Origin of the sequence: Macrococcus brunensis, from assembly GCF_004359615.1 — a bacterium.
GTDB classification, from domain to species: domain Bacteria; phylum Bacillota; class Bacilli; order Staphylococcales; family Staphylococcaceae; genus Macrococcus; species Macrococcus brunensis.
In genome coordinates this window covers 115,344-167,318 of record NZ_SCWA01000002.1, presented here as the reverse complement: position 1 = coordinate 167,318, position 51,975 = coordinate 115,344, and the positions used below count along the sequence as shown (strand labels likewise).

Sequence of the window (51,975 nt, the reverse complement as noted above, 5' to 3'; positions counted from 1 at the left end):
GAAAGGTGTTTGCCCTTAACGGTTTTCGTGTTACCATTGATATGCGTCATACGAATTCATTCCTTTATTGTCGGTGTGAGAACTACAATATTAACATGAATTCGTCATGGCGTATTTTTTTTATAAATAATTAATGTATCTTCCACCTTAGGTGGCTAACTTGATTGTATAACTAACCAAAATTATTTCTGTAATTATCTCCTCACAGTTTGTGTAACATCTATTTAATATATCTACTATTCATTAATTTAGTAAGCTTTATTCAAATAATAAGAGGGCAAACTGATTCAAACAATTACATCAAGACCTTAGCGAGTGCTGTTCTATCTTTTACTAAAGCTGCTTTTTTATATGATAAGAGATGTCAGATCGGGGGTGATTGAAACATTGTTTATCGTGATACTGGGTTTCAGTGTGACGTTGCTGGTAGTGCATTTCTATGATTATAATCCACGTCTATATATGTATTACTTCTACTGGTTCCCTAATCAGCTGCCGGTGTTCTCTATGGGCATTCTTCTTTACTTAATAGTAGAGTGGTCTGAGTAGCATCTGAAATGCGGCCAAATACCCTTAAGGTATTAATAGTCATGACAATCACCATAATGATGATATAGTCCACTTTTAAATTCACCGGCTACTGGCTTTATTTTAATCATTATCTCTACGGTCTGCTGTTTTCATTTTTTGCTTTTCAGTTATCCCAATATCAGTCCCGTCTTCTGGTGAATAAGTTTCTGGTCTTTTTAGGGGAAATCAGTTTCATCGTCTATCTCATTCACTTTTTCTTCATTGAAATAGCGATGACCGTACTACGTTATCTTCATGTGTATCGAGCAGATAGTATGCTGCAATATCTAGGGGTGCTGCTCACTGTCTCTGTCTTAAGTATAATGACTGCAGCTTGGAGCTACCGCTATATAGAACTACCAGGTATACGCTTCGGCAGAAAGTTGAGCAGCAAATGCTGATGTTCTTCAGGATAATCTAAGAAATAGCGGTGCTATTGATAAGTTGTTTTTGTTAAATAAAAATTACTTCTGTACTTAATATGTTACATTTGACAACACAATCATGTTGCCACACTCTAATTTTCGATCTGTCTATATTTACTAGACAATAGGGCGATAACTATTATATTGAAATATAAAAAAAGGTTGGTTAATAAGGGTTTTTATAAGATATCATTATTATATTAAAGCATTAATTTACTATTTAAAAGTTTTTATTTTTACTACGGGGAAATTAAATTAAAAAAAATTAAAATAATGCTTTTATTTAAATCTTACATGATATAATTCTCTTTGTTAAAGCGTCCAGCATAGAGGCGCTAATTAAAAGGAGAATATAATGAAAACTAATAAAATTTTAGCTACTACATTAATCACAGGTTTAGCCGTTGCTCCGTTCGTAAGTACAAGTGCATTTGCAGCAGATTCTACTGCTAAAGTCACTTTTACAGCTCCGACTGATACAGTGACACCTAAATTACCTACTGCACCCGGTACAAATAATCCGGATGCGCCTACGCAAGGTACCGTGAATACGGTTGGTGGCCCCCTCACACTTGACTTTGTATCAAATATCGAGTTCGGTACACATGCAATCAATCCGGCAACAACTGTATATCAGTCTACAACACTTCAACCTTATATTCAGGTTTCAGACCGCCGTGGTACAGGTGAAGGATGGAATGTCACTGCGCAAGCGAGTGCATTCACTGATGGCAGTGCATCAACATTACCAGGTTCAACAATCACTTTGAACAATGGTGCTGAAGCTTCTACTTCTTCGACACCTGCGCCTCTGCCAAATGCTTCAATCGTCTTACCGACAGCCGGCGCAGCAGCTCCAGTTGTAAATGCAGCGGCAAAGACAGCAGACTTGAAGACAGCGCAAGGTCTTGGTACATGGTTGACAAGCTGGATATCTTCAAACGCGACAAATGAAAAAGTAACCTTGACAGTCCCTGAGGCAGCAGCGACGCCAGGAACTCATACATCAACAATCACTTGGACCTTGAGTGCCTCACCTGCTCAATAGTATAATGACATTAATGGCTCTAGGCTTTCAGCCTGGGGCACTTTTATTATAGAACGAGGTAATTAAATGAAAAAAACAGTCCTATTGTTATTGCTGCTTATGGTTGTGCCGACAGTTGCTTTTGCTGAAACAGGCGAAGTGCCTTTTTCAGTTGAACCTTTGCTTCCAGAAAACCAGTCTGCAGATGTGCGGGGATACTATGACCTGGCCGTCGAAGCGAATCAGAAACAGGATCTTCAGGTCAGGCTTTATAACAGCACGACTAAAAAAATTGAGATTGAAGTATCTGCGAGTTCTGCCGCTACGAATGCTAATGGTTTACTGATTTATGATGGTTCTTTGAAAGAGAAAGGTGTCAAATATCCTTTCAGTAAAATAGCAGATGTGCGGGAAAAACATATCAGTCTTGATTCAGGTGAAACTTATACAACGACTATCCCTATCAAGGTTCCTAAAAAGGGATTTGATGGTGAGATTCTCGGGGGATTACATTTTCTGCAGAAGTCTGATGATGAAGCGACTGACAGTTTGACGATTAAAAATAATTATGCTTATGCTATTGCGGTGCGACTGCACGAGAAGGCGAACCATAAAAAACTCAAGCCTGAGCTTAAGCTTAAATCCGTGACACCCAAGCTGGTTGATGAACGTACAGCAATCGTTGCACAGTTTGTTAATAAGCAGCCGCTGCTTATGGGTAAAATGAAGTTCAAAGAGCAGGTATTCAGAGAAAAAGGTAAGAAGCCTTTATTTGCGCATCAGATTGATAATTTCGCTATTGCGCCTCAAGGCATTTTTGATATTCCGCTGATGTTTGATAATAAACCGCTGAAACCCGGGAAATATATTTATAAAGCTTCTTTTAAAAAAGGAAAAGAAAATTACCAGTTTGAGAAATCATTTATGATCGATGAAGTACAGGCTGAAAAGGTTAATAATGCAGCCATTGAACTTGAACAGGAATCCAACTGGTGGTATTATGCAATCGCTGCTCTGATGTTCATTATTGGTGGATTAATTTACTATGTAATGAGGTTGAAGAGAAAAGTGAAGGAGTAGATGGTGATGAAAGATCAGCTGATTAAATATATGATGGTCCTGTTGATTTTAGTGACACTCTTCCCCTATAGCGGGCAAGCAGTAGCCGCTACTTGTGAGCAGACTGTCTTTAAACTTACATCACCTATGACTCAGGATAAGAAAATCATGGGTTCGGCTCTTGCAGATAAAATGTTGGTTATAAAAGTCAATGAGACTGAATATCCGCTGACTGTTAAAAGCGATGGGACTTATGAACTGTTACTCAGCACGCCTCTTCTTGCTGATGATAAAGTGCAGGTTGAGCAAGGTATGAATAAATTAACTGCAGATGTGGTCACTGAATCTGCTGAAGAGGAAATCGTACTGGACGGTCCTTTTGACTGTACTGGGCTAGTTGACGAACCGACGACAGAGACGGCGATGACAGAAGCGGGTTTAACAGAAGAGCCAACAACAGAGACAGCGACGACAGAAGCGGGTTCAATAGAAGAGCCGACAACAGAGACCGTGACGACAGAAGAATCAACAGAAGAGCCGACGACAGAGACCGCGACGACAGAAGAATCGACAACAGAGACCGTGACGACAGAAGAATCACCAGAAGAGCCGACAACAGAGACTGTGACGACAGAAGCGGGTTCAACAGAAGAGCCGACAACAGAGACCGCGACGACAGAAGAACCAACAGAAGAACCAACAGAAGAGCCGACGACAGAGACCCCGACGACAGAAGAATCAACAGAAGAGCCGACAGTAGAATCAGTGGTTATGCAAGAGGAACCGCTGATGCCACGGACTTTCTCTCTTTCTTTAGCGCCTTCAACCACGGTCAGATCTCTGACCACTTCGTCAACTTGTCCGACTGTAAGTGAATATAATGCTGCCAATAACACGGGTGTTTTCAGTAAAGCGGTGACCGGTAAGATTGTCTGTGTCGCGACAGCTGCTGAGTTCGATTCAGCCGTCAGAGATGCAACTGTCGAAGTGGTTATCCTGAAGAATAATATTGTCAATTCAAATGCCAATAATGTAAACGGCTCAACAGGTATGAAAGTGATCGATGTCAATAACTATTCGCTTGAACTCGGTAACTCAGACAGTTTACGTGTACCAGCGTCATCAGCTGTCAATGAGCTGATTATTCAGAATGCAGCTAACCTGATCAATACAGATGCAGGGATTGACCGCGGATTTGCCAGTTTTGAAGATGGTAAAGTAGGACAGCTTAAATATTCAAATGTGACTTATAACAGTGCGAACCGCAGCAGCAGCCACTTAGGTGCCGGCTATGACAGCACACTGCATTTTTACGGTAGAAACACGGTCACTATTGCAGGACCTGAATTTATGGCGCGCTACAGCAATATCATTGTGCATGACGGTGCTTCCCTTGATATTACGAATCCGAAGAACGGTTTCCTTTTTAAGAATGTCAATGTTTCATCAGTAGCGAATACAGGGCTTAATATCGGCAATAATGCGACAGTCAATATTAAAGCGACTTCAGGTGACGTGCTGCATTTTGACTCAAATCGTCCTTATAAAGTCCGTGTAGGCCAAGGCAGTACGATGAATTTGAGTGGGAACAAAGGGATTTATGTCAATCTTTCGAATGCAGCCGCTTCACAGATGAGTAATATTATTTTTGATGCAGGCTCAACAGTCAATATTAACACTAATGCGAATGCGTTCAAGTTCAACAATGATCCTGTGACTATAGATGTAAACAGTAGCGCAAATGTCACATTGAAGTCTGCTAGCGATGTCATTTATGCGAATGCCAGCAGCAACCCTGTCACTGTCAATATCAAATCGAATGGTAAGCTGGTATTCGAAAAAACAGGGACAAGCAGTTCTGAAGCGATCAATGTCTCAAGACCATTCACTTATAATATCGATAGTGCTGCTAAAGTCGACTTTATCAACCCGACCGGTCAGATATTCACAAAGTCAGACGTGATGACATTCAATATCACCAATATGGCAGTCAGAAGCTGGCTGACAGATGTCAGTAAAACGACACCGGATAAACAGACTGCTATCATTGCAAGCGGTTCATTTAAAATGCAGTCTGCGACGACTGCTATCTCCGGTATGCCTGCGAACTTCAATACAGATTTTGCGCCGACCATGCGTCGTCTGCAGTTCGTGCCCGAGACGGCTGTTCCTAATCCGCAGCAGACGATCTATAATGATGCAAAGACGATAACAGGCACTGCGTCAGCTGGTTCAACGGTGACGATGAAAAACACACGGACGAATGCCACTCAGACAGTGACAGCTGACTCTAGTGGTAACTTTACATTCACTGTGCCAGCCGGTTCACTCCTGAAAGATGATGTCCTGCAGTTCACGGCGACGCAGAACAGCTATACGTCATCTGCTGTCTCCCGTACAGTAACCGGTACAGTTCTTGAACTGGTTCAGCCTGCTGATATCATATTCAAGACAACAACGATCCAAAGTAATCCGGACCTGATTATCCCTAGGCTTTCTCCGGTTGATTTCAATCTGCGTGTCAAGGATACTAAGACAAGCGGCAGCTGGAATGTCACTGTTCAGGCGACAAAGCAGATGACAAGCACGAAGGGCGATGTTCTGGATGATGCGCTCGTCTTTAAGGAAGGTTCATCGATCAGTTCTCTAAAATCTGCTGTCAAAGTCACAGATAAGACGAAAGCAGCTGCGACAGCGACGGCTGGAGAAGTAGAAACAAAATGGACAAGTGAGAATGGCATTCTGCTCAGAACCAATCCGCTTCAGGCAGCTGCTGATACTTATACAGGTACACTGACCTGGACTCTGACTGCCGGTCCGTAAATAAGACACCTGCGGCACTCATGAGAGTAGCGCAGGTGTCTTATTTAGTGCAGGGTGTTATATCCTTCAATGTATACTGATCCAGCACCTGCAGATAAGCGAAAAGCGCCTGACTGAGCACAGGCTGCAGTCCGCATTTACCGATGATCGGACAGGTGTTGGTCTCCGGGTTGAAGCACTCCACGAGATCAAAGTGCTCTTCTGTCTTACGGATGAGCTGACCGATGTTGATATCTTCCGGCCGTCTGTTCAGTTTAATGCCGCCGCCGCGGCCTCTGACAGATAAGATATAGCCTTCTAGTGCCAGGTTATGGACAACCTTTGTCAGGTGGTTCTTTGAAATATTGTAGAACTTTGCAATTTCGTCTATCTGAGTCAGTTCTGACTGCGACGCGAGATACATGAGCACGCGGAGTGAGTAATCTGAGTATAAGGTTAGTTTCATGTTCAGACCTCCTTGCTTTTATTATAGTGCAGAAATGAGTATCAGTGCCATGACAGTTTTTTAACAGATAGAATGTGACAACTTTTTAAACAAAATTATTAGGCATTGTCTATAGAGTATTTTAACGTTAAGATTAAAGATGTATTTAAAATATATCTTTTAGGAGGCGCTATATGTTATCACAGGAAACGAGAGATATCGTCAAAGCAACGGTACCCGTACTGGAACAGCATGGTACTGAAATCACATCCGTATTCTACGCGCATATGTTTGAAGAACACCCGGAACTATTGAATATCTTTAATAAGACCAACCAGAAACTCGGCCGTCAGCAGACCGCGCTCGCACAGACTGTCTTAGCGGCAGCGAAGCATATCGATCATTTAGAAGCGATTATACCGAACGTCAATCAGATTGCACATAAACATAGAGCACTTGAGATCAAGCCGGAGCATTATCCGATTGTCGGCGAGAACTTGATCTACGCCATCAGGAAAGTGTTAGGTGAAGCAGCGACACCTGAGATTATCAATGCCTGGACAGAAGCATATGGTGTCATTGCTGATGTCTTCATCCAGCTGGAGAAAGCACTGTACGACGAAGCAGAGTGGCAGGGCTTCAAGCCGTTTAAAGTTGCACGTGTAAAAGAAGAATCTGCACATGTAAAATCATTTATAGTCGTACCGGTTGATGGTCAAGCACTGAAACCGGTCAAAGCAGGCCAGTATATCACAGTGAAAGTTCATCCGGAAGGTGATCCGAATGATATGCTCCGTCACTACTCCATCTGTCATACCGATATAACTAAAGGAATTGAGTTTGCCGTCAAGCGTGATGTTCACGGTGAGGAAAAAGGTGCCGTATCCAACTATCTGCATGACACGCTCAAAGAAGGCGATGAGATTCTGTTGTCAGCACCGGCAGGAGAGTTCACAGTCAAGGCGACAGACCGTCCGCTCGCTTTCATCAGCGGAGGAGTCGGGATGACACCTTTAATGGCGATGCTGCATGAACAGGCGGTTAAAGGAAAAGATGTCAAATTCATTCATTCTGCATATAATCGTGCGGAAGTACCGTTTAAGGATGAGATCACTGCATTTCATAACCAGGAGAATGTGCAGTTCTACTTCAATTATTCAGAATCTGCAGGCCGTCTGACGAAAGAAAAGCTTGAAGGTATATTAACAGGCGAGGAAGAAATCTACATGTGCGGCAGCGTCAACTTTATGGAAGTGATGCTGAAGACACTCACTGCCATGGGTATTGCACGCGAGCAGATTCATTTTGAGCCTTTCGGACCGAAAATGAGTATCACTATGTAACGCAGGAGCTGATGCTTCTGCTTTTTTATGGACAGAATCAGTGCTATAAGCGCTGAACTCTTGTGCAGCATCAGACATCAATATTCATAGTGAATGTTTATTACATGATATTTCCGGTTATCGTTACCGGTTATAAATAGAGACCACGTGTCTGAAAAAGGTGCGCTAATCATGTCAAATCTTAATCCAGAACAAGCAGTCAATAACTTGAGCCAGGAAGAGAAAGACCAGATTTTAGAAAGCTTCAATCAGTTCACAAGCTATTTAGGCAGCAAAGTCGAAAAAGCTGAGAAACTCGGTTTCAGTGAAGAAACAATTGCGAAAGCTGCTGAAAAAGTAGCGGATCACTTAGCGAAAAACGAAGAACCGAAAAACCGTGAAGAAAAAGTGCTGAACGAATTATGGAACAATGCTGAAGGCGAAGAGAAATCAGCAATCGCTCGTGCTTTAGTCAGAATGGTATCAAAAGAAGCATAATAAAGACAGGCTACCCGTGCAGTCTGTTTATTTTTTAATCATTGAGGAAGCATACTATGTTTTTACACGATAAACATTTACAGTTTGAAGCAAAGCCAGTTAAACCGAATCCGCTGATGGCTAAACGTGTACAGGAACTGATCGGTGGTCAGTACGGCGAGATGAGTGTCGCGATGCAGTACCTGTTCCAGGGCTGGGGCGTCAGAAAAGGTAATGAACATTATAAGGACTTGCTTCTTGATATCGGTACTGAGGAATTAGGCCATATCGAGATGCTGGCAACGATGGTCGGACGTCTGCTAAATGGTACTTCGATTGAACATCAGGAAGCAGCGATGAAAGATCCTGCCACGGCAGCTATTCTCAGCGGCATGAACCCCCAGCATGCGATTGTCTCTGGCATGAACGCCCGTCCGGCTGACAGTGTCGGCAATCCTTGGATGGGTAGCTATATCATTTCAAGCGGTAACTTACTTGCCGACTTCCGCGCTAACTTAAATGCAGAATCACAGGGCCGCACGCAGGCTGTCCGTATCTATGAGATGACAGATGATCCAGGACTGAAAGATATGCTCGCTGTGCTGATCGCCCGTGACTCTTATCACCAGAATTTATGGCTGCAGGCTATCGTAGAACTTGAGGCCGCTGAAGGTAAGATTACTCCAGGTTCGTTTGACCGTAAACTGGAACGTGAAGACATCGCTTTCTCTCTTTATAACCATTCAGCAAGCTCAGAAGAGAGTGCACAAGGTTCTTGGGCTAATGGCGCAACACCAGCAGGCGATGGTCAGTTCAAATATGAATCCAAAGTCTATGTAGAAGGCACAGTGCCTGAACTGGAGAACCCGCATCCATCACTGCACTCAACAAAGCTACAGAAATTATGGAATCCCGGCAGACGTCTGCCGGGATTTTTTGTGTGCCGCTTATCGGGATGTTTGCCAGTGATGAACATCTTGCTCATTTAGTTATTCAGACTCTCAAGGATGGATAACACCCTGAGAGTCTCAATAAAAAATCCGCTTCCCAAATAGGAAAGCGGATTTTCTGCTCTTACTTCACGGAACGTTGTGCAGCAAGTAATGTATTGTTCAGTACCATTGTGATTGTTAATGGACCTACACCACCTGGTACTGGTGTGATGGCACCGGCGACTTCTGAGACTTCGTCATATTTCACGTCGCCTGTCAGCTTACCATCTACGACTGTGTTGCCGACGTCTACGATGACAGCGCCCGGCTTGACATCGTCTTTAGTGACAAGACCTGGCTTACCTACTGCTGAGACGATGACGTCTGAGCGTTTTAATGCTTCTTTCATGTTTGTGCTGCGAGAGTGGAGCAGTGTCACTGTTGCATTTTCATTCGTCAGCAGTTTAGCGACGGGTTGACCGACGATGTGTGAGCGTCCGATAACTGCAACTTCTTTACCTGTTAAATCGATATCCGCATTTTTCAGGATTTCCATGATGCCGAGTGGTGTACATGGAATGAATGTTTCCATTCCCGCATACAGACGGCCGATGTTGATTGGGTTGAAACCGTCGACGTCTTTTTTAGGATCGATGGCTTCTAAGACTTTTGCTTCTGAAATCTGTTTTGGCAGCGGTACTTGTACGAGGATACCGTGTACGGACGGGTCTTCGTTCAGACGCTTGATTTCTGCCAGCACTTCTTCTTCTGTCGCTGTTTCATCCATCTTGACGATTTCTGAAGACATACCGATTTTTTCAGCCGATTTTTTCTTGTTGTTGACATAGCTCTGGCTCGCACCGTCGTTACCGACAAGGATAACCGTTAAATTAGGCGTTGTGCCCTGTGCTTTCAGTTTCTCTACTTCCTTCTGCAGACCTGCACGGTACTCCTGTGCGATTGCTTTACCATCTAAAACTTTTGCTGTCATGCTGACTCCTCCTGTAAATCGAACATTTTTGATTAATTTCAACTTAAGTTTCTCGAAAATACGAACTAAATTCGTACAATTTAGCTAAAATTAATTAAAATGTTCGTTTATTTTCTTGAAATCTCATAGCACTACTGTTATGCTACTACTGTAATCATCTCAATTTATGTAACGGTTTTCAATAGATATGGAGGTAATTTTTGATGAAAGTTGCTGTAGTAATGGGTTCATCATCTGACTGGCCGACGATGAAAGAAGCCGTCACCATCTTAGAATCATTTGATATTCCAGTTGAGGCTTCTGTGGTCTCGGCACACCGCACGCCGCTTCAGATGGTCGACTTCGCTCGTGATGCTAGAAAAAACGGTATTGATGTCATTATCGCAGGTGCTGGTGGGGCTGCTCATTTACCAGGTATGATCGCTTCTATGACGACACTGCCTGTCATTGGAGTTCCGATTGAAACGAAGACGTTAAAAGGAATGGATTCATTGTTATCCATCGTCCAGATGCCTGGCGGAATTCCTGTCGCAACGACGGCAATCGGTTCTGCAGGCGCAAAGAATGCCGGAATCCTCGCCGCACGCATGTTAAGTCTGAAAGAAGAGACTTTAGTACAGAAACTGTACGACTACGAAGCATCACTCGTCAAGAAAGTAGAGGCTATGCAGAATGACTTATACTAAACTGAAACTTGGCTCAACAATCGGTATCATCGGCGGCGGTCAGCTCGGTAAAATGATGGCACAAAGTGCACAGGCACGCGGCTTTAAAGTGGCTGTCCTCGATCCGGATGATACATGTCCTGCACGCTACGTCAGTCACCACTTCATCCACGCACCTTATAACGATGCACAGGCGCTGCTTGAACTCGGTCAGCTGTCAGATGTCATCACATATGAATTTGAGAATATCAGCGGTGAGGAACTAAAGAATATCACGTCGCAGTTCAATGTTCCGCAGGGCGCGGATACAGTGGTGACCCTGCAGAACCGTCTCGCTGAAAAAACAGCCCTTAAAGAAGCAGGCGCAGCTGTTGTTCCGTTCGTCTCTGTGACGAATGAGGCAGAACTGAAAGGAGCAGCTGACATACTCGGCTTCCCGTTTATGCTGAAGACGACGTTCGGCGGTTATGACGGCAAAGGTCAGATTGTGATTGAAAGTGAAGCGGACTTTAAAGAAGCGGATGAACTTTTAGCGATCCGTCCTTGTGTCGCTGAAAAACGTATCAACTTAAAATCAGAAATCTCTATTACAGCTACAGCTGCTCCGGACGGCAAAGTCGTCTTCTTCCCGGTCCAGGAGAATGAACACCGCAATCAGATTCTCTATAAGACGACCGTAACAGGTGAACATCCGCATCAGTCACAGGCGATAGAAGAAGTGAAGAAAATCATGCAGGCGATTTATTTCGTCGGTACTTTCACAGTAGAATTCTTCATCGACCAGGATGACACGCTTTATGTGAATGAAATTGCACCTCGTCCTCATAATTCCGGACATTATTCGATAGAAGCATGTGATTATTCGCAGTTTGATACCCATATACTTGCTGTTGCAGGCTGGCAGCTGCCGGAACAGATCACGTTACTGAAACCAGCCGTCATGTTCAATCTGCTCGGTCAGGATCTGAATACGATGGAAGACATCTTCAGCGACCATGCTGACTGGCACGTCCATGTCTACGGTAAAGAAGTGCGCAAGGAAAACCGCAAGATGGGTCATGTAACGATTCTTGATTTAAATAACGACTATGAAGCGATTTATAAGGAGAGAATGTAGATGTTAGTGTATGAAGGTAAAGCAAAACGCGTTTTTTCAACAGATGATGACCAGGTCTACCGCATCGAGTACAAAGACGAAGTGACTGCAGGTAACGGTGCGAAGAAAGATGCGATGGCAGGTAAAGGTCGTCTGAACAATATGATCACGAGTCGTTTCTTCGAGTTACTGACAGAAGCAGGCTATGAATCACATTTCATCAAACGCTTATCTGAGACAGAACAGCTTGTCAAAAAAGTCGACATCATTCCACTGGAAGTCGTCGTCCGTAACATCGCTGCCGGTTCTATTACGAAGCGTCTCGGTTTTATAAAAGGCGAAGCGTTCAAAGCCCCTTTAATCGAGTTCTACTATAAGAAGGATGAATTGAACGATCCGATTGTCACAGACGACCACGTTAAATTGCTCGGTATCGCAGATGATGCTGATATCGCTGAACTGAAACGTCAGGCGCTCAATATCAACAACAAACTGGTAGACATCATGAATCGTATGAACCTCGATTTAGTTGATTTCAAGATTGAATTCGGTAAAGATAAAGACGGTAACATTTTACTCGCTGATGAAATCTCACCTGACACATGCCGTATCTGGGAAAAAGACACAAAAGAAAACTTTGATAAAGACGTTTACCGTGAAGACACAGGTTCACTGATTGATACTTACACTAACTTTTACAATAAAATGGAGGCTTTATAATCATGAAAAACATCGAACTTTACATCACATTACAGAAACAGGTATTAGACACACAAGGTCAGACATTAACTCGTGCCGTTCATGATTTAGGCTATAACCAGGTCAACGATATCCGTGTCGGGAAAGTCCTTTATATGACAGTTGACGAAGCGACTGATGAAGCAGTTGATAACGTGGTCCGTACACTCAGCGAAAAATTATTCGCGAATACGGTTATTGAAGAATACAGCTACAAAGTCGTGGAGGCGGAATAATGAAGTTTGCGGTCATTGAATTTCCAGGGTCTAACTGTGACCGGGACATGCTGAATGCAGCGCTCATCACAGGGATGGAAGCAGAATACGTGGATTACCGCAAGACATCTCTTGAAGGATATGATGGTGTGCTGATTCCAGGAGGTTTCTCTTTCGGTGATTACTTACGCTGCGGAGCGATGGCACGTGTGGCACCGATTGTCGATGAAGTCAGACGTCTTGCTGCTGAAGGCAGACCGGTTCTCGGTGTGTGTAATGGTTTCCAGATCTTAACAGAGATCGGCTTACTGCCAGGCGCGCTTCTGCATAACGAAAGCCATAAATTCGTCTGCCGTAATGAACACTTAACCATCGTCAACAATGAGACGAAGTTCACGCATTTATATGATCAGGACGAGACAGTGGTCTATCCGATTGCGCACGGCGAAGGTTCATATTACTGCTCACCTGAAACAATGAAGGAACTGCAGGATAACAAACAGATTATTTTATCTTACTCAGAGAACCCGAACGGTTCTTTAGAAGATATTGCCGGCATCGTGAACAAGGAAGGTAACGTCTGCGGAATGATGCCTCACCCGGAACGTGCGATGGATACATTACTCGGTTCTGAAGACGGTAAACGCTTATTCCAAGGTATTCTAGAAAGCTGGGGGAAATAACAGATGAGATTTTTAGAGCCAACAATCGATGATATTAAAAATAACAGATTATACGCAGATATGGGTCTGTCAGATGCAGAATATGATAAAGTCTGTGATATTTTAGGCCGTATGCCGAACTACACAGAGATTGGTATCTTCTCTGTCATGTGGAGTGAGCACTGTTCATATAAGCACTCAAAGCCGTTCTTAAAACAGTTCCCTGTAACAGGTGAACGTGTACTGATGGGTCCTGGTGAAGGTGCCGGTGTTGTTGATATCGGTGACAATCAGGCTGTCGTCTTCAAAGTCGAATCACATAACCATCCAAGTGCGATTGAACCTTACCAGGGTGCAGCGACAGGTGTCGGGGGTATCGTCCGTGACATCGTCTCTATCGGTGCACGTCCTGTTCAGCTGTTAAACAGTTTACGTTTCGGAGAACTGGATTCTAAACAGAACCAGCGTCTTTTCTCTGGTGTTGTCGCTGGTATCGGTGGCTACGGTAACTGTATCGGTATCCCGGCAGTGGCAGGCGAAATCGAGTTTGACTCTCAGTATGATGGCAATCCGCTTGTCAATGCGATGTGTGTCGGTGTGATCGACCATGATAAGATTCAAAAAGGGACAGCAAAAGGTGTGGGCAACCCGGTGATCTATGTCGGCCTTAAAACAGGTCGTGACGGTATCCACGGTGCAACATTTGCATCAGAGGAACTGAACGAGGAATCAGAATCTAAACGTCCTTCTGTACAGATCGGTGACCCATTCGTCGGTAAGAAACTGATGGAAGCAACGCTTGAAGCTATCACTTACCCGGAGCTTGTCGGTATTCAGGATATGGGTGCAGCAGGTCTGACGTCTTCATCATCTGAAATGGCGGCTAAAGGTGAATCAGGTATTCATTTACACCTTGAGAAAGTACCGACGCGTGAAGAAGGTATCTCTCCTTATGAAATGATGTTATCAGAGACACAGGAGCGTATGCTGCTCGTTGTCGAAAAAGGGACAGAACAGAAGTTCCTTGATTTATTCGATCATCACGAATTAGACAGTGCTGTTATCGGTGAAGTAACAGATACAGACCGCTTCGTCTTAAGCTATGAGGATGAAATCTATGCAGATATTCCGGTGCAGCCGTTAAGCGACGAAGCACCTGTCTATGTCCTGGACGGTAAAGCAGCAGAATATGCTGCGGTCGACCATGACTATTCTGCTATTGACGCAAAAGATGTCTTCACACGTCTTTTGAATCATCCGACGATTGCGTCTAAAACATGGGCGTATTCACAGTACGATCAGCAGGTCGGCGCCAACACGATCATCAAGCCTGGATTATCAGCAGGGGTGACACGTGTCGAAGGAACAACGAAAGCGGTCGCTTCGACTATTGACGGTGAAGCGCGCTACGTCTTCAACAACCCTTACGAAGGCGGTAAGATGGTCGTTGCTGAAGCGTATCGTAACTTAATCGCAGTGGGTAGTCTGCCACTTGCGATGACGGACTGCCTGAACTACGGTAACCCTGAGAAACCGGAAATCTATCAGCAGCTTGCAGATTCTACGCGCGGTATGGCTGAAGCTTGTGCAGCACTGAATACACCTGTTGTGTCTGGTAACGTTTCTCTTTATAACGAGACAAAAGGCGAAGCCATCTTCCCGACACCAGTCGTCGGTATGGTCGGCTTAATTGAAGATATCGAATATTTACGTGACTTCACACCGACAGAAGGCGAATCGATCTATTTAGTGGGTGCAACTCATGCTGATTTCAGTGGTTCTCAGATTGAAAAGCTGTTATTTAATGAAGTCGCACACGAGGAAGTCACAATCGATTTAGCGCTGGAAGTTGAACGCGGAGAAGCCATTCGTGAACTGATTACAAGCGGCAAGTTATCTTACGTTCAGGCAGTCGGTAAAGGCGGCGTGGTGATCAAACTCGCTCAGATGGCGGCTTACCTTGAAACAGGTATTGAAGCGAAAATTGAGGTACCTGTCGAACAGTTATTCAGTGAATCTCAAGGTCGTTACCTCTTGATTGCTAAAGAAGATATCGAACTGAAAGACGCTGTTAAAATCGGTACATTCGGTACTGACAGCTTTAAAGTAGAAGCAAGTAACGGTGTAATTGAAGAGGATGTGAACAGCATCATCGCAACTTGGAGAGGAGCAATCGGTCAATGTATGACATCCGCGGTCTAAACGAGGAATGTGGTGTATTCGGTATTTGGAATCACCCGAACGCAGCGGAACTGACTTATATGGCACTGCACAGCCTGCAGCACCGGGGTCAGGAAGGAGCGGGGATTGTCTGCTCAAATGGTGAAAACCTCTTTGGTGCACGCGGTATGGGCTTACTCCCGGACGCGATTAGTCAGGTGCAGCTGGATTCACTGCGAGGCTATCGCAGTGCAATCGGTCATGTACGCTATGCGACGACAGGTGCTTCTGAACTGTCAAATGTCCAGCCATTCTTATTCAAACATTCGAAAGGTGACCTAGGTCTTGCACATAACGGTAACTTGACGAACGCGAGACAGATTCGTCACGCGCTGGAAGAAGAAGGCGCGATTTTTCAGACGTCTTCTGACTCTGAAGTATTAGGCCACCTGTTGTTTAAAGCAAAGTCGCCAAGCTTCAAGTCAAACTTAAAAGCAGCGCTTAATCAGATCAAAGGTGCATTCGCTTATCTTGTTCTGCAGAAGGACAGTTTAACAGCAACACTGGACAGCCACGGCGTGCGTCCGCTGATGCTCGGTAAAGTAGACGGTGCTTACTGCGTTGCGAGTGAATCCTGCGCCCTGATGGCGATCGGTGCGGAATATATCCGTGACGTTGAGCCGGGCGAAATTCTGACATTTAATGATGCCGGAATGGAAGAAGATAACTACGCCCTTGAGACGAAGCATCGCATGTGCTCAATGGAATATGTCTATTTTGCGCGTCCGGACTCAGAGTTCAGACACCACTCCATCTATAACGTACGTAAAGCACTTGGTGAACAGCTGGCGAAGGAGATGAATATCGACGCGGACATCGTGATCGGCGTACCGGATTCATCTCTGCAGGCGGCAAAAGGCTTCTCAAGCTATTCGGGTATCCCGAATGAGCAGGGGCTTTTAAAGAACCGCTACGTCGGACGTACATTCATTACACCGGACCAGAAGATGCGTGAGCGTGCCGTGCGCATGAAGCACGCACCGATTCGCGACGTCGTTGAAGGGAAACGTGTCATCGTCATTGATGATTCAATCGTCCGTGGTACAACGAGTAAATATATCGTCAAGGCGCTTCGTTCAGCAGGCGCTAAAGAAGTGCATATGGGCATCTCATCACCTCCACTGAAACATCCTTGTTATTACGGTATCGATGTATCGACACACGCAGAACTGATTGCGGCTTACCAGACAGTAGAAGAAATCCGTCAGGAGATAGAAGTGGATTCACTGACTTATCTGTCTGTTGAAGGCATGCACGGTGTCTATAAGCAGTTTGAATCTAAAGGCGAATGTGATGCCTGCTTTACAGGCAACTATCCGATTGAAATCGTGGATCATCTGTTACCGGAAGAAAAAGAGAAGAAGACGAAGGGAGTCTAATTATGTCAGAAGCATATAAATCGTCAGGCGTGGATATCCATGCCGGTTACGAATCTGTAGAACGAATGAAAAAACACGTCGCGCGTACGATGCGTCAGGAAGTACTCGGAGGTCTCGGTGGTTTCGGGGCAGCATTCGATCTCTCTCAGCTGGGCATGAAGGCACCGGTCTTAGTTTCAGGGACAGATGGTGTCGGTACGAAACTCCGTCTAGCGATAGATGCAGACCGTCACGATACAATCGGTATTGATGCGGTGGCAATGTGTGTCAACGATATTCTGACAACAGGCGCTCTGCCACTCTACTTCCTAGATTACCTTGCCCTAAACAAAGTAGATCCTGCAATTGTTGAACAGATTGTCAAAGGTGTTGCAGAAGGCTGTGTACAGTCTGAATGTGCACTGATCGGCGGCGAAACAGCAGAGATGGGCGACATGTATCATGCTGGTGATTACGATATCGCCGGCTTCGCAGTCGGAGCAGTTGAAAAAGAGGACTATATCACGGGTGACAAGATTCAGGAGGGCGATGTGATCATCGGTCTGAAATCAAGCGGGATTCATAGTAATGGCTATAGCTTAGTAAGAAAAATTATTCGAGATAATAATATCGACTTAGAAAGTAAAATCGGAGATAAAACCGTTCTTGATACAGTGATTGAACCGACTCGTCTTTATGTCAAAGCAGTCAAAGACATCATCAAGTCGAAGAAAGCACACGGTATGTGCCATATTACAGGTGGCGGCTTTATCGAAAACATCCCGCGTGTACTGCCGGAAGGCTTATCAGCACGTATTGACGTGGCAGAGATTCCGGAGCAGCCGGTCTTCAAATGGCTCGAAGAACAAGGGCAGCTTGACCGCTTGGAGATGTACAATGTCTTCAATATGGGCGTTGGTTTCGTCATCATTACCGCTGAAGCGGATCAGCAGGCAGTTCTTGATTTACTGAAGGCGAGCGGTGAAGAAGGTATTGTGATGGGAACGATTGAAGAAAACTCAGAACCAATCACGATTACAGGTATTTAGTATGAAAAAAGTGGCGATATTTGCGTCAGGCAGTGGCTCAAATTTCGAAAAGATAATGGCTAATATAGAGGCGGGTTACCTGGACAACATCCAGGTGACAGGTCTTTATGTCGACCAGGCGGACGCATACGCCATTGAACGGGCAAAGCGCTACGCAGTGCCCGTTTATCTTTTCGAGCTGAAAACATTTGCCTTAAAAGAACAATATGAACAAGCGATTTTGGCAAGACTGAAGGCGGATAAGGTCGAATGGCTGATACTTGCCGGTTATATGAAACTCATCGGCCCGACCCTGCTTAAGCCTTATGAAGGGCGTATCCTGAATATCCATCCTTCTCTTCTGCCAAGCTTTCCGGGCAAAGATGCCATTGGTCAGGCAGTCCGCTATGGCTGCCGGGTATCCGGTGTGACTGTTCACTATGTCGATGTCGGCATGGATACCGGGACGATTATCGATCAGGTGGCCTGCCCAGTCTATGCAGACGACACAGCTGAGTCTCTGCAGCCGCGCATACAGGCGATAGAATACGAACTTTATTCCAGAGTTATCAAAAATATCATTTAAGGAGTCAGTCATGAAAAAAGCATTGTTAAGTGTATCAGACAAAACAGGTATCACTGAATTTGCAGCTCAGCTGATTGAGCAGGGATTCGAAATTTTTTCTACAGGTGGCACAAAAAAGACATTGGTCGACCATAACATCGCGGTAAAATCAGTCAGTGAACTGACACAGTTTCCGGAAATCATGGACGGTCGTGTCAAAACGCTTCATCCGAATATTCACGGGGGTATTCTGGCAAACCGTGATATCCCTGAGCATCTAGAAGCACTCAGTGAACATGGCATTGAACTAATCGATCTTGTAGCGGTCAATCTTTATCCATTCGAAGAGACAGTCGCTAAACCGGATGTCACTGAAGCTGACGCCATCGAAAACATCGATATCGGCGGTCCGACGATGCTCCGCGCGAGTGCGAAGAATTTCAAGCATGTTTTAACAGTGGTGGACCCTGCAGACTATACAAGAATCATCGACAACCTGAAGTCTGGACAGGTAGACGAAGCATTCCGTAAAGAGCTGATGATCAAGACATTCAGTCATACAGCCAAATATGATGCTGCTATCGTGGAGTTTTTCAGTGGAGAGAGCACGTCTCTTCGCTACGGCGAGAACCCGCAGCAAAAAGCGAAATTCGTTAAAACATCTGACGCTCCGAATACAATAGCAGGCGCTAAGCAGTTACACGGTAAAGAGCTCAGCTATAACAACATTAAAGATGCGGATGCGACGCTTCAGCTTGTGAAGAAATTCAGTGAGCCTGCAGCAGTGGCAGTGAAACACATGAATCCTTGTGGTGTCGGCATCGGTGCAACGATTGAGGAAGCATTTAGTAACGCATACGCTGCAGACAGTCAGTCTATCTTCGGTGGGATTGTCGCTTTGAACCGCGAAGTAGACAAAGCGACAGCGTCTGCGCTCAGTGAAATTTTCCTTGAAGTAATCATTGCACCAGGCTACAGCGACGAGGCACTTGAATTGCTGACGAAAAAGAAGAACATCCGTCTACTTGAAATTCAGATGGATGCAGAAGCTGAGACAGAAGAATTCGTCTCTGTGTCAGGCGGCTATTTAGTTCAGGACAAAGATACAGCAGTGCTGACGCGTGACGACATGACGGTCGTTACAGAAGCGCAGCCGACAGAAGAACAGTGGCAGGCGATGGAACTTGGCTGGACAGTCGTAAAAAGCGTGAAAAGTAATGCTATTGTGCTGGCAAATCCGAAGCAGACAGTCGGCATCGGTGCGGGTCAGATGAACCGTGTCGGCGCAGCGAAGATTGCGATTGAACGTGCAATTGAAATGAACGACAATGTGATTTTAGCGAGTGATGGTTTCTTCCCGATGAGCGATACAGTAGAGACAGCTGCAGCAGCAGGCATCAAATGTATCATCCAGCCAGGCGGCTCAATTAAAGACCAGGATTCGATTGATGCAGCAAATAAACTCGGCATTGCTATGGTAACAACCGGCATGCGTCACTTCAAACACTAGGAGGCTCTTATGAAAGTACTTGTAATCGGTTCAGGTGGTCGTGAGCACGCACTTAGCCATAAGCTTAAGCAGTCTGAACGCGTAGACGAAGTTTTCGTGATACCAGGTAACGATGCGATGGTCAATGTAGCAACAGTCGTCAGTGATATTAAAGAGACAGAGCATGACCAGATTCTGAACTTCGCTAAAGAACAGGGTGTAGAATGGGTCGTCATCGGGCCGGAACAGCCGCTGACAGAAGGACTTGCGGATGTACTGACGCAAGCAGGCATCAAAGTGTTTGGTCCTAATCAGAAGGCGGCCCAGATTGAAGGTTCTAAGTCATTTGCGAAGGAACTGATGGCGAAATACGATATTCCGACAGCGGAGTATGCAGTCGTAACAACGAAACAGGAAGCACTTGACTACTTAGACAGTCATCCTGCGCCGATTGTGCTGAAACAGGACGGCCTTGCTGCCGGTAAAGGGGTCATTGTAGCGATGACACACGAAGAAGCAGTCGGTGCGATTGAACTCTTCTATCAGAATGGTGACGCTGAAGTGGTATTTGAGGAGTTTCTGGCAGGTGAAGAGTTTTCACTCATGGTCTTTGTCAATGATGATTTCATCATTCCATTTGATGTGATTGCACAGGACCATAAGCGTGCCTATGATGGTGACTTAGGCCCTAACACTGGCGGTATGGGTGCCTATTGTCCAGTGTCACATATCAGCGATGATGTATTAAAAGTGACGAACGAGACCATCGCCTATCCGATAGCACGCGCGATGCATGAAGAGGGGCTGAATTATTTCGGCTTACTCTATATTGGTGCCATCATTACAGAAGACGGACCAAAAGTCATCGAATTCAACGCTCGTTTCGGTGATCCGGAATGTCAGGTGCTGCTGACGAAAATGGAGAGCGACTTGATTGAAGTGCTTGAAGCACTTGAGAGAAAAGAAGATATTCAACTGCAGTGGTCTGATGATGCGGTCGTCGGTGTCGTCCTTGCTTCAGAAGGTTATCCAGGCAGCTACGACAAAGGTCATAAAGTCTATGGTTACGACGGTTCGCTTGATTATTACATCAGCGGCCTGAAAAAAGAAGAAGACTGGGTGACGTCAGGTGGCCGTGTCATGCTGGCCGTCGGTAAAGGGGCTAGTATCCAGGAAGCTGTTGAAAGAAGTTATAAAAAAGTAGGACAGATTACAAGTGACGGCTTGTTTCATCGAAAAGATATCGCACATCGTGCATTGTAGTAGGAAGCGAGACTTGCAAGAGCAGGTCTCGCTTTTTTGTGAGCAAGTTATCAGCGATAAACGTGAAATATCGCTGATAACTCATGTAGAAGCATCGATGCCAGGTAGTTATCAGCGATGAACGTGAAATATCGCTCGTAACTACTACATAACCCTCCATTAAAAAAAGCGAGGCCGCAGCCTCGCTTATGCTATCTATATTATTCAAATGTATTCTGTACGTCTTCGTGAGTTGCTTCTTTACCTGTTTCGTGTTGATCGTTTTGTTCTACTGGTTCTTTCGCTTTTTCAGCATCTTCTTTATGTTGTTCGATTTTATCGTTTGTCATGATAAATTCCTCCTTAATGATGATAGTCTGTTATTCCCGGAAAAAATCGCTCCTAAACATCTAATACTTAAGTCTGATATTTCCATTTATAAGGGACAAATGTCCCTGTTTTCACTATAATAAGGCGTGAGGTGAAATCATGAAATGGTTTAAAAATAACATAGAAGTCCTGATCGGCTATCTGCTTGGCGCATTGCTTTTTGGCATGGGTCTTTTTATATTTTTCAATGCTGATGAGATTGTTCATTTTAAGGAGATCGCCATCAACCGTCTCCATATGGCACAGCTGTCTGACTTCATCAATATTTATAGTTATGCCTTTATAGAACTGCTTAGTCATTACATCATAGCTTATCCCTACATCTATAGCTTGATATTTGTCCTTTACGGACTAGGTCTTTTCTATATCAGTCGTACCCTGAAGAAAACAACGGCCCATGATTCGCAGATTTCTATTTTTTATCTGATGACGGCTATTTTCTTATTTTTATTGACGGCGCTCTTTATGTTCAAGGTCTACCATATTTACGCGCTGTTTTATTTTGCAGCATTTCTACTGCTCGTCTTCTTCGTGCTGAACCGTCGTCACTTAAATAGTGAGTTCCGCAAGCTGCATTACCTGATTCTGATTTTCATCTTCGGTCTGGCATATATCGTGACGCAGAATCATGTCTATGACCAGCTTGTAGATGAAAAGGTGACGCCACTCGATTTGATGGCACTGAATTTCTTCTTTATTCTTTTCTCCGGCATGGGAGCACTTGCGTTAGGCAATTACGTTTTTCTGCACCGTGCGAAGAAGATAGATCCGGCAGAACATGCGATGCGTCGAGCCAATAAACGTAAACGGGATAAAAAATTCAGTGGTGCCATCAATCACCAGACAAATGATGCACTGCAGCAGTTATCTGAACAGTCGATGAAGATTGATGAAAGACTGATGCTCAGCTGGAATCGTTTCAAAGAAGGCGTCCGCCGTAAAATCAATCTACAGGATGAAGATATCCCGCGCTGGATGCGCAAGCCGAAATGGTTTAATTTCTTCCAGGTTGAAGTCATCTTCGGTGTACTGATTCTGATGCTGACCCTGATTGAACTCAATAACCGTAATATTCTGTTCAATGTCAGCAAGTTTAATGTCGTGAAGATGCAGTACTTTTATGAGTGGCTCAGTCTGTTTCTGCTTTTTGTAGTGGGCGTTCTCTATTTAGTCTTTACGATTCTGATTCATATCCGCCACCGAGGCTACTTCGGGCAGCTGTTCACAATCTCGATTCTCTTTATTGAGATCATCACAAGTTTCTATTTGATGCTCTTTAAAGGAATTTCAGTATCACTGTTTATTCCACCTGTTATAGTACTGCTTGTTCTCCTTGTCACACCACTGTTTTTCAATCATTTACGTAAAAATTACTAATTGCTATTGTATAACAGTTTGCAGTCCATTATAATAAAGATGTGCAGTGATGGGAGAATAGCACTTTGGGGAAAGTGCTGTGATAAAACAAGAGCGTTTCATTAAGGATGCCTGGGGAGGCATCCTTTTTGTGTTATAGTGGAGAAAACAGAAAAAGAAGGTGCAGACATGAAGAAAGTAGTTTTAAAACATAAGCACGATAAAAAGTATCGCGACGGTTACCTCGTGCTGGAAGAAGCGGATATTTTCGATATGGATACAATGAACGAGGGTGAACGCTTTGTTTTGAAGGCGTCAGACGGCACTGACCTCGGTCTTTTTTATTTTGGTCGCCAGAATCGCGGGGCAGGCTATAAAATCGGTGACAATCTTGAGACTAAACTAGATACGCATTTCTTTAAGCTGCTCTTTGAAGCGGCAAAAGAAGAACGCGAGTCACTTTACAATTCTGGGCATACGAATGCTTTTCGTGTCTACAATGGTGAAGGAGATGGCCTTGGCGGATTTACGGTTGATGACTACGATGGGCATTTTCTGATTCAGTGGTACTCAAAAGGCATCTATCATTATAAAGATGTGATTGTTGAAAGTCTGCAGGAGGTCTTTGACTATAAAACGCTTTATGAGAAACTCAGATTCGATAAAAATGTCCCGACTCATCGTATCAGTGAAGAAGCGGTGGAGTTTCCGATCATCATTACAGAGAATGATTTATTCTATACGATCAACTTTGAAGAGGGGCCGATGACAGGAATCTTCCTTGACCAGCGGGATGTCCGCAATAAAATCATGTCACTCGATCTGAAGAAACCGATGCTGAACTTGTTTGCTTATTCAGGCGGTTTCAGTGTAGCGGCAGCGAAAAATGGTCTTGAAACAGTCAACGTTGATATCGCAAAGCGCTCACTGGAACTGATTGAGCAGAACTTCGCCTTAAACGAAATCAATATCGACAAACAGCTGCTCTATACGATGGATGTCTTTGATATGCTGAAATACTGTGCACGTAAGAAAATGCTTTTTGACCTGATCGTTATTGATCCACCTAGTTTCTCGCGTTCCAAGAAGAAGCGTTTCAGCGTCAAGGATAACTATCATGAACTCATTGAAGGCGCTCTGCCAATCTTAAATCGCGGCGGCTACATGGTACTGAGTACCAATGCCAGCAATTATTCGCTGCCACAGTTCAAAAAAATGATTCACGATACATTGGCAGGCAGAGAATATGAAATTACTGATGTCATGGGGCTGCCGAAAGACTTCAAAACAACGAATTCATACAAACCCTCTAAGTATCTGAAAGTGGTCTTCGTTAAAATTCTTGATTAAAACTGACCATTTCCGGGAATAACACATTAACTTTATAAAAAAGGACGTGTCATTAATGGGAATTTTAGATACAGTAATCAACCAAGTCGGTAAAACCATCAATAAGGACGAAAAAACGGTTCTTCATTCACTGCCGACTTCAGAAGCAGAACTGATTGAACGACGTCAGCAGGCAGACAAAGTCATCCAGAACAAAGCGCTGATGAGTTCGGCTGCTTCTGTCGTACCGATTCCGGGTATTGACGTCGGGGTTGATCTGAAACTGATGAAAGATATTATTGAAGACATCAATAAAGTCTACGGACTGAGTCATAAACAGGTCAACAATATGGCTGCAGATATGAAACAGCAGGTCATGTTTACAGCGGCGAAAAAGGGTAGTGACTTTATCGGACGTAATATCACAACCAAGCTGCTGACAGTCGTATTGAAGGCTTTTGCTAAACGCGAGGCAGCGAAACAAGTCAGATGGATTCCAGTTGTAGGACAGGCAGTGGCTGCGGGTATCAGCTATAAGCTGATGAAGAAACTGGGCGAAGATCACGCGAGGAAATGTGATCAGGTCGCACGCAGTTTAATGTAATTGTCTAAAAATTTGAAGTATCGGCTATGATTTGCTATTCTAAATCTGTATAGACATAAGGTTTATATATAAAATTATGCAACCTAAAGGAGAAGATGAACGATGGAACAACAAAGCTATGTCATTATCGACGAAACAGGTATTCACGCACGTCCGGCAACAATGCTGGTACAGACTGCAAGTAAATTTGATTCAGATGTGCAATTAGAATACAACGGTAAAAAAGTGAATCTTAAATCTATTATGGGCGTAATGAGTTTAGGTGTCGGTAAAGACGCTGAAATCACTGTATATGCTGAAGGTACTGATGAAAAAGAAGCGATTCAGGCAATCAGTGACATATTATCTAAAGAAGGTCTGACTAAATAATGTCAATGACTTTAAAAGGAATCGGCGCTTCAGATGGCGTTGCAATTGCAGAAGCTTATCTGCTAGTTGAACCCGATTTATCTTATAATGATCAGAAAGTAACAGATACTGAAGCAGAAGTAGCAAAGTTTAAAGCAGCTCTTAATGAATCAAAAGTAGAACTCACGCAGATTAGAAACAATGCGGAAGTCGCTCTTGGTCCAGATAAAGCAGCTATCTTTGATGCCCATTTACTTGTGCTTGAAGATCCTGAACTGATCAATCCGATTGAAGAAAATATCCGTAACAATCAGACAAATGCACCGTGTGCTTTGATGGAAGTTGCGAATAACTTTATCACTATTTTTGAATCAATGGATAATGAATATATGAAAGAGCGTGCCGCGGATATCCGTGACGTTTCTAAACGTGTGCTTGCGCATCTGTTAGGCGTTACTTTACCTAATCCAAGTACGATTGATAAAAATGTAGTCATTATCTCTCATGACTTAACACCATCAGATACTGCACAGCTGAACAAAGAATTTGTTAAAGGGTTCGCAACTAATATAGGTGGCCGTACAAGTCACTCTGCTATTATGAGCCGCTCTTTGGAAATTCCGGCTGTAGTGGGTACTATAGATGTGACGAAGTCAATCAAACAAGGTGATATTGTCATCATCGACGGTTCTACTGGAGATGTTATCATCAATCCTGATGAAAACATGATTTTTGCTTACAAAGATAAACAAGCGAAGTTTATTCAGGACAAAGAAGAGCTGAAACAGCTTGTCAATGACAAAACAGAATCAGCAGACGGTGTTCACGTTGAACTTGCTGCTAATATCGGTACACCTGACGACTTAGAAGGTGTTATTAATAACGGTGCTGAAGGTATCGGTCTTTACCGTACAGAGTTCCTTTATATGGGTCGTGAGTCAATGCCGACTGAAGATGAACAGTATGAAGCTTATAAACGCGTTCTTTCAGAAATGAAAGGGAAACGCGTCGTTGTCCGTACACTGGATATCGGTGGCGACAAAGAGCTGCCATACTTAAACTTACCGCACGAAATGAATCCATTCCTTGGTTACCGTGCGATTCGTCTCTGCTTAGACCAGCAGGACATCTTCAGAACACAGCTTCGTGCGTTACTTCGTGCATCGACAGAAGGTCATTTAAGCATCATGTTCCCGATGATTGCGACAATCAATGAATTCCGTCAGGCGAAAGCGATTTTAGAAGAAGAAAAAGCGAAGTTAAAAGATGAGAAGGTTAAAGTCGCAGATGATATCGAAGTGGGTATCATGGTCGAAATTCCTTCAACAGCAGCTATGGCTGACATCTTTGCTAAAGAAGTGGACTTCTTCAGTATCGGTACGAATGACCTGATTCAATACACGATGGCAGCTGACCGTATGTCAGAACGTGTCTCTTACCTGTATCAGCCGTATAACCCGGCTATCCTGCGTCTAGTGAAACAAGTCATTGACGCCAGCCATAAAGAAGGCAAATGGACAGGTATGTGCGGTGAAATGGCCGGAGATACAACAGCAATTCCTTTATTATTAGGACTTGGCTTAGATGAGTTTTCTATGAGTGCAACAAGCATCCTGAAAGCACGTCGTCAGATCAAGAACTTAAATAGAGGTCAGATGGAAAAACTGGCAGAACAGGCGCTTAACTGTGCGACACAGGAAGAAGTCGTTCAGCTCGTTAACAACCAGTAATATAGAAATTTTAACAGCGATAGCTCTGATTAAATTCAGAAGTTATCGCTGTTTTTATTTTAAAAGACTGCTGTAAGAAAGGAGGAAAGTCCCGCAAACAGGATCTGCGGGACTTTGCGCTGTGGCCATAGTCTTTAAATAGTCATTCATAGTTAAAAAGCCATATCCTGTCCCAGGATATGGCTTTTATCACTTAATATTAAATAAAGTTATTTCTGGTGGGCAGAAGAGACGGATAGGCAGATGAGTCGTTCCGAGACCGGGCGATACATGAAGCGTCATCTTACCTACTTTGTAAAGACCTCTGACGTATTTTCGTCCAAGTTGCGGTCTGACAGGTGCACCGAGTAACGGAATCCGAATCTGTCCACCATGACTATGGCCGGAGAACTGCAAATCGATGCCAAATTGTTCAACAAAATCTGCATAGTCAGGCTCATGGACAATCATCATGGTCATCATGTCCTCTGGACGGTTTTTCAGCGTCTGATAGACATTCCCTTTACTATTGATGACATCGTCCAGACCTCCTAAGAAAATTGGCTCAGAATCATAATTGAGTAGCACACCTGTATTCGTCAGCAGCTGAATATGGCTTGCACTGAGTATACGATTGATCCTCGGTGTCTGATGAATACGCTGATCATGGTTGCCATAAGAGAAGAAGACGCCGAGTGGTGCTTTCAATGTCTTAAGAAGTGGAATAAGATGCTCCGGGTTCTGGTAATAGTCTATATTATCAAACAGGTCGCCTGAAATAATGATAAGGTCAGGGTGCAAGTCATTGATGATCTGGATATGGTAAATAAGGTCATCATAACTATAGTGAAAGCCGAGATGCAGATCAGAAATATGGATGACTTTAAGTGGTTCTGCATGCGGCTGTCTCAATAATTTGAGTGAATGCTTTTTGATGACAACATCTTCTTTTTCAGACTTAAAAGGCAGCCACTTCTTATTCATGTATCAGCGCTTCTATTCTATCCATATCGACTGAATGGATGACTTCGCCATTAATGATGATCAGCGGTGTACTGAATGCATCCATGTCCATCATTTCCTGACGATATGCACTGTTCTTAATATTCTTTTCGGTAAAAGGGAGATTCTGCCCTTTAAAATAGTTTTTGATATACTGGCACGGTAGGCAGCTATCCTGTGTATAAATGGTAATATTCATTCAATCATCTCCAAGTTGTAATCTTTATCATCGTAGCGTTTTCTGTATGAAATTTCAAACTTTGTTCACTAAATCTTTACAAAATAAATGAGCCATCTATTAGAATAATAGGGAATGGTCTAGTATAATAAAACTATTAAATTTGTGATAAAAATCACATAAGGAGGAAATTAATGGATGCTGTTGTTATCAGCAGATTACTGACAGGTATGACGCTGGCATTTCATATTATTTTTGCAACGATAGGTGTTGCTTTACCATTTATGTTCATGATTGCGGAAGGGCTCGGCCTTTACAAGAAAGACCCTGCGTATCTCGCTATGGCAAAACGCTGGGCGAAAGGTTTTACGATTACAGTCGCAGTGGGTGTTGTTACCGGTACAATCATTGGTCTGCAATTATCACTCTTATGGCCATCATTTATGCGTATCGGTGGACAAGTCATTGCACTGCCACTCTTCATGGAAACTTTCGCATTCTTCTTTGAAGCGATTTTCTTAAGTATTTATCTATATACATGGGACCGTTTCAAAAACCGCTGGCTGCACTGGTTACTGACGATTCCAATCATCATCGGTTCTACGATGAGTGCCCTGTTCATCACAAGTGTGAACTCATTTATGAATACACCGGAAGGCTTCGATATGGTTAACGGCCAGCTGGTTAATATCGATCCGGTTGCGGCCATGTTAAACAGTTCTTTCTTCGTGCGTGCATTCCACGTAGTGACAACAGGCGGCATGACAATCGCCTTTATGTTAGCCAGTATTGCTGCTGTTAAGTTACTGCGCAATAAGTTTGACAGCGACCGCGCTTATCATAAAAAAGGCTTAAAAGTGACGGTACTGACAGGTCTTATTTTCTCACTTTTTGCGATGATGGCAGGTCACGCTTCAGCACAGTTCCTGCATCACGAACAACCTGAGAAATTAGCTGCTATGGAATGGCATTTTGATACGAGCAGCCGTGCTGACCTTGTTCTGTTTGGTACGGTCGATGAAAAAGCACAGGAAATCAAAGGGGCTATTAAAATTCCGGGCATGCTGAGCTTCCTCGCGGATAACAGTATTGATACTGAAATTAAAGGACTGAATGAAATACCAGTAGACGAACGTCCACCGCTTGTCATTCATTACTTTTTTGACTTAATGGTGTTCTTCGGGGTCTTCTCGTTCGCGATTTCTGTTCTGTACTTTATACTGAAGAAATTCAAGAAAGACTGGGCGCACCATTCCTTCATGCTCTATATGATTGCACTGACTGGCCCTATGAGTATGCTGGCGATTGAATTCGGCTGGTTCTTAGCAGAGATGGGTCGACAGCCATGGATTTTAAGAGGCTACATGAAAGTAGCAGAAGGTGTGACACAGGCTAACGGGGTTTCACTGACACTCGCAGCTTTTGCCCTCCTGTACTTAATTCTTGGCTTCTCATGTGTTTATGTACTGATTCGTATCTTTAAAGATAAACCCGCGGTCATCGATATTGAAAATAACCGCGCTAATGTAGGAGGAGAAGCTTAATGGACTATCAGCACATAGGAATCACTGTACTGTGGACATTTCTCTATGGTTACATCATAGTTGGCGCCGTCGATTTCGGCGCCGGTTTCTTTATGCTTTATGCAAAAATCATCAAAAAAGATCATATCATCAATGAACTGGTATCCCGGTATTTGAATCCGGTATGGGAAGTGACGAATGTTTTCCTCGTCTTCTTCTTTGTCGGTATCGTCGGATTCTTCCCGGATACGGCCTATTACTTCGGAACCACTTTACTTATTCCTGCTTCCATTGCATTGATTTTACTGACCATCCGTGGCGCATTCTATGCATTTGAGACGTACGGTAAAGATACGAAGTTCCAGTGGGTCTTTCTATACGGTATGACAGGGCTTCTGATTCCTGCGTCATTCTCTACTGTACTCACTATCTCTGAAGGTGGTTTTATTGAGAAGACTAAGAATGGTGTATCACTGGATTATTTTGAACTGTTGATGAGCCCGTATGCATGGGCAGTCGTCTTCTTATCTATCGTTTCTGTGCTGTATATCTCATCAGCATTCCTGACTTATTACGCACATAAAGCAGATGATAAGCCGGCCTATGAACTGCTTAGAAAATGGTTTATGATCTGGGCAGGTCCAATGATTGTCATCTGTCAGTTCGTTTTCTTAAGCTTAAGACAGCATAATGCTGAACACTTTAATACTGCTGTTACACATTACTGGTGGCTCTTCGGCTTAAGTATTGTTTTCTTCCTGATCGGTTTCGTCCTGATCTGGCAGCGCCGCAACCACGGTATCGCGTTTATTGCTATCATGATTCAGTTCGCATTAGCGTTCTTCGGCTATGGTATCAGTAAGATGCCTTATATTCTCTATCCTTATATCGACTTAAATCATGCAGTGGTAAATGATTCGATGGCACTTGCACTGGTGATTGTATTTATTGCAGGTTTACTTTTACTTGTTCCTTCTTTAGTATTATTACTGAGATTATTCATCTTTGATGCAGATTACGTCTCAGGAAAACGGAGGTAGGGAATGGAAAAGGAATTTGTAGTCATCGGACTCGGTCGATTCGGTGGCAGTATCGTCAGAGAACTGAATAAACTGGACATCGATGTCATGGCCATTGACAGCGATGAGGCGCGTGTCAACGAATACGCAGACATCGCAACCCATGCGGTCATCGCAGATTCTACAGACGAAACTGTGCTGAAGAGTCTAGGTATCCGGAACTTTGACCATGTCGTCGTCGCTATTGGGGACAATATCCAGGCCAGTATTCTGACGACCCTGATTTTAAAGGATTTAGGGGTTGCGAAAGTAACCGCTAAAGCACAGAATGACTATCACGCGAAGGTGCTGGATAAGATAGGAGCAGACACGGTTATCCATCCTGAAAGGGATATGGGCAGACGACTCGCTCACAAACTGTCTAACTCTTCTATCATGGATTATCTGGAACTTGCTGATGAGCATTCAATCGTTGAGATTATTGCAGGTCCTAAACTTGAAGGCATGTCTTTACTGGATTTAGATCTTCGTGCAAATTACGGACTGAATATCATAGCGATTAAGCGTAATGGGCATATCACAGTCTCACCGGATCCAGGTGAGTACATCCAGCGTGGAGATATCCTCATTGTTATCGGTCATGATAATGACCTCGGCCGATTTGAGAGTAAATTAGAAGATAACTAAAAAGCTGAACAGCATTTGCTGTTCAGCTTTTTAGTTATCGACGTTCATAATCATTGGCAGAATCATCGGGCGACGAGCTGTCTTATCATAAAGATAAGGCGAGAGGCTTTCCGTGATTGCATTTTTGATATGATGCCATTCAACGTTTTCTGTATTGTTCAGTTTCTCGATAACCGTTTTCTTGATCATGCGCTGTGCGTCGTAAATCAGATGACCGGATTCACGCATATAGACAAAGCCGCGTGAAATGATGTCTGGTCCCGATAAAAGTTGCCCAGTTCTGAAATCGATGCTGACAACGACAATAACAAGTCCATCTTCAGACAGAATCTTACGGTCTTTAATGACGACATTACCAATGTCACCAATACCGCTGCCGTCAACAAGAATATTACCCGACTGGATTTTACCTGCATGGCGGGCTGAATCATGTGTCAGAGCGAGCACGTCCCCGTTTTCATGGATAAAGACATTATCAGGATTCACGCCGCAGTCGATACCAAGTTGACCATGCAGCTTCTGCATACGGTATTCACCGTGAATCGGCATGAAGAACTTCGGCTTAATTAAACGAAGCATCAGTTTCTGTTCTTCCTGAGAACCATGACCTGATGTATGGATGTTAGACAGTTTACCATGAATCACATCTGCGCCTGCTTTATATAGTGCATTGATCGTTCTGTTGACACTCTTCGTATTACCCGGAATAGGGGAACTTGAGAAGATAACAGTGTCATCAGGAATGATGCTGACCTGACGGTGTGTACCATTGGCGATACGTGACAGTGCAGCCATCGGTTCACCTTGAGAACCTGTACAGAGGATGAGCAGTTTGTGCTTCGGAATACTGTTGATCTTGTTCGCTTCTACAAATGTCTCAGGGGGTACTTTAATATAACCAAGTTCTGTACCGATTTTGATATTGTTTTCCATAGAGCGGCCGAAGATGACAATCTTGCGGTCGAACTTAACCGCTGCTTCGATAGCCTGCTGTACACGGTAAATATTTGACGCGAAAGTAGCGAAGATAATACGACCTGTACATTTACGGAAAATCTGTTCAACGCTTTGACCGACCGCACGTTCACTGATTGTAAAGTTCGGTACTTCTGCATTCGTTGAGTCAGAAAGCAGGCAGAGTACGCCTTCTTCACCAAGAGCAGCCATACGAGCGATGTTCGCAGGTTCACCGACTGGCGTAAAGTCAAACTTGAAGTCACCTGTATGAACGATTTTACCTTCTGGCGTGTGTACGACGACACCGTATGCTTCCGGAATGGAGTGAGTCGTTAAATAGAACGTCACTTTCAGATTATCAAATTCAAAGACACTGTCTTCTGTAATCGGATTCAGTGAAGCCGTACGCAGAAGGTGATGTTCTTCAAGCTTGTTGCGGATTAGCCCAAGTGCGAGCGGACCGCCGTAAATAGGTATATTCAGCTGTTTAAGTAAGAAAGGTACACCACCGATATGGTCTTCGTGACCATGTGTGATGAAAAGACCTTTAATCTTGTGCTGATTCTGCACAAGGTAAGTGTAGTCCGGAATCACATAGTCGATTCCGAGTAAGTCATCATCCGGGAACTTAATCCCTGCATCGATGACGATAATTTCATCTTTATATTCAATAGCATAGGTGTTTTTACCGATTTCGCCCATTCCACCTAGCGCGAATACGCCGACTTCATTTTTTTGCAGGAGATTCATTAGATAGTCTCCACTTTAAATGCAGGTGATTTCTCTTCATATTCGAGATGTGCACCTTCAAGTTTTTGAACGAATTCAATGTTGTAAGGGCGATCTGCTAATGATTTACGGACTTGTTCTTCCGTCTCAGCTTCAACATATAGAACTTTCGTGTTTTCGCGAATGATAACTTCGCTTCTGTCTTCCTGATAAAATACTTTAAAAATTGCCATATATATATCCTCCTAAATGAATAATTAACATAAATAAGGCCCTAGCTGCTCTAGGGCTCTTCACCGTACAGATTGTATGAGTATCTTTATTTTACATGAAGTCGAGTGGGAGTGCAAAGTAAAAACTAGAGTTTAGCAATAAAGTGAGATATGGTTAAAGAAAAGGAGGAATCACTTTGACACAAAAACTGATTTTTTTCGATATAGATGGCACACTTTATGACAGACAGCATCATATTCCGGAAACAACACATGCGACGATCCGTCAGTTGAAGGGAGCAGGGCATACACTCGCTATTGCCACAGGTCGTGCGCCTTATAATATGCAGCAGGTCATGGCGGATACGGAGATTCCGAATTTCGTTGCTTATAACGGTCAGTACGTCGTTTATAACTCTGAAGTGATCTACCGTAATCCACTGGACACGCAGACACTGACGAAACTTGAGAAGCTGGCAAGAGAGCACGACCATCCGATGGTATTTTTAGGTGAAAAAGAAGCGGTATCCAATATTGAACATCACGACCATATTACAGAAAGTATGGGTTCTATCAAACTGAATCATCCAAGATTTGAAGATGATTATTTCAAAAATCATGATATTTTTCAGGCGCTTCTCTTTCATGATAGCGAGGCGGATGAGGTATACAATAACCAGTATCCTCTCATTAAGTTCTATCGTTGGCATGAATTCAGTCGTGATGTTGTACCTTCGAATGGTTCAAAAGCAGAAGGAATCAAGAAGTTCGCAGAGAAACTAGGCTTCAGTCAGGAAGATGTCATCGCACTCGGTGACGGCAACAATGACTTCGAAATGATTGAATGGGCAGGAACAGGCATTGCGATGGGTAATGCAGTAGAAGGACTCAAGCAAGGTGCAGATTTTGTGACCACTGATGTAGAGGATAATGGGATACAGAATGCATTCAAGAAGCTGGGGTTAATTTAATAGAGAAGTGAGTAGTGATTTGGATTGGTATTCTGCAGCAACGTCCCGGAAACAGCTCTAGCGGGACGTTACGCAGGAGAATCCAGCGAAACAAGAGTAGCAACGTCCCGGCAACAGAATCTGCGGGACGATACTCATGCCGCTTCCAACCCAGACTCAAAAAAAGAGTTGCCAGTAAAACTACTGGCAACTCTTTTTATTCGACTGCTGTCGCATTCGCTTCAGGTTTAAATGGATCAGCCTCATTGATGTGGTCATAGAACATGACACCATTCAAGTGATCAATCTCATGCTGCACGACAATAGCAGCAAAGCGGTTTAAACGAAGCTTGACTTCTTCACCTTCACGATTAATAGCTTTCACTGTAATACGGGCATAGCGGTGAACGAGTCCTGGTATGCTCTCGTCTACACTGAGGCAGCCTTCACCTTGAGGGAGGTAGGCTTTCTCCACGCTGTGACTGACAATCTTTGGATTGAACAGCTGGTGCGTAATGTAATCCTCTTTCTTTTCATCATAGAAATGAATGACGAGCAGACGTTTCGCAATATTAAGCTGAGGTGCGGCGAGTCCGACGCCACTTCTCAGCTTATATTTTTTAGCTATCTTGTCATCCTGACTGTTTTTCAGGAATTCAAGCATGTCATCAGCGAGCTGAACATCTTCCTGTGATAATGGAAGAATGACTTCCTGTGCTTTCTCTCTTAACGTCGGATGTCCGTCTCTGATGATGTCTTTCATGGTTAACATGTAATCACTCCTTTTTTATAATATAGCAGAAACAACGCACTAGGATAAACATTGAATCACTTTTTAAAAAAGGCTACTATAAAACTGAATGATAAAGGAGGAAATAATAAATATGAAGAAACTAGTAATAGCAGGACTGTCAGTGATGATGCTTGCAGGCTGCGGCAATAAGACTGAACAGTTAGAAGAATTCTACACACAGATAGATACGGTCAACGCTAAAGAAAAACCGGTAGTAGAAGTCAATAAAAATCTGCAGAAGCTCGAATCTGAAAAAGTGGAACTGTTCAATAAAATCAGCAAAGCTAAAAAACAGGAAATTAAAGTCATCAATAATACAGCAACAAAACTGGTTAAAAATGCATCTGCAAGAAGTGCAGCAATCGACAAAGAGATTAAAGCTTATGATGAATCTGAAGCTGAATTTAAAAAAGCGAAAGATTTAGCAAGCGAAATTAAAGATAAAGATCAGAAAAAAGAAGCGTCTGACCTGACGAATGCACTTGAAAAGAAATACAAAGAGCATGATGGTCTGATGACTGCATACAAAGATGTACTGAAGAAAGAAAATGATTTATTCAAGTACTTAGAGGGTAAAAGTCCAGAGACGAGTGAAGTCAATTCTAAGATTGAAAATCTGAATAAATCAACAAGTGCTTTCCAGAAAAATATGACGACTTTCAATAAAACGATGGAACAAGTTCAAAAGGAATCCGGCGACATCGTCAAATTATTAAACGATAAATAATTGTTTTATAACAGCAAGTGTTAAATGAGTATTACAGAGTGTTAAAACCTAATTAATACAGTAAATACACCCTTGAAATTGTTATGGAATTTTTTTGTTTAACACTAGAACAGTTTTGTGTTAGAATGATTCAAGTAAATATAAATATATCCGAAAGGTTTGGTGAATTGAATGGCTTCGAAGAAACAAGCACCATTCGATGCAGTATCAGTACTCAATGAAATTGAATCTAAGTTTGAAGTAGTTCAAGTTTTAGATTTAGATGGTAATGTCGTAAATGACGCATATATGCCTGACTTAACTGACGAACAGTTAGTAGAATTAATGGAAAGAATGGTATGGACTCGTGTCCTTGACCAACGTTCTATCTCATTAAACCGTCAAGGTCGTTTAGGTTTCTATGCACCTACAGCAGGTCAGGAAGCTTCTCAATTAGCGTCACAATACGCACTTGATAAAGAAGACTGGATTCTTCCGGGTTACCGTGATGTTCCACAATTAATCTGGCATGGTCTTCCACTGACTAAAGCATTCTTATGGTCTCGTGGACACTTTGTAGGTAGCCAGTTCCCAGAAGGTATGAACGCACTTGCACCACAAATCATCATCGGTGCTCAATATGTTCAGACTGCCGGGGTTGCGCTTGGTCTTAAGAAAAAAGGCAAACAGAACGTTGCAATCACTTACACAGGTGATGGCGGATCTTCACAAGGTGACTTCTATGAAGGTATCAACTTTGCATCTGCATTCAAAGCACCTGCAATCTTCGTTATCCAAAATAACAACTATGCAATCTCTACACCACGTGAAAAACAGACAGCTGCTAAAACATTAGCGCAGAAAGCTGTTGCAGCAGGTATCCCAGGTACTGTTGTAGATGGTATGGATGCACTTGCTGTTTACTTCGTAACGAAACAAGCTCGTGAACGCGCTATCGCTGGCGACGGTCCATCATTAATTGAAACAATGACATACCGTTATGGTCCACATACAATGGCAGGGGATGACCCAACTCGTTACAGAACTTCTGATGAAGATTCTGAATGGGTTAAAAAAGATCCACTTGTACGTTTCCGTAAATTCTTAGAAAACAAAGGTCTTTGGACTGAAGAAAAAGAAAACGAAGTAATGGAACGTGCTAAAGAAGAAATCAAAACTGCACTTAAAGAAGCAGATGGCACACCTAAACAGACTGTTTCTCAATTAGCAGAAATCATGTACTCAGGTGAAATGCCTGCTAACTTAAAAGAACAATATGAAATCTACAAAGAGAAGGAGTCGAAGTAAGTCATGGCACAAATGACGATGATCCAGGCAATAACAAATGCACTTCAAACTGAACTTAAAAATGACGAAAATGTCTTAGTATTCGGTGAAGACGTTGGTGTCAACGGTGGTGTATTCCGTGCGACTGAAGGACTTCAAAAAGAATTCGGCGAAGACCGTGTATTCGATACACCACTTGCTGAATCAGGTATCGGTGGTTTAGCTGTTGGTTTATCTTTAACTGGTTTCCGTCCAGTTATGGAAATTCAGTTCTTCGGATTCGTATTCGAAGTATTTGACTCAATCGCAGCTCAATTAACTCGTCAGAACTTCCGTTCAGGCGGTACTAAACCAGCTCCTGTTGTTATCCGTGCACCATTTGGTGGTGGTGTTCACACACCTGAACTTCACGCAGACAACTTAGAAGGTTTAATGGCTCAGACTCCAGGTCTTAAAGTTGTTATTCCGTCAAATCCTTACGATGCTAAAGGTCTTCTGATCTCAGCTATCCGTGACAACGATCCAGTTGTCTTCTTAGAACATATGAAATTATACCGTTCATTCCGTGCTGAAGTACCTGAAGAAGAGTACACAGTTGAAATTGGTAAAGCGGCGGTTGTTCAAGAAGGTACAGATCTTTCTATCATCACTTACGGTGCAATGGTTCAGGAATCAGTCAAGGCAGCAGAAGAACTTGCGAAAGACGGTCACTCTGTAGAAATCGTTGACTTACGTACGGTTCAGCCGCTTGACATTGAAACTATTATCGCTTCAGTTGAAAAAACTGGCCGTGTTGTAGTGGTTCAGGAAGCTCAAAAACAAGCGGGTGTTGGTGCGAACGTTGTTTCTGAAATCTCAGAACGCGCTGTACTTAGCCTTGAAGCACCTATCGCACGTGTGGCTGCAGCAGATACTGCTTACCCATTCACACAAGCTGAAAATGTTTGGTTACCAAACAAAGATATGATTGTTGAAGCTGCAAAACGTACTTTAGAATTCTAATTTCAGCAATTCGTGAAAAGTACGTAAGTACTTTTCACTCCCATATATAATTTAGATTATTTAGGAGGAACTTATAGTGGCATTTGAATTTAAATTACCGGCACTTGGTGAAGGTATTTTCGAAGGTGAAATCGTTAAGTGGTTCTTTAAAGCTGGCGACACTGTTAATGAAGACGATATTTTATGTGAAGTACAGAACGACAAATCTGTTGTTGAAATCCCATCACCAGTATCTGGTACTGTTACAGAAGTAGTAGCAGAAGAAGGTACTGTTGCAAACCTTGGTGACGTAATCATCAAGATTGATTCTCCTGATGCACCTGCTGACTCTCATGCTGAAGAAGCTAAAGAAGAGCCTCAAGCAGAAGCAAAAGAAGAAACTAAAACAGATGCTCCAGCACCAGCTGCTGCAACACAAGCAACTGATGTTGAAGTTGACGAAAATCGTCGCGTTATCGCAATGCCATCTGTACGTAAATTTGCTCGTGAAGAAGGCGTTAACATTAAAGCGGTTCAAGGTACTGGCAAAAATGGTCGTGTCTTAAAGGAAGATATCACAGCTTACAAAAATGGTGGTGCTGCATCAGCATCTGCAGAAGTGGCTTCAGCTCCAGCAGCACAAGCGACAGAAGCAGCTGTTACTCCAGCTCAACCAATCGCTTCACCGGAAGGCGACTTCCCAGAAACTCGTGAGAAAATTCCTGCAATGCGTAAAGCAATTGCTAAAGCAATGGTTAACTCTAAACATACTGCGCCTCACGTAACATTAATGGACGAAATCGATGTTCAACAATTATGGGATCACCGTAAAAAATTCAAAGAAGTGGCTGCTGAACAAGGTACTAAACTGACATTCTTACCTTATGTCGTTAAAGCGTTAGTTTCAGCTCTTAAAGCATACCCAGCACTTAACACATCTCTTGATGATGCAACTGAAGAAGTTGTTCACAAACATTACTACAACATTGGTATCGCAGCAGATACTGAACGTGGATTACTTGTACCAGTCGTGAAAAACGCTGACCGCAAATCAATCTTCGCTATCTCTGATGAAATCAACGAACTTGCTGTTAAAGCACGTGACGGTAAACTGGCACCTGCTGAAATGAAAGGTGCTTCATGTACAATCAGTAACATCGGTTCTGCAGGTGGTCAATGGTTCACTCCAGTTATCAACCATCCAGAAGTTGCTATCTTAGGTATTGGCCGTATTGCTCAGAAGCCAATCGTTAAAGACGGCGAAATCATTGCGGCTCCAGTACTTGCGTTATCACTCAGCTTTGACCACCGTCAAATCGATGGTGCTACAGGTCAAGCAGCGATGAACCACATCAAACGTTTATTAAATAATCCAGAATTATTATTAATGGAGGGGTAAAGAATGGTAGTAGGAGATTTCCCAATTGAAACAGATACTATTGTAATCGGTGCAGGTCCTGGTGGTTATGTTGCAGCAATTCGTGCAGCACAACTTGGACAAAAAGTAACAATCGTTGAGAAAGGCGCTCTTGGTGGTGTATGTCTTAACGTCGGCTGTATCCCATCAAAAGCTTTACTTGCAGCTTCTCACCGCTATGAAGTAGCAAAACACTCAGAAGATATGGGTATTTCAGCTGAGGGTGTTAAAGTAGACTTCTCTAAAGTTCAAGAATTCAAAAACAGCGTTGTTAACAAATTAACAGGCGGTGTAGGTTCTTTACTTAAAGGTCGTAAAGTTGAAATCGCTGAAGGCGAAGCTTACTTCGTTGATGCAAACAACTTAAAAGTGATGACTGATAAAGCGTCACAAACTTACACATTCAAAAATGCAATTATCGCAACAGGATCTCGTCCAATCGAAATCCCTAACTTCAAATTCGGTAAACGTATTATCGATTCTACAGGCGCTTTAGCATTACCTGAAGTTCCTAAAAAGTTAGTAGTTGTCGGTGGCGGTTACATCGGTTCTGAGCTTGGTACTGCTTACGCTAACTTCGGTACTGAAGTCACTATTTTAGAAGGCGCTAAAGACATCTTAGGCGGATTCGAAAAACAAATGACTCAAATCGTTAAAAAAGGCTTAAAAGCTAAAGGCGTTACAATCGAAACAGAAGCAATGGCTAAATCAGCTGAAGAAACTGAAAACGGTGTAACAGTGACTTATGAAGTAAAAGGCGAAACTAAAACAGTTGAAGCTGATTACTGCTTAGTAACAGTAGGTCGTCGTCCTAATACAAATGATATCGGTTTAGAAGAACTTGGTGTTAAATTAACAGATCGTGGTTTAATTGAAGTTGATAAACAAGGTCGTTCATCAGTTGAAAACATCTTCGCTATCGGTGATATCGTTGCTGGACCACCACTTGCTCATAAAGCATCTTATGAAGCGAAAATCGCTGCTGAAGCAATCGCAGGCGAAAAATCAGAAGTGGATTACCTTGCAATCCCTGCTGTATGTTTCACTGAACCTGAACTTGCAACAGTAGGTTACACTGAAGCAATGGCGAAAGAAGAAGGTCTTGAATACAAAGCTTCTAAATTCCCATTCGCAGCTAATGGTCGTGCGTTATCAATCAATGCATCTGAAGGTTTCGTAAAATTAATCTCTCTTAAAGAAGATGGATTATTAATCGGTGCTCAAGTTGCTGGTTCTGGCGCATCTGACATCATCGCTGAACTTGGTTTAGCAATTGAAACAGGTATGACTGCTGAAGATATGGCAATGACAATCCACGCTCACCCAACATTAGGTGAGATCTCAATGGAAGCAGCTGAAGTTGCGCTTGGTCACCCTATCCACACTATGTAATACTTTTCAATCAGATTCAAAAACGCTATTCTATTTATAGAATAGCGTTTTTTTATGGAGGTCAATATGGAATATAGTTATCCACTGGATTTAGACTGGACACCAGATGAAATGGTCGCTGTTGTCGATTTTCTGACAGCGATTGAACAGAGCTATGAAAGTAAAATTGAGATCAATGAACTCAAGAAAAAATACGATCTCTTTAAACAGGTCTGTCCTGGCAAAGCACAAGAAAATAATATTTATAAGGACTTTAAGAAAGTATCAGGTTACGATGGTTATCCCGTCATCAAGAAAATGCGAGAAGAACTCGGTACACAGACGCAATTGATTTCTATGGCAAAATAATAATGAATATCCCCCTTCGTGTTGTTTAAATGCATTAATTTTGATAAATTATAAGTAATGTTATTAAACTTATTGTTTATTATTTTTAAACAGAAGGGGGTTTGTTATGGATATTGGTAAAAAAATCAAGGATCTCAGACGTCAGAAGAATCTGACCCAGGAAGAACTCGGTGAGCGTACAGACTTATCAAAAGGCTATATCTCACAGTTAGAACGTAACTTAAGTTCTCCTTCTATGGAGACATTCTTTAATATACTGGAAGTACTCGGCGCTAAACCAGCTGACTTCTTCAGTGATGCGCTTTATCAGCAGCAGATTCATTATCCTTTATCAGAACAGACATTATATGATGAATATGATAATGGTTATCTGATTAACTGGCTCGTACCCGAATCAAATGACTATGATATGGAGCCTGTTATTATTACTTTAAAGCCGGGAGCTGAATACAAAAAGTTTGAGCCTTCTCCGTCAGAGAGCTTTATGTATGTGATGGAAGGTCGAGCTTCTATCAGAATAGGTCGTAAAGTTTATACGGCTGAGCAGCACGAATGTTTTTACTTTAAGGCAAATGAATCTCATCAGCTGTTTAATCAGGAGAAAGCAGAAGCGAAAATTCTCATTGTCGCAACTGAATCTTATTTATAGGAGGAATATATGGACAAGTTTATTGTATTTCAAGATGTGACGAAAGTTTATGATGGTAACCCGGTACTCAAAGGGGTTAACTTTGAGATTGAGGAAGGCAAGTTCTATACGTTACTTGGACCTTCAGGATGTGGTAAGACAACGATTCTGCGCCTGATTGCAGGTTTTGAGAAACCGACTTCCGGTGATGTTTATTTTGCAGGTAAACGTATCAATGATGTGCCGGCAAATAAACGTCAGGTCAATACCGTCTTTCAGGATTATGCGCTTTTTCCACATCTGGATGTCTTTGAGAACGTCGCATTTGGTCTCCGTATCAGAAAGATGGATAAAGCAACAGTCGAAACAAAAGTACTGGAAGCCTTAAGACTGGTGAAGCTTGAAGGATACGCGAAGCGTCGTATTTCAGAGATGAGTGGGGGTCAACGCCAGCGTGTTGCTATTGCGCGTGCTATCGTCAATGAACCTGAAGTGATACTGCTGGATGAACCGCTTAGCGCACTGGACTTAAAACTGCGTACAGAGATGCAGTATGAGCTGCGTGAACTGCAGCAGCGTCTTGGTATTACCTTTATCTTTGTTACACATGATCAGGAAGAGGCACTTGCGATGAGTGACTATATCTTCGTGATTCGTGATGGTCATATTGAACAAAGTGGGACACCGCTTGATATTTACGATGAGCCGGTCAACCGTTATGTCGCTGACTTTATCGGTGAATCGAATATTATTCCTGGCCGCATGGTGCGAGATTATGTCGTGCAGATATACGGCAAGGAATATACATGCGTAGACAGAGGCTTTAAGCCGAATGCCGAAGTTGATGTGGTTATCCGACCAGAGGACTTAACGGTCACATCTGCTGCTGAAGGGAAGCTTCAGGCACGTGTAGACTCCCAGCTGTTCCGAGGGGTACACTACGAGATCTGTCTGTTTGATGCAGAGGGCAATGAATGGATCTGTCACTCTACGAAACCGGCGCCAGTCGGAGAAGTAGTCGGTTTAACTTTCTCTGAGCAGGCGATTCATATCATGCTGCCGGGAGAGACTGAAGATGAGTTTGATGCACGAATTGAATCTTATGAGGTACAAGCATGAGAGAAGCAAAAAAATATTTTCTGATTCCTTATCTGATATGGATCATCTTCTTCATCATTCTGCCTCTTGTCTCGATATTTTATTCCAGCTTTATTGGTCTCGATGGCAAGTTCACGCTGGAAAACTATGCTGATTTCTTTACAGGAACATATCTGCAGATGACTTTGACGTCATTCTTATATGCCTTTATCATCACGTTTTTCTGTTTAGTTATTTCATATCCAGTGGCGCTTGCTATACGCAACACGCGCAACAAGCAGTTCTGGCTGCTGCTGATTATTCTGCCGACGTGGATTAACCTGCTGCTTAAGACTTATGCCTTTATCGGTATCTTAAGTAAGGAAGGGACATTTAATGATATCCTGTCATTCCTGCATCTGCCCCATACGCAGCTGCTGTTTACGAGCACAGCCTTTATCATCGTCTCGATTTATATTTATATTCCATTCATGATTCTGCCGATCTTCAACAGCATGGATGCGATTCCTGAGAACCTGATTCAGGCGTCACGGGATCTTGGAGCAGACAGATGGACCACATTTAGAAAGGTCATCATGCCGCTGTCGTGGGAAGGCGTGAAGACAGGTATTCAGATTACCTTTATCCCGGCGCTCAGTCTCTTCATGATTACGCGTCTGATTGCCGGTAATAAAGTTGTGAACCTCGGTACAGCCATTGAAGAGCAGTTCCTTGTCACACAGAACTACGGCATGGGTTCAACGATTGCCGTCTTCCTGATTCTTTCTATGGCACTTGTCATGATCTTGACCAAGCAACGTGAAAGTGAGGGCAGAAGCTAATGAAACTACAATCTAAAATCGTCTTAGCGATTACAATGCTGCTCTTATATTTCCCGATTTTCTTTTTAATGTTTTATTCATTTAACAGTGCGGGTAATATGAACCATTTTGAAGGATTTACGCTCGACCATTATAAAGCCGTCTTCCAGAACAAACGACTGATGGTCATCATCTTTAATACGATTGCTGTGGCACTGATTGCGGCCAGTATTTCAACTTTGATCGGCGTCTTTGGTGCACTCGGCATTCATTATATGCGTAACAAGAAACTGAAGATTGGCTTACTGACTTTAAATAATATTCTGATGGTGAGTAGTGACGTCGTAATCGGCTCTTCGTTCCTGATTTTATTCACAATCATCGGACATTTTACAGGTCTCGGTCTTGGATTCTGGTCAGTCCTTATCTCACATATTGCGTTCTGTGTACCGATTGTCGTACTCATGGTCCTGCCGAAACTCTATGATATGAATGAGTCACTTATCAATGCAGCGACAGACCTTGGTGCTTCTACTTACCAGACGTTGTCAAGAGTCGTGATACCGCATTTAATGCCTGGCGCGATTGCAGGGTTCTTTATGGCCCTGACATATTCCTTAGATGACTTCACTGTCAGTTTCTTCGTGACCGGCAATGGCTTCAGTGTGCTATCTGTTGAAATTTATTCAATGGCGCGTAAAGGTATCTCTATGGAAATCAATGCATTATCAACCATTCTATTTGTTGTCGTCATGGCGATTATTGTCGTCTATTACTTCATCACGAATAAAAGCGAAAATAAACGAAGAGGAGCGATCCGATGAAAAGATTATTGCAGTTAGTGGGTGTTTCTCTTCTTATAGCGGTTCTTCTCCTCGTTTCGACAAGATTTATCGATCCACCGCCTAAAGCAGGCAAAGGCAATGTGCTGTATGTCTACAACTGGGGTGAATATATGGATCCTGACCTGCTCAAGAAGTTTGAAAAGGAAACAGGTATCCGTGTTATTTATGAAACATTTGATTCGAATGAATCCATGCTCGCAAAAATCAAGAATGGGGGTACACACTATGACGTCGCTGTCCCAAGTGAGTACGCCATTCAGAAGATGAAAAAAGACAACCTGCTTATTCCGATTGATCATCAAAAACTGCCGAACCTGAAAAATATAGACCCGGACTTTCTTGATAAAGACTTCGACCCAGGCAATGAATACTCAATTCCTTATTTCTGGGGAACAGTCGGCATCCTCTTTAATCCGGAGACGACTAAAGGCATCGATTTCTCCAGCTGGGAAAGTCTGTGGGATAAACGTCTGAAAAATAACGTGCTGATTGTAGACGGTGCACGTGAAGGTATCGGCTTTGCACTTAACAGTATGGGAGAGTCATTAAACGAAAAAGATTCTGCTAAACTCGTGAAAGCAGAGGATAAACTGAAGTCTCTTGCACCTAATGTTCGCGGTGTCGTCGGTGATGAGATCAATACGATGATGGTTCAGAAAGAAGCGGACGTGGCCGTCGTCTGGAGTGGTATGGGTGCTGATATCATGACAGAGAATGAAAACCTGGATTTTGTCGTGCCAAAAGAAGGTTCCAATCTCTGGTTTGATAACATCGTCATTCCAAAGACTGCTCAGAACGTCGACGGTGCACATCAATTCATCAACTTTCTGTTAGATGCGAAAAATGGTAAACAGAATACGGAATGGGTCGGTTATGCAACACCGAACAAAGCGAGTTACCAGCTCCTTGATAAAGAAACACGTGAAGATGAACGGTTCTACCCAAGTCCTGCTGTCAGACAGAAACTCGAAGTCTATGAGGATTTAGGACCAGAAAAAATCGCAGAATATAACGAAAGATTTCTGCGCTTCAAGATGTCACTTAAGTAGTCTGCAATTTTATATGATTATCATTGCTTCATGAGGGTATTGAAATATTAAATACAGTTAAGGAGATGAAAATATGGCGAGAAGAGAGTATACACAGACAGTGAAACCTGTCAGCAGAATTCCGGAGAAAATCTTTGGATGGTTAGGCTGGTTATCACTGCTCGGATTATTAGGACTCGGTCTTTATTCATTACTTGTATCTGGTAATGATCCGAACTTTATGAATGAGATGGAACGTCAGTTGAGTGAAAACCCTCAGCTATCAGATTTCCGTGATTTGATGGCTCAGAATAACATGACAGTACCTGAGTTTGTCAGCTACATCATGAAAATTGCCTGGGGCATCATGGCTTACTTAGCGTTACCTCTTATTTTAGGTCTCATTGGATTATTATCAATGAAAAAACGTATTTTAGCAGGGGTTATGTTATTACTTGCTGGATTACTGACTGCGCCTTTATTCGTGACAATCGCTTTATTCTGGATTCCTTTATTCTTCTTCATCGCAGCAATTCTGCTGTTTGCACGTAAGGATAAAGTCATCCGCAACGAAGACTATTATCACGATCATGAAACAGTGTCTTATGACCGTGAGCGCGAGGCAGCACCTGTCTATGTAGACCGTGACGCTGACATCGAACGTGATCGTTATAACGACATTGATCGTACAGAACGTGAAGGTGTGTATGTAGACCGTACGGAAGAAGTTGAGCGTCCTCAGGAAACAGTTGTGACAGAAGAGCGTACTGTTGAAACAACACCTGTTGATACAGACGATACTGTAACTTATCACCGTTCAGAGGGTGACCGCGTGAAGTACGTCGACAAAACAGTTGATGCGACAGAAGAGCGTCGCCAGAACTACAATAACCGTATGAACAACAATGACTAAAAAGAGCTGAAAAGCTCTTTTTTTGTAAGTATGAAGAAAATCTTATTGGTTATTTCACTTATCATTACTGGAGCGGTTATGCTCTTCCCGCTTAAAATAATGATTCTGACTTTTGACCCTGGTTTTATCAATGAGTTTACAGGCGGCTGGAATCACCGTATCAGAGAAATGATACAAGAAGAACGAATCTCTTATTCACAAGGCATGCTGCTGATTTTTAATTACGAAATGACGGTCAGTGTTATGCGAAGGGCGGTACTTGGCCTGAGCATCTGGCTGGTGAGTTTAGCAGCTGTACTTATAACAGCATTGAATGTAATACGAAAAAGTCTGTTAAATATTTTGCTTGTGGTTGCAATCGTCATCTCTCTTCCGCTAGTGATTGTACCAGTTCTTTTAATCGGAGTACTCATCGTAGTGAATATGAAAAAGTCTCTGACTGATTAGGTCAGAGACTTTTTAAATTGAGGGAAGTGAGTTATGTGAGTTCTATCAGCTTCAAGAAAGTATCTTCTACTTCTTTCAGAAATACTTTGTCAGATTTTAAAGCCGGATGTCCAGGCTCGTATATTTTACCGAAAAGAAGCTCACCTTTTTTGACATTTTTAAGACGAAGAATATTGTTATGAAGTGCTTCTTCTTCTATGACTTCACTTGCTTCTTTCATATGGTCTCGCTTCATGATGAAGTCTTCCAGAGCAAGTATTGTCTTTTCTTTTTTCAGGAATGTTTCTGCTGTTTTATCTTTCTCAGGTGATTCATAGATGATGCCATATAAAACAAAGACATGGGATCCGAATAAGCCTATCTGGAAATGAGGCAGCATTTTATAGCCGCGTTTATGAGTTGAAAAAGCGACCCACGTGTCATTGGGTGGATTTGTTGTTCGTCTTAAATGTTTGGCTACATGTGGATAGTAAGTTTCTCCTGTATGGGCTGTTAAGAAATCACTGAAATACTCACCTAGATTTTCAAGTTTCGGGCGAGTAGTTTCAATGAGGGCGGCCATTCGATTTTCAAGACCGTCTATTTCAAAAACGTTGAAGTCTTTTTTTGTAAAGTGATACATCTTGTCCTCCTACTTTTGTTAAACCAATTAATTTTGATTGAATGGTGACTCATGTATAATAGAATTAAATCAAGGAGGAACGCTTATGTCAATTTATCAATTCGCAAAGTCAATCGCGCTTCTTGCAGGACAGAGAATACGAGAAGAACTGTCTCAGGAACTTATTATAGAAACAAAATCCAATCCTAACGATTTAGTGACCAATATGGATAAAGCGACAGAAGCTTTTCTGGTCTCACAGATCAATGAACAATATCCGGATCATCGCATCATCGGTGAAGAAGGCCATGGCCAGGATGTGACGGATACGGAAGGGTATCTCTGGGTGATCGATCCAATTGATGGCACACTGAATTTTGTTCATCAGCAGCAGAATTTCGCAATTTCCATCGGTATTTTTTATAACGGTGAAAAATATGCAGGCGTCATCTATGATGTGATGAACGATAAACTTTATCATGCTGAAGCGGGTCACGGTGCATACTTAAATGATCAGCAACTACCTGCACTAAAAGATACAAAGCTTGTCACATCCATTATCTCCATGAATCCGAACTGGCTGACAAAAGAGCGGACACGAGATATGTATGTACCGATTGTGCAAGCAGCACGCAGCTCCCGTAGTTACGGCTCAGCAGCACTTGATTTTGCCTATGTTGCACTAGGTATTATTGATAGTTACATTACACTTAGACTACACCCCTGGGACTTCAGCGGTGGTCTGATAATCGCTGAAGAAGTGGGCGCAGTTGTATCTAACCAGTTAGGCGAGAAGCTTGATCCGCTGCATTCCAATTCTATACTTGTTGCAAATCCAGGTCTGCACCAGGAACTGCTTAATGATTATTTAGGACCATACCGTTCCCGTTTAAGTGAAATTCATCAAGGTCAATTCTCTAACAGATAATAAGTGCCTTTCGTTTTACCTGCTGTCTTAAAGTGCTTCTTTAACAGAGAAGCCACTTTTGCAGCAGGTATTTTTTTGTTGCACCATTTATACATAATATCCTTTGTCAGTCTATTTTCAGGATAGAGGGACATGTATTCATGTGCAGCTCTTATAAATGCCTGCTCAAGCTGAGAAATTTCACGGCACTTCAGACAAAGGATGAGATGATGGTGAAAATTAAATTCTGATAGTTGTTCACAATGAGGACAGCGAAGTCCGTTTTTAATGCTCGCGGCTACTTTGTAAGGTACATCCGTCGTTTCAGCAAACTGTATAGCAGAATAGCTTAAGTTTATTTTAGATGTCGTCATCTGAGTCAAATAGTCAGGTAGTGTTTCTGCTGTCAGAATCATTCTGTTCTGACTATGCGCATCCAGTTCAAAATCAGGACTGAGACATACTGCCCGCATCTCGATGTTCAGTGTTCGGTCCATCAGATATTGAAGGCCAAGTTTGATGCTCATCAGCTGTGCTAAGTCTTCATGGATTCTGCCGGAAAAAAACTCTGTGAGCATCCCTTGATGTTTAATAGTGTGTAAGCCCTGATAAGTGTTTAGTTTTAGCAGGTGGATCGTATCAGATTCGACTAGAATGACATTTAAATGAATGTTACGGTGATAATCCTGATAAGTATAATGCCAGATGACATCAACTTTAGCGATTACTTCCGGCGTTAAAAATGCTTCAAACTGTTCTTCCATTGATTTCTGATGGGTGAGTGACTGTAACATGTGCAAGTCATTTTCAGATAAAGTAGAACGATGTCGGAGCGCCTCTAGACGGGCAAGCACAGGATAAGTTCTTTTTTTGACAATCATGACCTCTCTCCTTTCATTCTTAATTTATAATGGAAGGACAGGACTGACAAATCGCAGAAAATGCTAAAAATAAATAAAAGACCAGCAGTTTATGATAAACTGCTGGTCTTTCATCATTTTTAGTGATAAAAGTGGATGGTTTTGAAGAAAATTTACAGCCAGTGATTTTCGCGGTATTTTTTCTTCAATGTAAATCCATAACCAAGTATGACGACAAAAAGGATAATGCTGATCAATATTGTTAAGACACTGCCTTCAGCAAGACCGGCACTGATACCGATCATACAGACGACTGCAAGAAATGCGAGCAGCAGAAAAATGGCTTTACTTTTTTTCATATGATTCCCTTCGTACAGCTATATAGTATAAATTTCTGATATATGCTATAATATCACAGTTACATAATAAACTGTAGATGTGAAAGGGACATAACATGACAAATTACAGAGAAGATGTGCGTAACATTGCCATCATCGCCCACGTTGACCATGGTAAAACAACATTAGTAGACGAATTATTAAAACAATCAGGTATTTTCCGTGCAAATGAACATGTTGAAGAACGTGCAATGGATTCTAACGCGCTTGAAAAAGAACGTGGAATCACGATTTTAGCGAAGAATACAGCTATTGACTATAAAGGAACACGTATCAATATCCTGGATACTCCAGGCCACGCCGATTTCGGTGGGGAAGTAGAACGTATCATGAAAATGGTAGACGGTGTAGTTCTTGTTGTAGATGCTTACGAAGGTACAATGCCACAGACTCGTTTCGTACTGAAAAAAGCGCTTGAACAAAATCTGAAGCCAGTTGTTGTTGTTAATAAGATTGACAAACCATCTGCGCGTCCAGAAGCAGTTCTTGATGAAGTATATGATTTATTTATCGAACTTGATGCCAATGATGACCAGCTGGAATTCCCGGTTGTTTATGCGAGTGCAATCAACGGTACAGCAAGTCTTGATGCAAGCACACAAGATGAGAACATGCAGTGCTTATATGAAACAATTCTTGAATATGTTCCGGCACCGATCGATAACCGTGACGAACCGCTTCAGTTCCAGACAGCTTTACTTGATTACAATGACTATGTAGGGCGTATCGGTATCGGACGTGTCTTCCGTGGTACGATGGAAGTCGGTCAGCAAGTTGCGTTAATCAAGATTGACGGTACAGTGAAAAACTTCCGTGTGACGAAAATTTTCGGTTTCTTCGGCTTATCACGTGTCGAAATCGAAAAAGCATACCCAGGTGACTTAATTGCCGTTTCTGGTATGGAAGACATCAACGTAGGTGAAACAGTGACACCTGTTGATCACCAGGAGGCATTACCAGTTTTACGTATCGATGAACCGACATTACAGATGACTTTCTCAGTGAATAACTCACCATTCGCTGGTAAAGAGGGTAAGTTCGTAACGGCTCGTAATATTCAGGACCGTTTAGAATCTCAGCTTGAAACAGACGTATCATTACGCGTTGAATCAGTTGGGCCGGATTCATGGACAGTATCAGGTCGTGGTGAACTTCACTTATCTATCCTGATCGAGAACATGCGTCGTGAAGGCTTTGAACTTCAAGTCTCTAAACCAGAAGTCATCATCAAAGAAATCGAAGGCAAAAAATATGAGCCTTATGAACGTGTACAGATTGACGTACCTGAAGAGAATACAGGTTCAGTCATCGAGTCACTTGGAACACGTAAAGGTGAAATGGTCGATATGAGCACGTCTAACGGTCAGACTCGTCTGATCTTCAACGTGCCTGCACGTGGCTTAATCGGTTACCGTACTGAATTCATGTCTATGACACGTGGTTATGGTATTTTAAACCATACATTTGATGAATACCGTCCGTACCTTCGTGGTCGTATCGGTGGCCGTCATAATGGGGTTCTTGTCTCAATGGATAAAGGGGTTGCAAGTACATATGCAATCTTAGCATTAGAGGACCGCGGCGTTAACTTCATGGAGCCTGGTACAGAAGTATACGAAGGGATGATTGTCGGTGAAAACTCTCGTGACAATGACTTAACAGTTAATATCACAAAAGTAAAAGCAGCGAACAATATCCGTTCAGCGACTAAAGAACAGACAACAACAATGAAAAAACCAAGAATCATGACGCTTGAAGAAGCGCTTGAATACATCAATGACGATGAATTACTGGAAGTTACACCTGAGTCTATCCGTCTCAGAAAGAAAACTTTAGATAAAGCACAGCGTGAACGTGAACAGAAGAAAGCAAAAGCTGCTGCTTTAGCAGAAGAGGAATAAGATGCTCGGCTTAAGTAAAGGTGTCAGCACAAATCCGTCCGAACGTCTTTCTTTCCTTGCGAAGCTTTTCCAGGTGGATACACATCCACAGCAAGGTATGTGGATGCTGTTGATTGCGATCTTTATCTTAAGCGCCATCGTATATCACCTCGGTTTTGCACGTAAACTGAAGCTGTGGCAGAATATTGTAATCTATATCCTGCTTTTCCTGGGCTGTATCTTACTGACATTCCTGGCTGTCTTTTTGCCAGTCGGCGAAAGTCTGATACTGGCAGCTATCGTCTTCGGTCTTTATCGACTGAGA

54 protein-coding genes (1 of these 54 cut by a window edge) are annotated in these 51,975 nt (G+C 42.8%); 43 read left to right on the top strand and 11 right to left on the bottom strand.

Features of this window, described 5'->3' with window-relative positions; translation table 11 throughout:
* The first annotated feature begins 375 nt into the window (after positions 1-375).
* From ERX27_RS11335 to ERX27_RS01815, 4 genes are all read left to right on the top strand, one after another.
* Positions 376-549, top strand: a complete 174-nt coding sequence (locus ERX27_RS11335) for a hypothetical protein (RefSeq protein WP_165983045.1) — start codon at positions 376-378, stop codon at positions 547-549.
* Between the two features lie 801 nt (positions 550-1,350).
* Entirely contained in the window at positions 1,351-2,043 is a 693-nt protein-coding gene (locus ERX27_RS01825) for a WxL domain-containing protein (protein WP_133431127.1), read from the top strand.
* A 66-nt stretch (positions 2,044-2,109) separates the two neighbouring features.
* Positions 2,110-3,102 carry a WxLIP family cell surface protein gene (locus ERX27_RS01820; RefSeq protein ID WP_133431126.1) on the top strand — a complete coding sequence of 331 codons (993 nt, stop codon included), beginning with the start codon at positions 2,110-2,112 and terminating at the stop codon, positions 3,100-3,102.
* A gap of 6 nt (positions 3,103-3,108) precedes the next feature.
* The gene (locus ERX27_RS01815) at positions 3,109-5,904 is read left to right on the top strand and encodes an Ig-like domain-containing protein (RefSeq protein WP_133431125.1); all 2,796 of its coding nucleotides are present in this window, start codon (positions 3,109-3,111) and stop codon (positions 5,902-5,904) included.
* A gap of 40 nt (positions 5,905-5,944) precedes the next feature.
* Here ERX27_RS01815 and ERX27_RS01810 read toward each other — a convergent pair whose 3' ends face one another.
* Positions 5,945-6,349: an RrF2 family transcriptional regulator gene (locus ERX27_RS01810; RefSeq protein ID WP_133431124.1), complete on the bottom strand. Its 405-nt coding sequence runs from the start codon at positions 6,347-6,349 to the stop codon at positions 5,945-5,947.
* Between the two features lie 173 nt (positions 6,350-6,522).
* Here ERX27_RS01810 and ERX27_RS01805 point away from each other — a divergent pair, with 173 nt between their 5' ends.
* The 3 genes from ERX27_RS01805 (at position 6,523) to ERX27_RS01795 (ending at position 9,116) form a co-directional block, all read left to right on the top strand.
* Entirely contained in the window at positions 6,523-7,671 is a 1,149-nt protein-coding gene (locus ERX27_RS01805) for a globin domain-containing protein (protein ID WP_133431123.1), read from the top strand.
* Positions 7,672-7,842: 171 nt separating this feature from the next.
* A complete protein-coding gene (locus tag ERX27_RS01800; RefSeq protein WP_133431122.1) occupies positions 7,843-8,148 on the top strand; it encodes a DUF3243 domain-containing protein in 306 nt (101 codons plus the stop codon).
* 56 nt (positions 8,149-8,204) lie between these two features.
* Positions 8,205-9,116 carry a manganese catalase gene (locus tag ERX27_RS01795; RefSeq protein ID WP_133431121.1) on the top strand — a complete coding sequence of 304 codons (912 nt, stop codon included), beginning with the start codon at positions 8,205-8,207 and terminating at the stop codon, positions 9,114-9,116.
* An 85-nt stretch (positions 9,117-9,201) separates the two neighbouring features.
* Here ERX27_RS01795 and folD read toward each other — a convergent pair whose 3' ends face one another.
* Positions 9,202-10,050: a bifunctional methylenetetrahydrofolate dehydrogenase/methenyltetrahydrofolate cyclohydrolase FolD gene (folD, locus tag ERX27_RS01790; RefSeq protein ID WP_133431120.1), complete on the bottom strand. Its 849-nt coding sequence runs from the start codon at positions 10,048-10,050 to the stop codon at positions 9,202-9,204.
* Positions 10,051-10,253: 203 nt separating this feature from the next.
* Between folD and purE the strand changes: the two genes are divergently transcribed.
* From purE to purD, 11 genes are read left to right on the top strand one after another with little or no spacing between them, the layout of a single operon-like run.
* The gene (gene purE / locus ERX27_RS01785; protein ID WP_133431119.1) at positions 10,254-10,736 is read left to right on the top strand and encodes a 5-(carboxyamino)imidazole ribonucleotide mutase; all 483 of its coding nucleotides are present in this window, start codon (positions 10,254-10,256) and stop codon (positions 10,734-10,736) included.
* Entirely contained in the window at positions 10,723-11,832 is a 1,110-nt protein-coding gene (gene purK, locus ERX27_RS01780; RefSeq protein ID WP_133431118.1) for a 5-(carboxyamino)imidazole ribonucleotide synthase, read from the top strand. Before purE ends, purK begins: the two co-directional genes overlap by 14 nt.
* Positions 11,833-12,531 (top strand): phosphoribosylaminoimidazolesuccinocarboxamide synthase, encoded by a 699-nt coding sequence (gene purC, locus ERX27_RS01775; RefSeq protein ID WP_133431117.1) that lies wholly within the window; start codon positions 11,833-11,835, stop codon positions 12,529-12,531.
* Between the two features lie 2 nt (positions 12,532-12,533).
* Positions 12,534-12,785: a phosphoribosylformylglycinamidine synthase subunit PurS gene (gene purS, locus ERX27_RS01770; RefSeq protein ID WP_133429445.1), complete on the top strand. Its 252-nt coding sequence runs from the start codon at positions 12,534-12,536 to the stop codon at positions 12,783-12,785.
* Positions 12,785-13,447 carry a phosphoribosylformylglycinamidine synthase subunit PurQ gene (purQ, locus tag ERX27_RS01765; RefSeq protein ID WP_133431116.1) on the top strand — a complete coding sequence of 221 codons (663 nt, stop codon included), beginning with the start codon at positions 12,785-12,787 and terminating at the stop codon, positions 13,445-13,447. Before purS ends, purQ begins: the two co-directional genes overlap by 1 nt.
* A gap of 3 nt (positions 13,448-13,450) precedes the next feature.
* Positions 13,451-15,628 (top strand): phosphoribosylformylglycinamidine synthase subunit PurL, encoded by a 2,178-nt coding sequence (gene purL, locus ERX27_RS01760; protein WP_133431115.1) that lies wholly within the window; start codon positions 13,451-13,453, stop codon positions 15,626-15,628.
* Entirely contained in the window at positions 15,607-17,025 is a 1,419-nt protein-coding gene (gene purF / locus ERX27_RS01755) for an amidophosphoribosyltransferase (RefSeq protein WP_133431114.1), read from the top strand. The genes purL and purF overlap by 22 nt, the downstream gene beginning before the upstream one ends.
* Positions 17,026-17,027: 2 nt before the next feature.
* Positions 17,028-18,053, top strand: coding sequence for a phosphoribosylformylglycinamidine cyclo-ligase (purM, locus tag ERX27_RS01750; RefSeq protein WP_133431113.1), 1,026 nt, complete (start codon positions 17,028-17,030; stop codon positions 18,051-18,053).
* A gap of 1 nt (position 18,054) precedes the next feature.
* Positions 18,055-18,618, top strand: a complete 564-nt coding sequence (gene purN / locus ERX27_RS01745) for a phosphoribosylglycinamide formyltransferase (RefSeq protein ID WP_133431112.1) — start codon at positions 18,055-18,057, stop codon at positions 18,616-18,618.
* 10 nt (positions 18,619-18,628) lie between these two features.
* Positions 18,629-20,107 (top strand): bifunctional phosphoribosylaminoimidazolecarboxamide formyltransferase/IMP cyclohydrolase, encoded by a 1,479-nt coding sequence (purH, locus tag ERX27_RS01740; protein ID WP_133431111.1) that lies wholly within the window; start codon positions 18,629-18,631, stop codon positions 20,105-20,107.
* Positions 20,108-20,116: 9 nt separating this feature from the next.
* Positions 20,117-21,349: a phosphoribosylamine--glycine ligase gene (gene purD / locus ERX27_RS01735; protein WP_133431110.1), complete on the top strand. Its 1,233-nt coding sequence runs from the start codon at positions 20,117-20,119 to the stop codon at positions 21,347-21,349.
* A 200-nt stretch (positions 21,350-21,549) separates the two neighbouring features.
* Here the strand turns inward: purD and ERX27_RS11570 are convergent, their stop codons facing one another.
* Positions 21,550-21,678: a hypothetical protein gene (locus ERX27_RS11570; protein WP_275416167.1), complete on the bottom strand. Its 129-nt coding sequence runs from the start codon at positions 21,676-21,678 to the stop codon at positions 21,550-21,552.
* Between the two features lie 139 nt (positions 21,679-21,817).
* On the opposite strand from ERX27_RS11570, the gene auxA reads away from it, so the two are divergent.
* From auxA to ptsP, 5 genes are all read left to right on the top strand, one after another.
* Positions 21,818-23,095, top strand: coding sequence for a lipoteichoic acid stability factor AuxA (gene auxA, locus ERX27_RS01730; RefSeq protein ID WP_133431109.1), 1,278 nt, complete (start codon positions 21,818-21,820; stop codon positions 23,093-23,095).
* Between the two features lie 168 nt (positions 23,096-23,263).
* On the top strand, positions 23,264-24,424 hold the full coding sequence (locus ERX27_RS01725) for a class I SAM-dependent rRNA methyltransferase (RefSeq protein WP_133431108.1): 1,161 nt from the start codon (positions 23,264-23,266) through the stop codon (positions 24,422-24,424).
* A 55-nt stretch (positions 24,425-24,479) separates the two neighbouring features.
* A complete protein-coding gene (locus tag ERX27_RS01720) occupies positions 24,480-25,007 on the top strand; it encodes a DUF697 domain-containing protein (protein ID WP_133431107.1) in 528 nt (175 codons plus the stop codon).
* Positions 25,008-25,109: 102 nt separating this feature from the next.
* Positions 25,110-25,376, top strand: a complete 267-nt coding sequence (locus tag ERX27_RS01715; RefSeq protein ID WP_133431106.1) for a phosphocarrier protein HPr — start codon at positions 25,110-25,112, stop codon at positions 25,374-25,376.
* Positions 25,376-27,085 carry a phosphoenolpyruvate--protein phosphotransferase gene (gene ptsP / locus ERX27_RS01710; protein ID WP_133431105.1) on the top strand — a complete coding sequence of 570 codons (1,710 nt, stop codon included), beginning with the start codon at positions 25,376-25,378 and terminating at the stop codon, positions 27,083-27,085. The genes ERX27_RS01715 and ptsP overlap by 1 nt, the downstream gene beginning before the upstream one ends.
* A gap of 189 nt (positions 27,086-27,274) precedes the next feature.
* On the opposite strand, the gene ERX27_RS01705 is transcribed toward ptsP, so the two are convergent.
* Positions 27,275-28,048: a metallophosphoesterase gene (locus ERX27_RS01705; protein WP_133431104.1), complete on the bottom strand. Its 774-nt coding sequence runs from the start codon at positions 28,046-28,048 to the stop codon at positions 27,275-27,277.
* A complete protein-coding gene (locus ERX27_RS01700; protein ID WP_133431103.1) occupies positions 28,041-28,265 on the bottom strand; it encodes a glutaredoxin domain-containing protein in 225 nt (74 codons plus the stop codon). Before ERX27_RS01700 ends, ERX27_RS01705 begins: the two co-directional genes overlap by 8 nt.
* 173 nt (positions 28,266-28,438) lie before the next feature.
* Between ERX27_RS01700 and ERX27_RS01695 the strand changes: the two genes are divergently transcribed.
* From ERX27_RS01695 to ERX27_RS01685, 3 genes are read left to right on the top strand one after another with little or no spacing between them, the layout of a single operon-like run.
* Positions 28,439-29,788, top strand: coding sequence for a cytochrome ubiquinol oxidase subunit I (locus ERX27_RS01695; protein WP_133431102.1), 1,350 nt, complete (start codon positions 28,439-28,441; stop codon positions 29,786-29,788).
* Positions 29,788-30,807 carry a cytochrome d ubiquinol oxidase subunit II gene (locus ERX27_RS01690; protein WP_133431101.1) on the top strand — a complete coding sequence of 340 codons (1,020 nt, stop codon included), beginning with the start codon at positions 29,788-29,790 and terminating at the stop codon, positions 30,805-30,807. Before ERX27_RS01695 ends, ERX27_RS01690 begins: the two co-directional genes overlap by 1 nt.
* Positions 30,808-30,810: 3 nt before the next feature.
* Positions 30,811-31,473 (top strand): potassium channel family protein, encoded by a 663-nt coding sequence (locus ERX27_RS01685; protein ID WP_133431100.1) that lies wholly within the window; start codon positions 30,811-30,813, stop codon positions 31,471-31,473.
* A 30-nt stretch (positions 31,474-31,503) separates the two neighbouring features.
* Here the strand turns inward: ERX27_RS01685 and rnjA are convergent, their stop codons facing one another.
* Together rnjA and ERX27_RS01675 are read right to left on the bottom strand one after the other, a co-directional pair.
* On the bottom strand, positions 31,504-33,180 hold the full coding sequence (gene rnjA / locus ERX27_RS01680; RefSeq protein WP_133431099.1) for a ribonuclease J1: 1,677 nt from the start codon (positions 33,178-33,180) through the stop codon (positions 31,504-31,506).
* A complete protein-coding gene (locus tag ERX27_RS01675; protein WP_133431098.1) occupies positions 33,180-33,392 on the bottom strand; it encodes a DNA-dependent RNA polymerase subunit epsilon in 213 nt (70 codons plus the stop codon). The genes rnjA and ERX27_RS01675 overlap by 1 nt, the downstream gene beginning before the upstream one ends.
* Positions 33,393-33,568: 176 nt before the next feature.
* Between ERX27_RS01675 and ERX27_RS01670 the strand changes: the two genes are divergently transcribed.
* Positions 33,569-34,342: a Cof-type HAD-IIB family hydrolase gene (locus tag ERX27_RS01670; protein ID WP_133431097.1), complete on the top strand. Its 774-nt coding sequence runs from the start codon at positions 33,569-33,571 to the stop codon at positions 34,340-34,342.
* Positions 34,343-34,538: 196 nt separating this feature from the next.
* Here the strand turns inward: ERX27_RS01670 and def are convergent, their stop codons facing one another.
* Positions 34,539-35,093, bottom strand: a complete 555-nt coding sequence (gene def, locus ERX27_RS01665; protein ID WP_133431096.1) for a peptide deformylase — start codon at positions 35,091-35,093, stop codon at positions 34,539-34,541.
* 112 nt (positions 35,094-35,205) lie between these two features.
* Here def and ERX27_RS01660 point away from each other — a divergent pair, with 112 nt between their 5' ends.
* From ERX27_RS01660 to ERX27_RS01600, 13 genes are all read left to right on the top strand, one after another.
* The gene (locus ERX27_RS01660) at positions 35,206-35,841 is read left to right on the top strand and encodes a YkyA family protein (protein WP_165983044.1); all 636 of its coding nucleotides are present in this window, start codon (positions 35,206-35,208) and stop codon (positions 35,839-35,841) included.
* Between the two features lie 171 nt (positions 35,842-36,012).
* Positions 36,013-37,128 carry a pyruvate dehydrogenase (acetyl-transferring) E1 component subunit alpha gene (gene pdhA, locus ERX27_RS01655; RefSeq protein ID WP_133431094.1) on the top strand — a complete coding sequence of 372 codons (1,116 nt, stop codon included), beginning with the start codon at positions 36,013-36,015 and terminating at the stop codon, positions 37,126-37,128.
* A gap of 3 nt (positions 37,129-37,131) precedes the next feature.
* A complete protein-coding gene (locus ERX27_RS01650) occupies positions 37,132-38,109 on the top strand; it encodes an alpha-ketoacid dehydrogenase subunit beta (protein WP_133431093.1) in 978 nt (325 codons plus the stop codon).
* Positions 38,110-38,185: 76 nt separating this feature from the next.
* Complete coding sequence (locus ERX27_RS01645) at positions 38,186-39,487, top strand: dihydrolipoamide acetyltransferase family protein (RefSeq protein ID WP_133431092.1); 1,302 nt, start codon at positions 38,186-38,188, stop codon at positions 39,485-39,487.
* A gap of 3 nt (positions 39,488-39,490) precedes the next feature.
* The gene (gene lpdA / locus ERX27_RS01640; protein ID WP_133431091.1) at positions 39,491-40,897 is read left to right on the top strand and encodes a dihydrolipoyl dehydrogenase; all 1,407 of its coding nucleotides are present in this window, start codon (positions 39,491-39,493) and stop codon (positions 40,895-40,897) included.
* A 66-nt stretch (positions 40,898-40,963) separates the two neighbouring features.
* On the top strand, positions 40,964-41,245 hold the full coding sequence (locus ERX27_RS01635) for a UPF0223 family protein (protein WP_133431090.1): 282 nt from the start codon (positions 40,964-40,966) through the stop codon (positions 41,243-41,245).
* A gap of 106 nt (positions 41,246-41,351) precedes the next feature.
* On the top strand, positions 41,352-41,894 hold the full coding sequence (locus ERX27_RS01630) for a helix-turn-helix domain-containing protein (RefSeq protein WP_133431089.1): 543 nt from the start codon (positions 41,352-41,354) through the stop codon (positions 41,892-41,894).
* 9 nt (positions 41,895-41,903) lie between these two features.
* A complete protein-coding gene (locus tag ERX27_RS01625; RefSeq protein WP_133431088.1) occupies positions 41,904-42,992 on the top strand; it encodes an ABC transporter ATP-binding protein in 1,089 nt (362 codons plus the stop codon).
* Positions 42,989-43,792, top strand: coding sequence for an ABC transporter permease (locus ERX27_RS01620; RefSeq protein WP_133431087.1), 804 nt, complete (start codon positions 42,989-42,991; stop codon positions 43,790-43,792). The genes ERX27_RS01625 and ERX27_RS01620 overlap by 4 nt, the downstream gene beginning before the upstream one ends.
* Complete coding sequence (locus tag ERX27_RS01615; protein WP_133431086.1) at positions 43,792-44,595, top strand: ABC transporter permease; 804 nt, start codon at positions 43,792-43,794, stop codon at positions 44,593-44,595. The genes ERX27_RS01620 and ERX27_RS01615 overlap by 1 nt, the downstream gene beginning before the upstream one ends.
* Complete coding sequence (locus ERX27_RS01610; protein WP_133431085.1) at positions 44,592-45,665, top strand: ABC transporter substrate-binding protein; 1,074 nt, start codon at positions 44,592-44,594, stop codon at positions 45,663-45,665. The genes ERX27_RS01615 and ERX27_RS01610 overlap by 4 nt, the downstream gene beginning before the upstream one ends.
* A gap of 73 nt (positions 45,666-45,738) precedes the next feature.
* Entirely contained in the window at positions 45,739-46,557 is an 819-nt protein-coding gene (locus tag ERX27_RS01605) for a DUF4064 domain-containing protein (RefSeq protein WP_133431084.1), read from the top strand.
* Between the two features lie 45 nt (positions 46,558-46,602).
* On the top strand, positions 46,603-47,004 hold the full coding sequence (locus ERX27_RS01600) for a hypothetical protein (protein ID WP_133431083.1): 402 nt from the start codon (positions 46,603-46,605) through the stop codon (positions 47,002-47,004).
* A 31-nt stretch (positions 47,005-47,035) separates the two neighbouring features.
* On the opposite strand, the gene ERX27_RS01595 is transcribed toward ERX27_RS01600, so the two are convergent.
* Complete coding sequence (locus tag ERX27_RS01595; protein ID WP_133431082.1) at positions 47,036-47,626, bottom strand: YktB family protein; 591 nt, start codon at positions 47,624-47,626, stop codon at positions 47,036-47,038.
* A gap of 85 nt (positions 47,627-47,711) precedes the next feature.
* On the opposite strand from ERX27_RS01595, the gene ERX27_RS01590 reads away from it, so the two are divergent.
* On the top strand, positions 47,712-48,533 hold the full coding sequence (locus tag ERX27_RS01590; protein WP_133431081.1) for an inositol monophosphatase family protein: 822 nt from the start codon (positions 47,712-47,714) through the stop codon (positions 48,531-48,533).
* Here the strand turns inward: ERX27_RS01590 and ERX27_RS01585 are convergent.
* Both ERX27_RS01585 and ERX27_RS01580 read right to left on the bottom strand, forming a co-directional pair.
* Positions 48,515-49,393, bottom strand: coding sequence for a hypothetical protein (locus tag ERX27_RS01585; protein ID WP_133431080.1), 879 nt, complete (start codon positions 49,391-49,393; stop codon positions 48,515-48,517). The two genes, ERX27_RS01590 and ERX27_RS01585, sit on opposite strands and share 19 nt — an antisense overlap.
* Positions 49,394-49,545: 152 nt before the next feature.
* Positions 49,546-49,731 (bottom strand): YlaF family protein, encoded by a 186-nt coding sequence (locus tag ERX27_RS01580; RefSeq protein ID WP_133431079.1) that lies wholly within the window; start codon positions 49,729-49,731, stop codon positions 49,546-49,548.
* Positions 49,732-49,826: 95 nt separating this feature from the next.
* Here ERX27_RS01580 and typA point away from each other — a divergent pair, with 95 nt between their 5' ends.
* Together typA and ERX27_RS01570 are read left to right on the top strand one after the other, a co-directional pair.
* A complete protein-coding gene (gene typA / locus ERX27_RS01575) occupies positions 49,827-51,671 on the top strand; it encodes a translational GTPase TypA (protein WP_133431077.1) in 1,845 nt (614 codons plus the stop codon).
* Between the two features lies 1 nt (position 51,672).
* Positions 51,673-51,975, top strand: partial view of a YlaH-like family protein gene (locus tag ERX27_RS01570; RefSeq protein ID WP_133431076.1) — the 5' portion only. 24 nt of this gene lie beyond the right edge of the window; the window shows 303 of its 327 coding nt (coding positions 1-303); the start codon lies at positions 51,673-51,675; its stop codon lies beyond the right edge, outside the window.

What these genes read in the sequence shown, in the direction of transcription:
- ERX27_RS01825 (WP_133431127.1), top strand. Translation starts at nt 1,351, where the DNA reads ATGAAAACTAATAAAATTTTAGCTACTACATTAATCACAGGTTTAGCC.
- ERX27_RS01820 (WP_133431126.1), top strand. Translation starts at nt 2,110, where the DNA reads ATGAAAAAAACAGTCCTATTGTTATTGCTGCTTATGGTTGTGCCGACA.
- ERX27_RS01815 (WP_133431125.1), top strand. Translation starts at nt 3,109, where the DNA reads ATGAAAGATCAGCTGATTAAATATATGATGGTCCTGTTGATTTTAGTG.
- ERX27_RS01810 (WP_133431124.1), bottom strand. Translation starts at nt 6,349, where the DNA reads ATGAAACTAACCTTATACTCAGATTACTCACTCCGCGTGCTCATGTAT.
- ERX27_RS01805 (WP_133431123.1), top strand. Translation starts at nt 6,523, where the DNA reads ATGTTATCACAGGAAACGAGAGATATCGTCAAAGCAACGGTACCCGTA.
- ERX27_RS01800 (WP_133431122.1), top strand. Translation starts at nt 7,843, where the DNA reads ATGTCAAATCTTAATCCAGAACAAGCAGTCAATAACTTGAGCCAGGAA.
- ERX27_RS01795 (WP_133431121.1), top strand. Translation starts at nt 8,205, where the DNA reads ATGTTTTTACACGATAAACATTTACAGTTTGAAGCAAAGCCAGTTAAA.
- folD (WP_133431120.1), bottom strand. Translation starts at nt 10,050, where the DNA reads ATGACAGCAAAAGTTTTAGATGGTAAAGCAATCGCACAGGAGTACCGT.
- purE (WP_133431119.1), top strand. Translation starts at nt 10,254, where the DNA reads ATGAAAGTTGCTGTAGTAATGGGTTCATCATCTGACTGGCCGACGATG.
- purK (WP_133431118.1), top strand. Translation starts at nt 10,723, where the DNA reads ATGACTTATACTAAACTGAAACTTGGCTCAACAATCGGTATCATCGGC.
- purC (WP_133431117.1), top strand. Translation starts at nt 11,833, where the DNA reads ATGTTAGTGTATGAAGGTAAAGCAAAACGCGTTTTTTCAACAGATGAT.
- purS (WP_133429445.1), top strand. Translation starts at nt 12,534, where the DNA reads ATGAAAAACATCGAACTTTACATCACATTACAGAAACAGGTATTAGAC.
- purQ (WP_133431116.1), top strand. Translation starts at nt 12,785, where the DNA reads ATGAAGTTTGCGGTCATTGAATTTCCAGGGTCTAACTGTGACCGGGAC.
- purL (WP_133431115.1), top strand. Translation starts at nt 13,451, where the DNA reads ATGAGATTTTTAGAGCCAACAATCGATGATATTAAAAATAACAGATTA.
- purF (WP_133431114.1), top strand. Translation starts at nt 15,607, where the DNA reads ATGTATGACATCCGCGGTCTAAACGAGGAATGTGGTGTATTCGGTATT.
- purM (WP_133431113.1), top strand. Translation starts at nt 17,028, where the DNA reads ATGTCAGAAGCATATAAATCGTCAGGCGTGGATATCCATGCCGGTTAC.
- purN (WP_133431112.1), top strand. Translation starts at nt 18,055, where the DNA reads ATGAAAAAAGTGGCGATATTTGCGTCAGGCAGTGGCTCAAATTTCGAA.
- purH (WP_133431111.1), top strand. Translation starts at nt 18,629, where the DNA reads ATGAAAAAAGCATTGTTAAGTGTATCAGACAAAACAGGTATCACTGAA.
- purD (WP_133431110.1), top strand. Translation starts at nt 20,117, where the DNA reads ATGAAAGTACTTGTAATCGGTTCAGGTGGTCGTGAGCACGCACTTAGC.
- ERX27_RS11570 (WP_275416167.1), bottom strand. Translation starts at nt 21,678, where the DNA reads ATGACAAACGATAAAATCGAACAACATAAAGAAGATGCTGAAAAAGCG.
- auxA (WP_133431109.1), top strand. Translation starts at nt 21,818, where the DNA reads ATGAAATGGTTTAAAAATAACATAGAAGTCCTGATCGGCTATCTGCTT.
- ERX27_RS01725 (WP_133431108.1), top strand. Translation starts at nt 23,264, where the DNA reads ATGAAGAAAGTAGTTTTAAAACATAAGCACGATAAAAAGTATCGCGAC.
- ERX27_RS01720 (WP_133431107.1), top strand. Translation starts at nt 24,480, where the DNA reads ATGGGAATTTTAGATACAGTAATCAACCAAGTCGGTAAAACCATCAAT.
- ERX27_RS01715 (WP_133431106.1), top strand. Translation starts at nt 25,110, where the DNA reads ATGGAACAACAAAGCTATGTCATTATCGACGAAACAGGTATTCACGCA.
- ptsP (WP_133431105.1), top strand. Translation starts at nt 25,376, where the DNA reads ATGTCAATGACTTTAAAAGGAATCGGCGCTTCAGATGGCGTTGCAATT.
- ERX27_RS01705 (WP_133431104.1), bottom strand. Translation starts at nt 28,048, where the DNA reads ATGAATAAGAAGTGGCTGCCTTTTAAGTCTGAAAAAGAAGATGTTGTC.
- ERX27_RS01700 (WP_133431103.1), bottom strand. Translation starts at nt 28,265, where the DNA reads ATGAATATTACCATTTATACACAGGATAGCTGCCTACCGTGCCAGTAT.
- ERX27_RS01695 (WP_133431102.1), top strand. Translation starts at nt 28,439, where the DNA reads ATGGATGCTGTTGTTATCAGCAGATTACTGACAGGTATGACGCTGGCA.
- ERX27_RS01690 (WP_133431101.1), top strand. Translation starts at nt 29,788, where the DNA reads ATGGACTATCAGCACATAGGAATCACTGTACTGTGGACATTTCTCTAT.
- ERX27_RS01685 (WP_133431100.1), top strand. Translation starts at nt 30,811, where the DNA reads ATGGAAAAGGAATTTGTAGTCATCGGACTCGGTCGATTCGGTGGCAGT.
- rnjA (WP_133431099.1), bottom strand. Translation starts at nt 33,180, where the DNA reads ATGAATCTCCTGCAAAAAAATGAAGTCGGCGTATTCGCGCTAGGTGGA.
- ERX27_RS01675 (WP_133431098.1), bottom strand. Translation starts at nt 33,392, where the DNA reads ATGGCAATTTTTAAAGTATTTTATCAGGAAGACAGAAGCGAAGTTATC.
- def (WP_133431096.1), bottom strand. Translation starts at nt 35,093, where the DNA reads ATGTTAACCATGAAAGACATCATCAGAGACGGACATCCGACGTTAAGA.
- ERX27_RS01660 (WP_165983044.1), top strand. Translation starts at nt 35,206, where the DNA reads ATGAAGAAACTAGTAATAGCAGGACTGTCAGTGATGATGCTTGCAGGC.
- pdhA (WP_133431094.1), top strand. Translation starts at nt 36,013, where the DNA reads ATGGCTTCGAAGAAACAAGCACCATTCGATGCAGTATCAGTACTCAAT.
- ERX27_RS01650 (WP_133431093.1), top strand. Translation starts at nt 37,132, where the DNA reads ATGGCACAAATGACGATGATCCAGGCAATAACAAATGCACTTCAAACT.
- lpdA (WP_133431091.1), top strand. Translation starts at nt 39,491, where the DNA reads ATGGTAGTAGGAGATTTCCCAATTGAAACAGATACTATTGTAATCGGT.
- ERX27_RS01635 (WP_133431090.1), top strand. Translation starts at nt 40,964, where the DNA reads ATGGAATATAGTTATCCACTGGATTTAGACTGGACACCAGATGAAATG.
- ERX27_RS01630 (WP_133431089.1), top strand. Translation starts at nt 41,352, where the DNA reads ATGGATATTGGTAAAAAAATCAAGGATCTCAGACGTCAGAAGAATCTG.
- ERX27_RS01625 (WP_133431088.1), top strand. Translation starts at nt 41,904, where the DNA reads ATGGACAAGTTTATTGTATTTCAAGATGTGACGAAAGTTTATGATGGT.
- ERX27_RS01620 (WP_133431087.1), top strand. Translation starts at nt 42,989, where the DNA reads ATGAGAGAAGCAAAAAAATATTTTCTGATTCCTTATCTGATATGGATC.
- ERX27_RS01615 (WP_133431086.1), top strand. Translation starts at nt 43,792, where the DNA reads ATGAAACTACAATCTAAAATCGTCTTAGCGATTACAATGCTGCTCTTA.
- ERX27_RS01610 (WP_133431085.1), top strand. Translation starts at nt 44,592, where the DNA reads ATGAAAAGATTATTGCAGTTAGTGGGTGTTTCTCTTCTTATAGCGGTT.
- ERX27_RS01605 (WP_133431084.1), top strand. Translation starts at nt 45,739, where the DNA reads ATGGCGAGAAGAGAGTATACACAGACAGTGAAACCTGTCAGCAGAATT.
- ERX27_RS01595 (WP_133431082.1), bottom strand. Translation starts at nt 47,626, where the DNA reads ATGTATCACTTTACAAAAAAAGACTTCAACGTTTTTGAAATAGACGGT.
- ERX27_RS01590 (WP_133431081.1), top strand. Translation starts at nt 47,712, where the DNA reads ATGTCAATTTATCAATTCGCAAAGTCAATCGCGCTTCTTGCAGGACAG.
- ERX27_RS01585 (WP_133431080.1), bottom strand. Translation starts at nt 49,393, where the DNA reads ATGATTGTCAAAAAAAGAACTTATCCTGTGCTTGCCCGTCTAGAGGCG.
- ERX27_RS01580 (WP_133431079.1), bottom strand. Translation starts at nt 49,731, where the DNA reads ATGAAAAAAAGTAAAGCCATTTTTCTGCTGCTCGCATTTCTTGCAGTC.
- typA (WP_133431077.1), top strand. Translation starts at nt 49,827, where the DNA reads ATGACAAATTACAGAGAAGATGTGCGTAACATTGCCATCATCGCCCAC.